Source organism: Hyphomicrobium sp. (genome assembly GCF_036780825.1).
Classification (GTDB): domain Bacteria; phylum Pseudomonadota; class Alphaproteobacteria; order Rhizobiales; family Hyphomicrobiaceae; genus Hyphomicrobium_C.
This window is the reverse complement of sequence record NZ_DAIQCD010000014.1, coordinates 1-57,671: the sequence shown is the minus strand read 5'-3', so window position 1 is coordinate 57,671 and position 57,671 is coordinate 1. Positions and strand designations below refer to the sequence as shown.

At 61.1% G+C, this 57,671-nt stretch carries 49 protein-coding genes (1 of these 49 running past the window's edge); 30 read left to right on the top strand and 19 right to left on the bottom strand.

Annotation, left to right across the window (positions count from 1 at the left end):
* On the bottom strand, nt 1-505 hold the start of the coding sequence (locus tag V7P99_RS08170) for an ABC transporter permease (RefSeq protein ID WP_333794308.1). It extends 1,232 nt beyond the left edge of the window; only the first 505 of its 1,737 coding nucleotides appear in the window; its start codon is at nt 503-505; its stop codon lies off the left edge, out of view.
* 680 nt (nt 506-1,185) lie between these two features.
* Here V7P99_RS08170 and metE point away from each other — a divergent pair.
* Nucleotides 1,186-3,561, top strand: a complete 2,376-nt coding sequence (gene metE, locus V7P99_RS08165) for a 5-methyltetrahydropteroyltriglutamate--homocysteine S-methyltransferase (RefSeq protein WP_333794307.1) — start codon at nt 1,186-1,188, stop codon at nt 3,559-3,561.
* Nucleotides 3,562-3,713: 152 nt separating this feature from the next.
* Here the strand turns inward: metE and V7P99_RS08160 are convergent, their stop codons facing one another.
* From V7P99_RS08160 to V7P99_RS08125, 8 genes are all read right to left on the bottom strand, one after another.
* Nucleotides 3,714-4,898 (bottom strand): MFS transporter, encoded by a 1,185-nt coding sequence (locus V7P99_RS08160; RefSeq protein ID WP_333794306.1) that lies wholly within the window; start codon nt 4,896-4,898, stop codon nt 3,714-3,716.
* A gap of 216 nt (nt 4,899-5,114) precedes the next feature.
* Nucleotides 5,115-5,759, bottom strand: a complete 645-nt coding sequence (locus V7P99_RS08155; RefSeq protein WP_333794305.1) for a TetR/AcrR family transcriptional regulator — start codon at nt 5,757-5,759, stop codon at nt 5,115-5,117.
* A gap of 122 nt (nt 5,760-5,881) precedes the next feature.
* The gene (locus tag V7P99_RS08150) at nt 5,882-6,343 is read right to left on the bottom strand and encodes a nuclear transport factor 2 family protein (protein ID WP_333794304.1); all 462 of its coding nucleotides are present in this window, start codon (nt 6,341-6,343) and stop codon (nt 5,882-5,884) included.
* A 162-nt stretch (nt 6,344-6,505) separates the two neighbouring features.
* Nucleotides 6,506-6,853, bottom strand: coding sequence for a carboxymuconolactone decarboxylase family protein (locus V7P99_RS08145; protein ID WP_333794303.1), 348 nt, complete (start codon nt 6,851-6,853; stop codon nt 6,506-6,508).
* A gap of 121 nt (nt 6,854-6,974) precedes the next feature.
* Nucleotides 6,975-7,751: an SDR family NAD(P)-dependent oxidoreductase gene (locus tag V7P99_RS08140; protein WP_333794302.1), complete on the bottom strand. Its 777-nt coding sequence runs from the start codon at nt 7,749-7,751 to the stop codon at nt 6,975-6,977.
* A gap of 232 nt (nt 7,752-7,983) precedes the next feature.
* Nucleotides 7,984-8,559, bottom strand: coding sequence for an NAD(P)H-dependent oxidoreductase (locus V7P99_RS08135; RefSeq protein ID WP_333794301.1), 576 nt, complete (start codon nt 8,557-8,559; stop codon nt 7,984-7,986).
* 205 nt (nt 8,560-8,764) lie between these two features.
* Complete coding sequence (locus tag V7P99_RS08130) at nt 8,765-10,843, bottom strand: putative bifunctional diguanylate cyclase/phosphodiesterase (RefSeq protein ID WP_333794300.1); 2,079 nt, start codon at nt 10,841-10,843, stop codon at nt 8,765-8,767.
* Between the two features lie 250 nt (nt 10,844-11,093).
* The gene (locus V7P99_RS08125; protein ID WP_333794299.1) at nt 11,094-11,861 is read right to left on the bottom strand and encodes a DsbA family protein; all 768 of its coding nucleotides are present in this window, start codon (nt 11,859-11,861) and stop codon (nt 11,094-11,096) included.
* 174 nt (nt 11,862-12,035) lie between these two features.
* Here V7P99_RS08125 and V7P99_RS08120 point away from each other — a divergent pair, with 174 nt between their 5' ends.
* Together V7P99_RS08120 and V7P99_RS08115 are read left to right on the top strand one after the other, a co-directional pair.
* Nucleotides 12,036-12,566: a nucleoside deaminase gene (locus V7P99_RS08120; RefSeq protein ID WP_333794298.1), complete on the top strand. Its 531-nt coding sequence runs from the start codon at nt 12,036-12,038 to the stop codon at nt 12,564-12,566.
* 272 nt (nt 12,567-12,838) lie between these two features.
* Nucleotides 12,839-13,390 (top strand): NADPH-dependent FMN reductase, encoded by a 552-nt coding sequence (locus V7P99_RS08115; protein WP_333794297.1) that lies wholly within the window; start codon nt 12,839-12,841, stop codon nt 13,388-13,390.
* A 249-nt stretch (nt 13,391-13,639) separates the two neighbouring features.
* Here the strand turns inward: V7P99_RS08115 and V7P99_RS08110 are convergent, their stop codons facing one another.
* From V7P99_RS08110 to V7P99_RS08100, 3 genes are all read right to left on the bottom strand, one after another.
* Complete coding sequence (locus V7P99_RS08110; protein ID WP_333794296.1) at nt 13,640-14,038, bottom strand: H-NS family nucleoid-associated regulatory protein; 399 nt, start codon at nt 14,036-14,038, stop codon at nt 13,640-13,642.
* A 270-nt stretch (nt 14,039-14,308) separates the two neighbouring features.
* Entirely contained in the window at nt 14,309-17,491 is a 3,183-nt protein-coding gene (locus V7P99_RS08105) for an efflux RND transporter permease subunit (protein ID WP_333794295.1), read from the bottom strand.
* 115 nt (nt 17,492-17,606) lie between these two features.
* Nucleotides 17,607-18,770, bottom strand: a complete 1,164-nt coding sequence (locus tag V7P99_RS08100; protein ID WP_333794294.1) for an efflux RND transporter periplasmic adaptor subunit — start codon at nt 18,768-18,770, stop codon at nt 17,607-17,609.
* Between the two features lie 857 nt (nt 18,771-19,627).
* Between V7P99_RS08100 and V7P99_RS08095 the strand changes: the two genes are divergently transcribed.
* Nucleotides 19,628-19,957: a DUF962 domain-containing protein gene (locus tag V7P99_RS08095; RefSeq protein ID WP_333794293.1), complete on the top strand. Its 330-nt coding sequence runs from the start codon at nt 19,628-19,630 to the stop codon at nt 19,955-19,957.
* Nucleotides 19,958-20,058: 101 nt separating this feature from the next.
* The gene (locus tag V7P99_RS08090; RefSeq protein ID WP_333794292.1) at nt 20,059-20,589 is read left to right on the top strand and encodes a c-type cytochrome; all 531 of its coding nucleotides are present in this window, start codon (nt 20,059-20,061) and stop codon (nt 20,587-20,589) included.
* Nucleotides 20,590-20,633: 44 nt separating this feature from the next.
* Here the strand turns inward: V7P99_RS08090 and V7P99_RS08085 are convergent, their stop codons facing one another.
* Both V7P99_RS08085 and V7P99_RS08080 read right to left on the bottom strand, forming a co-directional pair.
* Nucleotides 20,634-21,344: a Crp/Fnr family transcriptional regulator gene (locus tag V7P99_RS08085; protein WP_333794291.1), complete on the bottom strand. Its 711-nt coding sequence runs from the start codon at nt 21,342-21,344 to the stop codon at nt 20,634-20,636.
* A gap of 127 nt (nt 21,345-21,471) precedes the next feature.
* Nucleotides 21,472-22,560, bottom strand: a complete 1,089-nt coding sequence (locus tag V7P99_RS08080) for an inositol-3-phosphate synthase (protein WP_333794290.1) — start codon at nt 22,558-22,560, stop codon at nt 21,472-21,474.
* A 368-nt stretch (nt 22,561-22,928) separates the two neighbouring features.
* Here V7P99_RS08080 and V7P99_RS08075 point away from each other — a divergent pair, with 368 nt between their 5' ends.
* Genes V7P99_RS08075 through V7P99_RS08040 form a run of 8 tightly spaced genes read left to right on the top strand, consistent with a single transcriptional unit; the run spans nt 22,929 to nt 31,930 of the window.
* Nucleotides 22,929-24,050, top strand: a complete 1,122-nt coding sequence (locus V7P99_RS08075) for an NAD-dependent epimerase/dehydratase family protein (RefSeq protein ID WP_442909888.1) — start codon at nt 22,929-22,931, stop codon at nt 24,048-24,050.
* Entirely contained in the window at nt 24,047-25,135 is a 1,089-nt protein-coding gene (locus tag V7P99_RS08070) for an NAD-dependent epimerase/dehydratase family protein (RefSeq protein ID WP_333794288.1), read from the top strand. The genes V7P99_RS08075 and V7P99_RS08070 overlap by 4 nt, the downstream gene beginning before the upstream one ends.
* On the top strand, nt 25,132-26,415 hold the full coding sequence (locus tag V7P99_RS08065) for a TIGR04295 family B12-binding domain-containing radical SAM protein (RefSeq protein WP_333794287.1): 1,284 nt from the start codon (nt 25,132-25,134) through the stop codon (nt 26,413-26,415). The genes V7P99_RS08070 and V7P99_RS08065 overlap by 4 nt, the downstream gene beginning before the upstream one ends.
* A 29-nt stretch (nt 26,416-26,444) precedes the next feature.
* Nucleotides 26,445-27,542 (top strand): glycosyltransferase family 4 protein, encoded by a 1,098-nt coding sequence (locus tag V7P99_RS08060; RefSeq protein ID WP_333794286.1) that lies wholly within the window; start codon nt 26,445-26,447, stop codon nt 27,540-27,542.
* Complete coding sequence (locus V7P99_RS08055; protein WP_333794285.1) at nt 27,539-28,657, top strand: CgeB family protein; 1,119 nt, start codon at nt 27,539-27,541, stop codon at nt 28,655-28,657. Before V7P99_RS08060 ends, V7P99_RS08055 begins: the two co-directional genes overlap by 4 nt.
* The gene (locus V7P99_RS08050) at nt 28,657-29,751 is read left to right on the top strand and encodes a CgeB family protein (RefSeq protein WP_333794320.1); all 1,095 of its coding nucleotides are present in this window, start codon (nt 28,657-28,659) and stop codon (nt 29,749-29,751) included. The genes V7P99_RS08055 and V7P99_RS08050 overlap by 1 nt, the downstream gene beginning before the upstream one ends.
* Nucleotides 29,748-30,860 carry a CgeB family protein gene (locus V7P99_RS08045; RefSeq protein WP_333794284.1) on the top strand — a complete coding sequence of 371 codons (1,113 nt, stop codon included), beginning with the start codon at nt 29,748-29,750 and terminating at the stop codon, nt 30,858-30,860. The genes V7P99_RS08050 and V7P99_RS08045 overlap by 4 nt, the downstream gene beginning before the upstream one ends.
* 32 nt (nt 30,861-30,892) lie before the next feature.
* A complete protein-coding gene (locus tag V7P99_RS08040; protein ID WP_333794283.1) occupies nt 30,893-31,930 on the top strand; it encodes a UDP-glucuronic acid decarboxylase family protein in 1,038 nt (345 codons plus the stop codon).
* Nucleotides 31,931-31,934: 4 nt separating this feature from the next.
* Here the strand turns inward: V7P99_RS08040 and V7P99_RS08035 are convergent, their stop codons facing one another.
* From V7P99_RS08035 to V7P99_RS08025, 3 genes are read right to left on the bottom strand one after another with little or no spacing between them, the layout of a single operon-like run.
* Nucleotides 31,935-32,435 (bottom strand): HAD-IIIA family hydrolase, encoded by a 501-nt coding sequence (locus V7P99_RS08035; protein WP_333794282.1) that lies wholly within the window; start codon nt 32,433-32,435, stop codon nt 31,935-31,937.
* On the bottom strand, nt 32,432-34,165 hold the full coding sequence (locus V7P99_RS08030; RefSeq protein ID WP_333794281.1) for a hypothetical protein: 1,734 nt from the start codon (nt 34,163-34,165) through the stop codon (nt 32,432-32,434). The genes V7P99_RS08035 and V7P99_RS08030 overlap by 4 nt, the downstream gene beginning before the upstream one ends.
* A 34-nt stretch (nt 34,166-34,199) precedes the next feature.
* Nucleotides 34,200-34,466, bottom strand: a complete 267-nt coding sequence (locus V7P99_RS08025) for a hypothetical protein (protein ID WP_333794280.1) — start codon at nt 34,464-34,466, stop codon at nt 34,200-34,202.
* Between the two features lie 114 nt (nt 34,467-34,580).
* On the opposite strand from V7P99_RS08025, the gene V7P99_RS08020 reads away from it, so the two are divergent.
* The 10 genes from V7P99_RS08020 (at nt 34,581) to V7P99_RS07975 (ending at nt 44,237) form a co-directional block, all read left to right on the top strand.
* Entirely contained in the window at nt 34,581-35,270 is a 690-nt protein-coding gene (locus V7P99_RS08020; RefSeq protein WP_333794319.1) for a histidine phosphatase family protein, read from the top strand.
* The gene (locus V7P99_RS08015; protein ID WP_333794279.1) at nt 35,267-36,064 is read left to right on the top strand and encodes a TIGR04290 family methyltransferase; all 798 of its coding nucleotides are present in this window, start codon (nt 35,267-35,269) and stop codon (nt 36,062-36,064) included. The genes V7P99_RS08020 and V7P99_RS08015 overlap by 4 nt, the downstream gene beginning before the upstream one ends.
* Nucleotides 36,061-37,065, top strand: coding sequence for a glycosyl hydrolase (locus V7P99_RS08010; RefSeq protein ID WP_333794278.1), 1,005 nt, complete (start codon nt 36,061-36,063; stop codon nt 37,063-37,065). The genes V7P99_RS08015 and V7P99_RS08010 overlap by 4 nt, the downstream gene beginning before the upstream one ends.
* 53 nt (nt 37,066-37,118) lie before the next feature.
* Nucleotides 37,119-38,192: a polysaccharide pyruvyl transferase family protein gene (locus V7P99_RS08005; RefSeq protein ID WP_333794277.1), complete on the top strand. Its 1,074-nt coding sequence runs from the start codon at nt 37,119-37,121 to the stop codon at nt 38,190-38,192.
* Nucleotides 38,189-39,610: a Coenzyme F420 hydrogenase/dehydrogenase, beta subunit C-terminal domain gene (locus tag V7P99_RS08000; RefSeq protein ID WP_333794276.1), complete on the top strand. Its 1,422-nt coding sequence runs from the start codon at nt 38,189-38,191 to the stop codon at nt 39,608-39,610. Before V7P99_RS08005 ends, V7P99_RS08000 begins: the two co-directional genes overlap by 4 nt.
* 177 nt (nt 39,611-39,787) lie before the next feature.
* On the top strand, nt 39,788-41,185 hold the full coding sequence (locus V7P99_RS07995) for a sensor histidine kinase (protein WP_333794275.1): 1,398 nt from the start codon (nt 39,788-39,790) through the stop codon (nt 41,183-41,185).
* Entirely contained in the window at nt 41,182-41,850 is a 669-nt protein-coding gene (locus tag V7P99_RS07990; protein WP_333794274.1) for a response regulator transcription factor, read from the top strand. The genes V7P99_RS07995 and V7P99_RS07990 overlap by 4 nt, the downstream gene beginning before the upstream one ends.
* A gap of 283 nt (nt 41,851-42,133) precedes the next feature.
* Complete coding sequence (locus V7P99_RS07985; RefSeq protein ID WP_333794273.1) at nt 42,134-42,940, top strand: MotA/TolQ/ExbB proton channel family protein; 807 nt, start codon at nt 42,134-42,136, stop codon at nt 42,938-42,940.
* The gene (locus V7P99_RS07980) at nt 42,937-43,608 is read left to right on the top strand and encodes a hypothetical protein (protein ID WP_333794272.1); all 672 of its coding nucleotides are present in this window, start codon (nt 42,937-42,939) and stop codon (nt 43,606-43,608) included. Before V7P99_RS07985 ends, V7P99_RS07980 begins: the two co-directional genes overlap by 4 nt.
* Nucleotides 43,605-44,237: a hypothetical protein gene (locus V7P99_RS07975; RefSeq protein WP_333794271.1), complete on the top strand. Its 633-nt coding sequence runs from the start codon at nt 43,605-43,607 to the stop codon at nt 44,235-44,237. Before V7P99_RS07980 ends, V7P99_RS07975 begins: the two co-directional genes overlap by 4 nt.
* A 180-nt stretch (nt 44,238-44,417) precedes the next feature.
* Here V7P99_RS07975 and V7P99_RS07970 read toward each other — a convergent pair whose 3' ends face one another.
* On the bottom strand, nt 44,418-45,761 hold the full coding sequence (locus V7P99_RS07970; protein ID WP_333794318.1) for a metal-dependent hydrolase family protein: 1,344 nt from the start codon (nt 45,759-45,761) through the stop codon (nt 44,418-44,420).
* A gap of 750 nt (nt 45,762-46,511) precedes the next feature.
* Between V7P99_RS07970 and V7P99_RS07965 the strand changes: the two genes are divergently transcribed.
* The 3 genes from V7P99_RS07965 to V7P99_RS07955 all read left to right on the top strand — a co-directional run bounded on the left by V7P99_RS07965 (nt 46,512) and on the right by V7P99_RS07955 (nt 49,663).
* Nucleotides 46,512-47,588, top strand: coding sequence for a 2Fe-2S iron-sulfur cluster-binding protein (locus tag V7P99_RS07965; protein WP_333794270.1), 1,077 nt, complete (start codon nt 46,512-46,514; stop codon nt 47,586-47,588).
* Nucleotides 47,589-47,707: 119 nt separating this feature from the next.
* On the top strand, nt 47,708-48,682 hold the full coding sequence (locus V7P99_RS07960) for a cytochrome c family protein (RefSeq protein ID WP_333794269.1): 975 nt from the start codon (nt 47,708-47,710) through the stop codon (nt 48,680-48,682).
* Between the two features lie 81 nt (nt 48,683-48,763).
* Nucleotides 48,764-49,663, top strand: coding sequence for a hypothetical protein (locus V7P99_RS07955; protein ID WP_333794268.1), 900 nt, complete (start codon nt 48,764-48,766; stop codon nt 49,661-49,663).
* 410 nt (nt 49,664-50,073) lie between these two features.
* On the opposite strand, the gene V7P99_RS07950 is transcribed toward V7P99_RS07955, so the two are convergent.
* Nucleotides 50,074-50,451, bottom strand: coding sequence for a hypothetical protein (locus tag V7P99_RS07950; protein WP_333794267.1), 378 nt, complete (start codon nt 50,449-50,451; stop codon nt 50,074-50,076).
* Nucleotides 50,452-50,574: 123 nt separating this feature from the next.
* On the opposite strand from V7P99_RS07950, the gene V7P99_RS07945 reads away from it, so the two are divergent.
* From V7P99_RS07945 to V7P99_RS07930, 4 genes are all read left to right on the top strand, one after another.
* Nucleotides 50,575-52,380, top strand: coding sequence for a hypothetical protein (locus V7P99_RS07945; RefSeq protein WP_333794266.1), 1,806 nt, complete (start codon nt 50,575-50,577; stop codon nt 52,378-52,380).
* A gap of 522 nt (nt 52,381-52,902) precedes the next feature.
* The gene (locus V7P99_RS07940; protein ID WP_333794265.1) at nt 52,903-54,831 is read left to right on the top strand and encodes a multiheme c-type cytochrome; all 1,929 of its coding nucleotides are present in this window, start codon (nt 52,903-52,905) and stop codon (nt 54,829-54,831) included.
* Nucleotides 54,832-54,985: 154 nt separating this feature from the next.
* A complete protein-coding gene (locus tag V7P99_RS07935) occupies nt 54,986-56,557 on the top strand; it encodes a hypothetical protein (RefSeq protein ID WP_333794264.1) in 1,572 nt (523 codons plus the stop codon).
* Nucleotides 56,558-57,042: 485 nt separating this feature from the next.
* Nucleotides 57,043-57,576 carry a tetratricopeptide repeat protein gene (locus V7P99_RS07930; protein ID WP_333794263.1) on the top strand — a complete coding sequence of 178 codons (534 nt, stop codon included), beginning with the start codon at nt 57,043-57,045 and terminating at the stop codon, nt 57,574-57,576.
* Nucleotides 57,577-57,671 lie beyond the last annotated feature (95 nt).

The following is a 57,671-nucleotide window of genomic DNA, read 5'->3' as shown; positions in this document are numbered from 1 at the left end:
AGGCTTCGGAGAGCTCCTTCGGCACCGTGCGCAGCGACTGATAGAAGCTGAAGGCCATGTTCCAGGCCTGGCTGGTGAAGATGGCGAAGACAGCGGCAAGCTCCGCGCCAAGCATCTTTCCGGGAGCGAGCGACATGAAGAAGACGACGGTGACCGAGATGAAGCCGAGAATCGGCACCGATTGGAGAATGTCGAGAAGCGGTATGAGCACCTGCTCTGCACGCCGGCTTTTTGCTGCCCAGGTTGCATAGGTAAAGGTGAAGACGAGTGACAGCACCATGGCGGCCAGCATGCGCAGCGATGTGCGCGCCGCGTAGTCCGGCAAGGCGGACGGATCGAGCGTGATGCCGCCGAAGCCTGCCTCGGGCAGCGGCTGCATGAGGCCTCGGCTGGCCTGCGCGAGCAGAACCAGAACGCCGAGCACCAAGAGCACCGCCGCCAGATCCCACATCGACCAGACACCAGGGCGTGCATCTTCACGCCGCGGCCCGGACTGCAGCCTCATGCTGGCACCCCGACGGGGCGAATGGCGATCCGTGCGTCGAAGGGAGCGATGTGATGCGCGGCCCGATGAGCGGCGAGCGCATGCCAGCCGATGCAGTCTCTGATCACGTCGGGCACCTCTTGGCTAAAACTGGCAACAAGGGGGCCGAAGGATCGATCCTACACCCGTCTCGTTTCCTGAATTCTGGAAGGTCGACTGTCGTCGTCGCTCATTGCTCATCCTCACCGGCAGCCGGAACATGTTCAGGCTGCCCTTAGGGGAACCGGATAGCATTGCCCCTGTTCAAAGTCACCCCTTGCACCACGGCAAACGCGCCCTTCGAACGCGCCGTTAAGCCGTGGGAGCAACGACGGCCCGGGCACAGCCAAAGCCATGCGGCTTGCGCCGCCCCTATGCCTGCAAGCGCCTGCGGTGTTGCCCGTCTCAGTGGCAAGGCTGCGGCCATCGCTGCGGCCCGCTGCACCGGCGCAGGCGTCGCAATGGCGTCGCAATGGCGTCGAGCGCATCGGCCGCTGCTTGATGAAGGTCAAGGTCAGCGTCCTAGCAGAAGCTCCAGGCTTGCCCGAATCCAGGCTCGCATGCAGGGCAGCTTTGAATGGCCGCCGTCAACGCCGACGGCCACCCCACACCGATTGCAGCCTCCACGGCCAAAGTCTAAGCTTTCAACAAAGGTGATCGTCATGATCCAGACTGCCAACCTCGGCTTCCCGCGCATCGGCCTCGGTAGAGAGCTCAAGAAGGCCACCGAGAGCTACTGGCGCGGAGAGATCGACTACGCGGCCCTGCGCGCGGTGGGCGCAGACTTGCGCAAGCGGCATTGGCTTCTGCAGAAAGAAGCCGGGATCGACGTCATCCCCTCCAACGACTTCTCGTTCTACGATCAGCTTCTCGACATGTCGGCCATGGTCGGCGCCGTGCCGCCCCGGTTCCATGGTCCAGGCGCAATACATCGGACGGACGCCACGCACGAAGCGGCGAGCGCCTACGGCGCGATGGCGGATGTGGCCGAGGACGCAGCCGAAGGTAGCGCCAGGCAGGTGGACTTCGACACCTATTTCGCCATGGCCCGCGGCTCGGACGCAGCACCTGCGATGGAAATGACCAAGTGGTTCGACACCAACTATCATTTCATCGTTCCCGAGTTCCAGGCCGATCAGGAGTTCCGCCTCGCCTCGCGCAAAGCGATCGACGAGTTCAAGGAAGCGAAAGCGCTTGGCGTCCACACGCGCCCGGTTCTCATCGGCCCGGTCACCTATCTGACTCTCGGCAAAGCGAAGGATGCCGATCTCGAACCGCTGTCTCTCCTGGAAAAGTTGCTGCCGGTCTACGCTGAGATCCTGTCGGCGCTCGCCATGGCAGGAGCCGACTGGGTGCAACTCGATGAACCGATCCTCGCCACGGATCTCAGCAACGCACAGAGGGCCGCCTTCGAGACCGCCTATGCAGCCCTGTCCGGCGCCGGCATCAACATCCTGCTCGCGACATACTTCGGCGGCCTCGCCGACAACCTCGCGCTTGCAACGAAGCTCCCCATCAGCGGCCTCCACGTCGATCTCGTTCGCGCACCTGCAGAACTCGACGCGGTGCTCGCGGCCTGGCCTGCGGGCCGCACGCTCTCCCTCGGCCTCATCGACGGCCGCAACATCTGGCGCGCCGACCTCGACGCGGCTTTCGATAAGATCGAGACGGCGATCGCCGCGCGCGGCCAGAACGGGCTTCAGATCGCCCCCTCTTGCTCGCTCCTCCATACGCCCGTGGATCTCGACGCCGAGCAGAAGCTCGATGCGGAGCTCAAATCCTGGCTCGCCTACTCTCGCCAGAAGCTCCTTGAGGTGGTCGCCCTGGGAACCGCAGCTAAGGACGGGAAGGTCGCCGCTCGCAACGCCTTCGCAGAGAGCGCCGCGGCCGTCGCGTCGCGCACCGCCTCGAAGCGCATTCACAACCCGGCAGTGATGGCCCGCGCCGCCGCCGTGACGGAAGCGGACCTGAACCGCGGCGCGCCCTTCGAGGCACGCCGCGCCCGCCAGCGCGCCCGCCTCGCTCTGCCGCCGTTCCCAACGACCACCATCGGCTCCTTCCCCCAGACCGAAGCCGTGCGCAAGGCGCGCGCCGCCTTCAAGCGCGGCGAGATGGAGAGCGCTGCCTACGATGCGTTTCTCAAACGGGCGACGGAGGACGCCGTCCGCAAGCAGGAAGAACTCGGGATCGACGTGCTCGTGCACGGCGAGTTCGAGCGCAACGACATGGTCGAATATTTTGGCGAGCAGCTTTCAGGATTTGCCTTCACGCAGCACGGTTGGGTCCAATCGTATGGATCGCGCTACGTCAAGCCGCCGATCATCTTCGGTGACGTCTCGCGTCCGCACCCGATGACGGTCGAGTGGTCGCGCTACGCGCAATCGCTGACCGAGCGGCCTATGAAGGGCATGCTGACCGGCCCGGTAACGATCCTGCAATGGTCGTTCGTGCGCGATGACCAGCCACGCTCCGAAACGTGCCGGCAGATCGCCCTCGCCATCCGCGACGAGGTGGTCGACCTCGAGAAAGCGGGCATTCCGATCATCCAGATCGACGAGCCGGCCCTGCGCGAAGGCCTGCCGCTGCGCCGCGCCAAATGGGGCGCCTATCTCGATTGGGCCGTCGCCTGCTTCCGCCTTGCGGCGAGCGGAGCCAGCCCCGACACGCAGATCCACACGCACATGTGCTACTGCGAGTTCAACGACATCATGCCGGCGATTGCGGCTCTCGACGCCGACGTGATCTCGATCGAGACGTCCCGCTCGGACATGGAGCTTCTTGAGAGCTTCTCCGACTTCAAGTATCCGAACGAGATCGGCCCGGGTGTCTACGACATCCATTCGCCCCGCTGCCCCGGAACCGGGGACATGAGCGCACTGCTGGCCAAGGCCCGCGAGCGCCTCTCTCCCGATCAGATCTGGGTCAATCCCGACTGCGGGCTCAAGACACGCAAGTGGGAGGAAGTGCTGCCGGCTCTCGAGAACATGGTTGCCGCCGCCAGGGAAGCGCGCGCAGCGATGGCCGATCGGGGTTCCTGATCGACAGCAGCCCGCGAATGCAGCGACAAAGGCCTGCCCGCGCTGAGCATACCCAGAGTCTGATCGTTTGAGACGGGCTCGGCAAGAGAACCTCAGGGATCGTGGGCATGGAGCTTCATCAGGCGCGCTCTTGTTGAGGCATTATCCGTTTGTCACAACGTATCGTCTGTGATGCGCGAGACAACTGGCGCACTGAGCAGCATCACGGCTGCCATTGCGCCGAAAGCCCCTCCCAGTCCGACGAAATACGCAGCATAGCCGACCAGGGCCGGTCCCATCAAAACGCCGAAATAGCCAAGCATGCTGACGGCCGCGATGGCATGCGTCGGCGGCATCCGCTGCCGTCCGGCCAGGGTGAAGAGGACCGGAACCACGTTGCCGGCGGCGAAACCCGCCAGCGCAATCCCGACCAGCACACTGCCAAAGCCGGGTGCAAACGCTGTGAGGGCGAAGCCCGACGCCGTCAGCAGCAGTCCCGCGGTCAGCATGATGCGCTCTCCGGCACGAGCGACCATCCTGTCGCCCGCGAGTCGGCTGATCGTCATGGCGAGTGCGAATACGGTATAGCCGACGCCTGAATAGGCGACGTCGACCTGCTTGGCCTGGGTGAGCAGCAATGCGACCCAATCGAGCATCGCGCCTTCCGCCAGGAAGAGCACCATGGCGAGCAGTCCGATCAGCAGAACTCTTCCGTGCGGCACGACGAAGAGCGGATGCGTCTCGGTCGAGCGCGAGGTAAGGAAACCGGGGATAGCGAGCACAAGACACAGCAGGATGATCCCGGCCGCGAGCCCCGCCGCGAGTGCAGCATCAAACCCTATCGCGATGGCAAGCGTGGTCGCGCCCGCGCCGACCAGCCCACCGACACTGTAGAAGCCATGGAACCCGGACATCAGCGAGATGCCCGCCGCCGCCTGCACCTCAGACCCATGGATATTGGCGGCGACATCGAGTGCGCCGATCGCACATCCGAACAGCAGCAGGCAGGCGCCTAACCCAAACGCATTCGAAATGATCGCCAGCAGCGGCAAAGCGATGATCATCCCCGCCGCACCCGCCATGATGACAAACCGGCTCCCGATCTTGCCAGACAGGGCGCCGGCGGCGGGCATACCGATGACGGCGCCCAGGCCGAGGTTCAGCAGGATCGTTCCCAGTTCTGCGGGCCCCGCCTCAATGCGTGCTTGAGCGAAAGGCACCAGCGGTGCCCAGCAGGCCAGCCCAAAGCCCGCGATGAAGAACGTCAGCCGCGTCGAGAGCCGTCCGCCACGCGACAGCGATCGAAGCCCTATCTGCGACGCCGCTGCCCCGCTTACGCTGATACGTTGCCGTGTCATGCAATCCCTGATCCAGGGGTCGTGCCGCCGCCATGCGTCCGCTGGACGCCGCGGCACCGAACGCAGTCTGACAGGGGAACGCGCGGACGATATGGTTGTTCGCTATGTGGCAATTTCCGCCCGCCGCCCCCGGCTGCGCGGATTCTCCTGTGGAGGCGGTCTCCCTGCTCAGGCACGTGGACTGTTTGTATCTGCGCCGATGCGTGGGAGGCCGCATCAGCGCCGCGGCAGGCGCGCGCCCTTTTGTGAGGACCGCGGCGAGACTCTGCGGTTTCGTGCACCTGCCTTACGCGACGCCGCCTGCGCGATGAGAGCATCGACGTCGTTCCGCAAGCGCCGCATCGCCCTGAGGAACACCTGCCGATTGTTCAGGGCGCGAGAAAGGACCAGCGCACCCTGGATGCCCGCGACGACATCCTCGGCAGACGCCTGCGCAGCCGCTGGTTCGATCCCCGTTTTCTTCAAGCAAAGCGCAAGCGCTTTAACCCAGCGGTCAAAGTAGCCTCGGATCGCCTCAGCGAAGCTGTCGCGCGTCGTATCGAGGGCAAAGGCGCCGATCAGGCAAACGCGCCCGCCGGAGCGGAAGTATGTATCGACTTCTGTCCACATCCGCTCAAGCGCGGCGCCTGGTGTATCCTGCTCGAGAGATCGATAGACGTTCTCAACGAACCATCCATCGATCTGCCCGATCACTTCAGCAGCCATTTGCTCTTTCCCGTCGGGGAAAAAATGATAGAGGCTGCCTTTGCTGATCCCGGTGCGCTCCGTGATCTTGCCGAACGACGCACCCTCATAGCCAAGCTCTCGAAAGACCTCGGCCAGCATAGGAAGAACGTCTGCCTTTTCGTAGACCGTGCGCACCGATCAGCAAGCTCCGCGCTAGAGCAGATCCCATTCGGGCGGACTCGCTCGAATGGGTGAAGATGCTCGCTCAAACAAATAGCTAGAGAATTTGCAGTGAGCGCAAGTGAACGGAAAATGCTCTAGAGGCTGAGATCGCTCAGTCCCGGATGGTCGTCTGGACGCCGGCCGAGCGGCCAGTGGAATTTGCGGTCCGCCTCCTTAATCGGCAGATCGTTGATCGATGCAAAGCGGCGCTGCATGAGGCCAGCCGCATCGAACTCCCAATTTTCGTTTCCATATGACCGGAACCAGTGACCGCTATCGTCATGCCACTCGTAGGCGAACCGGACGGCGATGCGATTGTCGCCGAACGCCCATAGTTCCTTGATCAGCCTGTAATCGAGTTCCTTCGCCCATTTGCGCGTTAGGAATTCGACGATTTCCTTGCGGCCCCGCGGAAACTCAGCCCGGTTCCGCCACTGGCTGTCCTCCGTATAAACTTTTGAGACGCGCTCGGGATCGCGGCTGTTCCAGCCGTCTTCGGCAAGGCGCACCTTTGCGATAGCACCTTCCAGCGTGAAAGGAGGAACGATAGCAGTCATGGCAGCACTCCACATTAATCCGATTGGTATTCGATAAACCATTCGGTTTAGTGTGGCCAGAACAGATTGAGATCGGTTGCCCTATATTGGGCGAACGCTCCCGTCCGGAACATCTGTGAGGCCCGGCAGAGAGGAAGCGAATGACCTCACTTTGAGGCGCGCTCAGGTGTCTTTGGGAGTGGCAGCTTTGGCCATCTCCTCGAGCGCAAGCGCGGAATGAGCATAAGCGGCGCCCGCCCGCATTTCGGCAGCGACCCAGATCGCCTCCATCAATTCCTGCTGTGACGCCCCGTGCCGCAATGCGGCCTTGGTGTGTCCCTTGATGCAGTATGGACATTGCGTGACATGCGCGACGGCGACCGCAATGAGCTGCTTGACCTTTGCCGGCAGCGCCCCTTCAGCAAAAACCGTTTTGCTGAAGGCCTGGAAAGCGGCTTCATGCTCAGGCGTCAGATCACGACGCTTCCTCGCAAACTCCGCGGTTGCGGTCGGATACAGTCCATCGGGCATTTCCGGTTCTCCTTCTCAACGGCCACGCAGCGAAAGACGGAGGCACGCGGATCCGGGCACAGGTCCTTCAGCAGCGCTGCTGGATTACGTTGAGGGACCTGATTGCCGCCACATCGGTGGCTCACCCGATCGTGTATCCGCCATCAACGACGATCTCCTGCCCATAGATGAACTTGGCGGCGGGCGAGGCAAGAAACAATGCCGTCTCTGCGATATCCGCGGGCTCACCGAATGCGCCTTGCATCAGGCGCGCGTTGATCTGGCCAGCGACGGCTTCAAGCGCATCAGCCGGCAGGCCCGCCTTGCCCCAAAGCGGAGTTGCGATAGGTCCGGGCGCCAGGCTGTTGACGCGGATACCCGCCGGCGCGAGCTCGACCGCGAGGGTTTGCGCAAACGACTTCAATGCAGCCTTGCTGGAATTATAGATAGCCAGGCCAGGAAAGCCGACCGTAGTGAGAAACGTCGTGATGAAGATCACGCTCCCACCCTTGGCGATATGAGGAAGAAATTTCCTCACGGTTTCCGTCGCGGCAACAAAATTGAGATTGAACTGGTCGGCGATCGCTTCGGGGTCGCTCTCCACAAAAGACACAACCTTCGCCGCACCTGCGTTCGGGATCACAACGTCGACCGACTTGTAGGCGCTGACCGCTGCGTCCACCAAGCGGTTCAAATCGGATGCGTCCGTGACGTTGCCAAGAACTACGACCACCTTGTCCGGCGCCCGGGCCTTGATTTCCTGCAAGGCCTCCTCTGTCCGGGCCATGACGACAATTCGATAGCCGTCATCGAGGAATCTCTCAGCTATGGCGCGGCCGATACCGCTGCTGGCTCCGGTGATGACCGCAACCTTGGATTCCATAGACTGGCCCTCCCGCTCGCCAAGTTGCGCCCTCATGTAGCGCTGCCAGCGCCCGATGATGACGCCAGCCTGCGTTAACCCATGCGAACGGCGCCCAGCTTGACGTTTGTCAAGCTTGCGGCAAACGCTGAATAAGGCGAATACGGATTGCGGCTCCTTCATCAGCCGCGAGCGTAGAAGCTCATGCTGCCCATAGACCCTTTCGCTAAGGGCGGACTCCAGGGTATGGCGTGCTACCGCCCCGACGCAGAGAGGGCGCGGGCCGACATCAGCACATGCTCGCGAAGCCATTCAGCTTCTCCTCTATCACGCTGGCGTCCGGTGCATCGAGAGCAAAAAAGTCAAACCGCTCATTGGACTGGAGATTTGGAAGCAGGGTCGGCAACGAGACCGAGAAAAACTGCGACGTGGCATCGCCGGCGGCCATCGTCTCCGCTTCATCCCGGCCATGCGTAGCGATGACGAGCAATCGCTTGATATTGGTAAGCAGAGGTTCGATCCGGTCACCATCCATCCGATAGGCCACATGCGGCCGCCACACCCTGTCGAAATACCCTTTCAACAGCGCGGGCATATCGTACATCCAGATGGGCAGAACGAAGATGACGTAGGCGGCCTGTCGGAGGTGCGCAACAAGCGTCTCCAGGTCGTCAGGAATGTGCTTTTCGTAAAAGGCCTTGAATTCCTCCGGCGAGAGGATGGGATTGAAGCCGCCATGGCAGAGATCATCAACGATCACAGTCTCGCCGCCGTCCCTCAAGGCTCGCTCGGCGGTGCGTGCGACGCGTCCGCAAAGGCTGTCCCTTGAAGGATGGCAGGTCACGATAAGACTGGCTCCCCGCATCGAGATAACCTCTTCTTCTGGCGACCATCACGATCGCGAGCAAGCCGCGCGAAATCAGCTATCACGTGCCGGCTGGCACCCGACAGCATTGTAGCGATCAATCTAGAGCAGATCTCATTCGGACGGAATCGCCCCGATGGGTAACGATGAGCCGCCGAGACAAACACCAAGGGAGTTCGGCTCTGAGGGTAAGCGAAAAACGGCTCTAGCCTTCACAAGCTGAGTAGCGGGTCCACATCGTGGATGCAGCCTCTGCGTCGGAAGACTGGAGCGACGGCCAATGCGGTGGCGGCGGCGGAATTCTCGCGGGTCTTCCCAGGTAATATCCCTGCGCTTCATCGCATCCCTCGTTGCGCAGGATCGAGAGCTGCTGGTTCGTCTCGACCCCTTCGGCCAGAACCCTGATCTCCAGGCTCTTACCGAGAGCGAGAACTGCACGAACGATAGCCTTGGCCTGGGCATCGTAATCCAGGCCTTGAGTGAACGAGCTGTCCAGCTTGATCTTATCGAACGGGAACGTACGCAAGGTGTCCAGGGAAGAATAGCCGGTGCCGAAATCGTCGATGGCAATGGTGACTCCCAGCGCACGAACGCGGCGGAGCACATGCAGCGCTTTTTCTCGGTCTTGGATAACCGCCGTTTCGGTAAGCTCGATCTCGAGCCGCATCGGAGAAAGGCCGGTCTCGATCAGGATCGAATGCAGCAACTCAGCAAGATCTCCGCTTCGGAGCTGCACCCCCGAGATGTTGATGGCGACCTTGTGCGGCTCCGGCCAGTCTGCTGCTTCGCGACAGGCGGTGCGCAGCACCCATTCACCGATCTCAATGATCGATCCCGTTTCCTCCGCGATGGGAATGAACTCGGCAGGCGGAACCATGCCGCGCTCGGGATGACGCCACCTCAGGAGAACCTCGTACCCCGTAATCTCCTGCGTCGAGAGCGAATGCTGAGGCTGATAATGAAGCTCGAATTCCTTACGCGCGATCGCAAGACGAAGGTCCACCATCAGCGCGCTGCGGGCGCGAGCCACCTCATCCATGGTCTGTTCGTAGAAGCACGTGCTCCGCGTCGAATCTTGTTTTGCCCGGTACATGGCGAGGTCTGCGTTCATGACAAGCCGCGTGGGCTCCATACCGTCGTCCGGATAGAGAGCCACGCCTATCGAGCCGCCCGTGATCGTGACGAAATCCGAGAGGTCGATCGGAGTGTTCAGGGCGGTTTCGATCCGCGCAACAAAGTCGTGCACCTCCTCGACGGCGTTGTAGCGTTTGACCGCCGAGAACTCGTCACCACCCACTCTGGCGATGAATTCCCCGGGCTTGATAAGTTTTCCGAGCCGACCGGCGAGAGTGATAAGCACGCGATCACCGGCCTCATGGCCCCATTGGTCGTTAATTTCCTTAAAGCGGTCGAGGTCGATGCCAATGATCGCAAGGCGCCAGTCATGCTCGCCTGCGCGATTGATCTCATTGGTCAGGTGCGCTGTGAAATGGGCACGATTAGGTAATCCCGTGAGAACGTCGCTCATCGCCATTTGCTGCAGCTTCGCGACGCTTTCCTGGGTGGATTTCTCGTCGATGAGATAGCTCACAACGCCCGTCCCGATAATCATCAAGCCGGCGCCGGCAACCGCCATGGCGATCGCTTCGAAAGCTTCCGTGTTGTCAATCGCGGGCACGCCCCCCATTGGGATGACCTGGATAGCCGCCATGCCGGTAAAATGCAGCCCCACGATCGCCAGCACGAACCAAGCCGGCGCTCGCATCGCAGCGTACTTGGAAGCCGGGCGCACGGCTTCATGCATCGCCACGGCGCAGAAGACGGATGCAATGATGACGGAATACGCAATATGCGCCGCGTCCCACTCGATGAAACCCGCCACATGATAGGCGGCCATGCCGGTGTAATGCATGCCCGCAACGCCGAATCCGACAATGGCTCCGCAAAGCTCCGGGCGGAGAAAGCGCGTATCCAGCGCACTCAGTCCGAAACCCAGCGCGCATCCAAGGATGGCGATGAGGAGAGACACCATCGTGAGCCCGGCATGAAACGTTACCGGAGCCGAAACCTCATAGGCCAGCATGGCGATGAAATGCGTGCACCAAATGGAAGATCCTGCGGCAATGGCGGTCAGAAACACCCACCCGTGCTTCTGCAGGCCGTGGCGGCTTTGCACCCGCGCGTAGAGGCGGAAGGCAATGAGAGCGCCGGTAATGCAGACGAAGGCCGCCAATCCGACAAGCCAAAGATTGTGCTCGGTCACGAGACAAGAAATGACGCGCATCGAATGTCCGCTGGATTCTCTGCGCCTGACGGGCGTTCGGCGCGTGACGGCATAATTTTCCGTCCTGGTTAACACCGCCGGTCTTTATGCGCGGTTAAAGCTGAACGCAGCAGCGGATAGGTCCGCGAGGCTGGCTCCGGGGCATGTCTGCGGGCGCGACGAGAGCTGGGTTTCGGTGGCCTTCATGATGGGCCTCGAGCGTGAGATCGACAACCCTATCGACCGATTTGCCGTGCTCGACGATGGCTCCTCAGCAGACGTCACAGCCGGCCTTGCGCACATCGTCCACATGCCGGGAGAGTTGCGCAACGAGGTCGTCCGGAGAACCGGAGATGCCTTGGTGACCGATGATATAAAGGGGTGTGGCTGGCACGCTGAGGCGATCCGCAAGCTGCTGGGCGCGCGTCAGGGCGTCGCCCGTTTCCGATGACTGCGCATCTATCTTCAGGCGCTCCATATCGAGACCGAGCTTCGCGGCGGCGTCGAGGGCCCGCGCCTCGGTGTTCTGGCCTTTTTGCGTCATGAGCCGGTCGTGCAGGGCGGCGAACTTGCCTTGCTTGGCGGCCGCGATCACGACGCGCGCCACCGCCTCGGACTCTTTACCCAGGCTCGCAATATCTTTCAGCACGATCTTAGTATCCGGGTTCGCCTCGATGAACGCCTTGATCTCGGGATAGGCTGAGCGGCAATACGGGCAATTGTAGTCGTAGAACTCGACGATGATCACCTTTGCATCGGGGTTGCCGATTTCAGGCGAGCCGGCGTGGTAGATTTCCTCCTTGAGGTCTCGTAGCACGCGTTTGGCGTTTTCCGTTTGCTCATCCGCCTCAAGTTTTAGCAGGGCATCGCGCAGAACCTGCGGATTTCCCATCAGATAGTCACGGATATATGCGTCGAGTCCGGCACGGTCCGCTGGCATGTCTTCGGCGTGGGAAGAGTTCAATGTCCACGCGAGGCCCAATGCGGCAACTCCCGCAAAAAATGCGAGCCGGGTTGTAGAGGGGCGAGAAAGATGCATGTGCGTTGGTCCATTGCATGAGCAGTAACTTCGGCACACACGCGCCCGCCAACCTTAAGCAGAGCTTAAATCGGGGCACCTAGACTAGCGAATATGCGCGCTCCGGCATCAAGGTTCCGAAAGCGCACCAGAACAGCGGTGCCTTCTGGGCCGTCGCACCTCACGGAGGACGTCATGGAGCGGTTGGATCGGCGTGATGTTCTCGGCGGCGGCGCAACACTCATTGCGGCGACATTCGCCGGATCGGCTCAAGGTCACGCGCGATCAGCCGCCGTCCTTCCGGACGATCATCGCTTCATGGAGTTGGCCCTCGCCGAGGCCGCCAAGGCCGCGTTCCCGTTCGGGGCCGTCATCGTCAAGGACAACCAAGTGATTGCCCGCGGCCACAACCGCACCGGCATCGATCGCGATCCAACCGCGCACGGAGAGATGGTTGCGATCCGCGCGTGCCTATCCGCCCACGGTCCGGACGTACTGAATGGCGCAACCCTCTACACATCGGGTGAGCCATGCTGCATGTGCATGGGCGCGATCCTGTGGTGCGGGCTCGGGCGCCTAGTCTACGCGGCGTCTCTCGCGCAGCTCTCGACCAGGGTAGACCAGATCAGGCTCTCGGCTGACGACGTGGCGTCAAAGGCGCCCTTCGCGCCGATCGACATCGCCGGCGGCGTACTCGACGAAAAAGCCATGACGTTGTTCAGGTGACAGCGCCCTGCATCGCCATCGGGGCCTGGCCTTGCCGATTCACAGGCAAGCGCTCAAGTCCTTTGAGGAGGCAGCGGCCATGGTTTGAACCATCTCCCGCACTCCGCTCGTCACCCAAGGTACGAGATCCGTTAGAGATCCAGCCTCGGAAACGTTGCATTCGCCAGTTGCCTGGATGGTCTTGGTCCGGATGGCTCGCTTCCATCACGTATTAGGAGCGAGATATCGCGGCGGATGATCTGAAAGCATTGCACCCGCAAAGGAGACTCACGATGAGCAACACCAAGATCGCCGTCCTTGTTGGCAGCCTGCGCCGCGAGAGCTTCAACGGCAAGCTCGCCAACGCGCTCATCAAACTCGGGCCCTCGGACTTTGCATTCAATACCGTCCAGATCGGCGACCTCCCCCTCTACAATCAGGACGACGACGAGAACCAGGCACCCGAAGTCAGACGCCTAAAGGCCGAGATCGCTGACGCGGATGGGCTCCTGTTCGTGACGCCGGAATACAACCGGTCGATCCCCGGTGTGCTCAAGAATGCGATCGACCACGCATCTCGGCCCTACGGACAGAACGCCTGGGCTGGCAAGCCTGCCGGCGTGATCGGCATTTCAATCGGCGCCATCGGCACCGCACTCGCGCAACAGCACCTGCGCAACGTTCTCGCCTATCTGGACGTGCCGACGCTCGGTCAGCCCGAAGCGTTTCTGCAGATGAAGGACGAGCTGTTCGAGCCTGATGGAAGCATCGGCCAAGCGAGCCGCCAGTTTCTGCAGGGATGGATGGATCGCTATGTCGCCTGGGTGAAGAAGCACGCAGCTTAGAGTGCTTCCGGAAAAGTGGGAACCCGCCATGGCAAAGCCATGCAAGAAGGTGTCCGACAAGACGCACGAAGAAACAAAAGTTAGAGCCGTTCCCCGTTTCTACTTAAATCGGAACGGCTCTAGGCGCGCCAGCCGGATTGCGCAGCCCCGACTCCGCTCCAATTATTTATTTGAGAGTCAAATTGCGGCCCCAGTGCGAGCAACAGAGCTCGCACGGGGCAGAAATCGGGAGGATCTCTTGGGGCTCGCTCATCCCGTCTTGGCGATCAGAAGGTCATCCAGTTTGTTGCCGCGCTTTTTGAGATAATCCCTGACCCACACCGGATAGACACCGCGGCCGGCCCACGTGTTGCCTTTGTCGTCCGCGTATTTCGGAGGGATTTTCACGCCCTTCTTCTCGGATACCCGTTTCCTAGGCGCGGCGTTACGTGGACGGCCGACCCGTCTCCCGACAGGGCGGGCGGGCTCCGCGGCGCCGTTCCTCAGCTTGGCAAGCTCATCCTCAAGAGCACTGATACGTTCCGCCTTAGAGGCTTGGAACGCCGCTTCGAAATCAGCAAGCACAGCCTCCTGCAGCTCGAAGCTCAATCCCGAGAACCAATCCTTCACGCTCCGGCGGTCGAGGCCTCTGCCTGTTCCTCTGGCCATACTCTTATTACCCTTTATAAAACTGCGGTCATCACCCGCCCTAGTGCCTATCTCCTTACAAAACCCTACCTTGGCAGTAAAGAGTTCGGCTTAAATATAGAAACTATCCATTCCCGTATAAGTTGCCACAAGGCATTCAAAGTAGATCCCATTCGAACGGCAGTCTTCTCCACCGCGGCAACCGCCTGATATCGGTCCTCTCACTCTCTGCTTTATCCATACGATCCCGGGCTTGCTCGTAGTGAGCAGTGATCCGTTAAATAACAGCAATCAATGCCCAGGCCGGGCTTCGGCATCCTTATGCGTCCCCTTGCGCAGCCAGCCTGCGAGCGCGCTAGTGATCGCGTAAAAAACCGGCGTGAAGATCAACCCAAACAGCGTGACGCCCAGCATTCCAGCGAACACAGCGGTTCCCAGAGATTGACGCATTTCTGCGCCCGCTCCTGTTGCAAGCACCAGCGGCACGACGCCGAGAATGAAAGCGAGCGACGTCATGAGAATAGGACGAAGCCGTGTCCGTGCCGCGGCCACGGCTGCATCGTAACGGCTCATGCCCGCATCCTCGCCCTGCTTGGCGAACTCCACGATGAGAATGGCGTTCTTGGCGGCGAGACCAACGAGAACAACAAGCCCGATTTCGACGAGGATATTCCGGTCAAGGCCAGCCATGTTGACTCCGATCATCGACGCCAGGATGCACATGGGCACGATGAGAATGACCGCGAGAGGCAGGAGCCAGCTTTCGTAAAGCGCCGCCAGCACCAGGAACACGAACACAACAGCCAGCCCGAACGCGATCCCGGCCGTATTACCGGCCAGCTTTTCCTGCAGCGCGATCTCGGTCCATTCGAAGGCAAAGCCTGTGGGCAGTGCATCGTCGACAATGCCCTCAATCGCAGCAATGCCCTGGCCGGATGAAAACCCCCGCGCAAGCCCCACCTGGACTTCCGCTGCTGGGAAGAGGTTGTAGCGGGGAACGCGGTAAGGTCCTGTCGTATCGGAGAGGGTCGCCACGGATCCGAGCGGTACCATTTCACCGGAGCTGCTTCGGGTCTTGAGATTGGCAATATCGCGCAACGTCTCGCGATACGGATTATCGGCTTGCGCCGTCACCCGATAGGTGCGCCCAAGGATGTTGAAGTCGTTGACGAAGGCCGATCCCATGTAAACCGAAAGCGCCTCGAACACCCGCTCGATCGGCACTCCAAGTTGTTCCGCTTTCGTACGGTCAATCTCGGCCCAGATCTGCGGCGTCCGCGTATTGAAGAGGGTGAACGGCTGCACGAGTCCCGGAACGTCTCCGGCTCCGCCCGCCACCGTCCACGCTGCGCCTTCCAGCGCTGGATAGCCGCGTCCCGCCCGATCCTGCACATAACCTTTGAGCCCGCCTCCCGTACCGATGCCGGGCACCGATGGCGGCTCGATCACCAGAATAAACGCATCCCTTATCTTGGAAAGCTGCTCCCTGAGATCGGCCACGATCTCGTCCTTGGTAAGACCGAGTTCGGCCCGCTTTTCAAACGAATGCGGATTGACGAACACAACCGCGGTGTTTGGTGCGTTGGTAAACGTCGCACCGTCGAAGCCCGCAAACGCCACCGCATGCGAGATACCTGGCCTCGACAGGATGAGCTCCGTGGCCTCGCGCATGACGGCGTCCGTTCGATCGAGCGTCGAGCCAGGCGGAAGCTGGAACGCCGTGATCAGATACTCGCGGTCCAGCTGTGGCACGAGGCCGGTGGGCGTGGACGCCAGCCGATCCCACGTCATGAATAGAAGTCCGCCATAGATCGTGAGCAGGATTAACGGCAAGCGAATGAGGCGCCCCGTTGCGCCTGCATATCCATGAGACAGGCTCTCGAAAGCTCCATTGAAACCACGAAAAAAGATCCGTATCGGCGCCCCGAGAACACGGCTGGCGAATGATGGCTCTCTGGTCTGCGTCGCGTGAGGCTTCAGGAGCAACGCCGCAAGCGCCGGCGAGAGCGTCAGGGATACGAGCCCCGAGATTGCCGTCGATGCGGCAATGGTAATCGCGAATTGCTTGTAGAAGGTACCCTGCAAGCCCGAAATGAACGCCGTCGGAACGAACACCGCGATGAGCGTCGCCGTGATGGCAATAATGGCGCCGCCCACCTCGTCCATGGTGTAGTGCGCCGCCGCCTTGGGCGACAGGCCCTCAGCGAGTTTTCGCTCGACGTTCTCGACCACCACGATTGCATCATCGACGACAATGCCAATGGCGAGCACGAGCCCGAATAGAGACAGCGTGTTGAACGACACGCCCAGTGCCGCCATCACCACGAATGATCCCACCAGCGAGACGGGAATTGCGATGATGGGAATGATGGCCGCACGCCAAGTTTGCAAAAAGAGAATGACCACAAGCACAACCAGGAGCATCGCCTCGGCCAGCGTCATGATCACGGCATTGATCGAGGAGCGGATGAACTCCGTCGGGTTATAGACGATCTGATAGACGAGGCCGGGCGGGAAGTCCTTGCTGAGCGCCTCCATCTCAGCCTTTACCGCTCCTGCCGTCGCCAAAGCGTTCGAACCTGGTCGCTGGAACAGCACGATCGCGGTCGCGACCTTGTTCGAGAGATAGGCGTTGATCGTATAGTCCTGCGAACCGAGCTCGACACGCGCGATGTCCTTAACGCGCACGACTTCGCCGCTCTCCTCCGCGCGCACGACAATGTTTTCGAACTCCTCCACGGTCGACAGCCGTCCCAGCGTATGCACCGAGAGGGTAAATCCACCGGGCGAGGAGGCGGGAGGCTGATTGATGGAGCCCGCGGCCACCTGGAGGTTTGCAGCCCGGACCGCTGCCACGACCTCACCGGCGGTTAGATTGCGCGAGGCGGCCTTTTCGGGATCGATCCATACTCGCATCGAATAGTCCCGCGCCCCGAACACGCGGCTGTCACCGATACCGTCGATCCGCGCAAGCCGGTCACGGACATAGAGGGTTGCATAGTTCGAGATGTATTGCTGGTCGCGCGATCCGTCCGAAGAAAACATATGGACGACCATCATCAGGTCGGGCGAAGCCTTGAGAACCGTAAGACCGAGGCGGCGCACGTCCTCCGGCAGCCGCGGCTCCGCAATGGAGACACGGTTCTGCACCAGCACTTGCGCCTGATCGATATCGGTTCCCGGCTTGAAGACCACGCTGATTGAGAGCCGGCCGTCACCAGTCGACTGTGACGTGATGTAAAGCATGTTATCGACGCCGTTCACCTCCTGCTCGATGGGAGCAGCAACGGTTTCGGCAATGACGGCCGCGGAGGCGCCGGGATAAGTCGCGGTGATATTGACGGTCGGAGGAACGATTTCCGGATATTCGGAAACTGGCAGCGCGAGGCCGGCAATAACGCCGACGATCGTCAGGATCACCGACACGACGGTGGCAAAAATCGGCCGGTCGATGAAAAAATGCGACAACCGCATGAGATGACTTCCGCGGGCGGTGCCCCTGTTAGGCCGATAAGCCTATGTCCCCGTTACGGCCGTGCGTCCCTAAGCATGGCCTCGAAACAATGTGAGGAGCAATGTCCCGCTCCGATCACGATCCCGGTCGGATCTCTCCGAGTTCAGGCTCGACTTTCGCGCCCGGCCGCACCATGGGATTGGCAAGACCGTCGAGCACCACAGTCTGCTCCGCGCTGAGCCCCTCTCTCACCACCCGCAATCCATCGACAATCGGCCCAAGGACAACCGGCACGGCCTGCACGACGCCATCGTCGCCAACCACGAAAACCATCTTGTTCATCTGGTCGGATACCACCGCGCTGTCGGGTATTAGGACCGCGTCGACCTCGCCGCCGAACAATCTGAGGCGGGCGAAAACCCCGGCTGCGAAGAGTTGGTTCTTGTTATCCAACGTGGCGCGCCCCCGAATCGTGCCCGAGCGCGGATTGAAGTGATTATCGAGGAAGTCCATGGTCCCTTCATGCAGCCACTCCGCCTCATCCGCGAGCCGCACGCGCACCTCATTCACGCCCTCACGCGACGACGCCCGGTCACCTGAAAGCTCGAGGCGCGCATAGCGAAAATAGTCCGCCTCCGACACATCGAATACGAAATGGATCGGATCGAGCGACACGATCGTGGTCAGCAACGACGTGTCCTGGGCGCCGCCGATGACCAGATTGCCGACATCAACCTTACGATCTGAGGCTCGCCCGGAGATCGGCGCCCGGACCACCGTCCATTCACGATTGAGCTCGGCGTTCTTAAGGTTGGCTTCGGCCGCTTGCAGCTCCGCCTGAGCGATCGACAAATTCGCACTGCGTTGCGTGAAATCGCGTTCTGTAGCATGGCCCGATTTCACGAGCGGCGCGGCTCTCGCGACCTCGCTTTCACCTAACGCCACCGCCGCCTTGGCCCGCGCGATTTCGGCCCGCGCGCTTTCGACGGCAATCTCGAACGGCCGGGGATCGATGGTGAAAAGAGGATCACCCGCTTCGACCAGCTGACCATCCTTGAAATGCACCTTGTCGACAAACCCAGACACCCTTGGCCGCACTTCGACGGTTTCCACGGCCTCGAAACGACCCGAGTATTCGTCCCAGATGGTGATGCGCTTGGCGACCGGTGCGATCACCGTAACGGTTGGAGTTGGCGCTTGCGCTGCTGTTGGAACAGCGAGCGCGAGCCCAAGTGCCAGCATTGCGACAAGGATAAAATAGCAGCGCAAGGATTTCCCCGCCAAGTCAGAGTACGTCACAGCCCCATCGTCTCGAGCGCTGGCACCATAGTTAGCCCAATACGAGTATCATTGGCCCGGAAGACCGGAGGCGAATAGCGGATGCGGAAGGTTAATAAAAGAACCGGAGGGACCAAGATCTCCCGCGGTTACCCCCGATCTTTGCGCCTGCCCGAGCAGTTTCGCACGGATAGATACACGAACAAAGCCTTCCCGTAAGTATCCTCTCCGCCGAATCTTACGTCTTGTGCCGTGTTGCAAGCCATCAACGCCACACCATCCGCGAACTGACTTCATGGACGGCGTCGAACACGCCCCTCCTCCTCACCGATGGAACGCAGCAAAGCATCCTGGGGGCATTTATCCCGCGGCGCGCGTAAGGTCGCAAATCTACGCGCGGAGCGAACCCAGGCTGGGACACGTTATCTAGAATGCTGGATGCGCAGGCATGTCATGAAGGTGATGGCAAGCGTGGCCATGGTCTCTCGCCGGGGTGAACGAGCTGTTTCGGTGACGTCCTGTCCGCAGAGGACACAGCTAAACAACTTGGCGCGGCGTCGGCACGCTGCCCTCGACCACTATGCTCTCAAGGACAGGACGCTCATCAAGATGGCGACGGACCAGGGGTGAGCGCACGGCCTTAGGCCCATCTTCACGCAAACTTTTGCAAGGCAGGCCGCTGCCGCTCGGGCCATATCGGGGCCAGCGTGCAAATCGTCGATCAGGCCAGTTCTCAACGTTGTTCGGAACCGGAACGTGAGGTCCGCGTTGCCCAGACAGCCGGCGGTTCCTCTCTGCCGGCCGACGCCTGAGCGCTCTCGGTCTTCCCCTTCCACGCCGGGAGCGCTTCCCTTGCTAAGCGCGTCGGAGTCGTCATTGTGAAACAGCCGGCATCGTTCGAGGAATTCTGGCCAGGCTACCTGAGGGCTCACAGCAGTCCCACCACCCGCGCGTTCCACATCGGCGGCACGGCGGTGGGATTGGCGTGTGCGGCACTTGCCATTGCAAAGGGCCAGCCTCGTTTTGCGGTGGCGGGCGTTGTTACGGCATACGCGGCAGCTTGGGCCGGTCATGCGCTCGTCGAACGCAACGTGCCAAAGACGTTTTCTCATCCCTTGTGGTCGCTGCGCGGCGATCTGCGAATGCTGCGCCTCGTCCTGAAAGGACAGCTCGGCAGAGAAGTTGAGAAGGCAAGCGCCTCTTCGTAGCGCAAACCCAACAGTGCGCCCCCCTCACGTTTCCCATCTCTCAGGTGGAACGATTCCGGCCACAGAGTATTGCGCCTCTATCAAGCCTGAAGCGGTGCAATATGAAAGCAGTGGTTTGGCATGATAAGAAAGACGTGAGATGCGGGCACGTCACCGCTCCGGCAGCAAGGAATTCGAAAGACGCTATCATCACAGACACGCTGGGCTGCCGCGCCAATGCCGGTTTTGCCCGAGGCCGCTCTGATGTTCCAGTGCGCGCAGCCTTACCCGGCAAGTTGCTGGTAACTACTTTCGTCCTTCTCATGCCCCTGGCACTTTCTGCCTGTTCAGAGGCGACTTCACGCACCGAAGAACCCCATGCGCACGCCAAGAGCCTGATGACAAAGTTCGGGTGCGGCGCCTGCCACTCCATTCCCGGCGTTGCCGATGCCGACGGTCGTGTCGGCCCACCGCTCGACGGTGTTGCGGACCGCATTTATCTCGCGGGCACACTCCCCAACACACCGGAAAACATGCAGCGATGGCTCCGCGATCCGCAGGCCGTTGTCGCCGGCAATGTGATGCCGAACGTCGGGGCTACAGCGGAAGAGGCGCAGGCCATGGCCTCCTATCTCGCAACCTTGCACCGATGAGAACCGATAGGATCGATTGTATCTGCGCGGCACCTCGCGCATGATCAATCTGGAAGCACCCGGTCGAGCTCCAGCTCCGGGGCGCCGTAAAGTCCCCCTGCACAGTGCTCCAGACCCCGGCGATCGAGAATGTCGATTTCGCGGCGCGCCGTGGAGATAAGGCCGCGCGAGGCGAAACTGTGCAAGGTGACGGTAACACCCGCCCTTCGAACGCCGAGCATCAAGGCCAAAAACTCGTGCGTCATGGATAGCTCGTTGCCGCACACACGATCCTGCGCCATGAGGAGCCATCGCGCCAGTCTCTGCTCTATGGTGCCTCTAGCATTGGCCAGGGCCGTATGGGCCGCCTGCATGGCGAAGACATGGACGTAGCGCCCAAACGCGGCACGCAGTGACGGGCTCTGCTCCATGGATCGGCGCAGATCGCAAGCTGCAATCTTCATCGCGTCGCCTTCGATCTGCACGAAGGCGTCACAGGGCATCGTTTCGGAACCCATGATCACGGCCAGGCCCGTCATGCCGTCACGCCCGATCAGACCGACCTCTGACTGGTGCTGCCGATCGGCGGACACCGCGACGACCGACACCAGGCCTCGATAGATGAAGTAGACGTCGGTTACCGGCCGGTTCGCCGCCTCGAGACGTTGTCTCAGATGAAGTCTCACTGGGCGAGCGTACCGGTCCAGCAAGGCCAGGTCAGACTCGGACAGGCACCTGAGCACGCGATTCAGCCGGGCATTGACCAAACGCTCCATGGATAGACTCCCGCGGGCGGCAAGGAGTTAATCATCACGGTTTGGGATTGTTCCTCAACACGCTTGCGGCGTAAGTCCGCTCCCGTCCGTCGAGCGACGCGCGTGGAGGCGGCAGCATGAGCTGCGATCAATCGGGATGGCCATCGCAGCCGATGAACTCGACCGTCTTCGCTCGGGCGATGTGATCGGGCAGCTGCTGCGGAGGAGACTTCATGAAGTAGCTGGAGGGGCCGACGAGCGCGCCCCCGATCTTGCGATTCAGCGCCAGCTTGGCACAGCGGACGGCATCCACAACCACGCCGGCGGAGTTGGGCGAATCCCAAACCTCGAGCCTTAGCTCAGCGCTCAGCGGAACGCCGCCGAATGCCGTGCCTTCGAGACGGATGTAGGCCAACTTGCGATCGGTCAGCCACGGCACGTGATCGCTCGGACCGATGTGGACACTCTCCTCCGATGGAGCATCTCCAAGCAGCGACGTGACCGCACGCGTTTTGGAGATCTTTTTTGACCGTACCCGCTCACGCTCGAGCATATTGAGGAAGTCCGCATTTCCCCCGAAATTCAGCTGGTACGTCCGATCCACGCTCACGCCCCGATCACAAAACAGCTGCGCCAACGCACGGTGGACGATCGTCGCCCCGACCTGGCTCTTGATATCGTCCCCGATCAGCGGAAGCGACCGCTCCTCGAAGCGCCGACGCCAAGCGGCATCAGACGCGATGAAAACTGGAATACAGTTCACGAACGCGCAACCCGCAGCCAGGGCCTGCTCCGCGTAGAACTCGGTTGCCTTCTGAGACCCGACAGGAAGAAAAGAGACGACGACATTCGTCCTGGACTGCACCAGTTTCTCCGCGACATCGACCTCCGGCTCTTCGGATAGCGGTATGTGCTCGCGAACGTAACGGCCGATTCCATCGAGAGCAGGACCGCGGCACACGCGACATCCAGTATGGGGGACTTCCGCAAAATCGATCGTATTGTTCGGATCGATCCGGATCGCCTCACTCAGATCCAAACCGACCTTGCCCGCATGAACATCGAAGGCGCTTGAAACTTCGATGTCAGCAATTTGGATGCCGCCAATATCGGGGCTCATCAGGCCGGGCATTGGCACGTTTGCGTGGCGATCCCGATAATAGCTGAGGCCTTGGACAAATGACGAAGCACAATTGCCGACTCCCACAAGGCCTACGCGCACTGCCCGCTGGTTCATTGTCATTGGCGACCGCCTTATTCGCAAGAAAAGCCCCGAGCTTTTTCTGCAACGTGACGACGCCAGCTAAGTTCCTGCAACTTGCATCCCTTATTTGTACAGGCCGTGTGTTTTCTCTCCCGCCGCCACTCACGATATTTGTGCGATATCGCACCATCGGCATCTGTTTCGTCCCCATTCGTTGTACGGAAGCGTACGTAGCTTTCGATGATTTTTGCCGCCCTCATTGAACATCGGAATATTTGCGCATTGTTTTCAACTCACTGCGGTGCGCGTTCTTTGCCGTTCCGCGCCTTCAAGCCGGCAGGAACTTACCTTGCCATTACGGATTACGACTCCAACCCCACGCGCATTCTGGAGCATCACCCGTGGCTAAAGAGAGAGTTTTGGTGACTGGTGGAGCTGGGTTTATAGGACGGCATGTCTGCCGCGCACTGCTCGAGCGCGGCCATAGCGTCATCGTTCTCGACGATTTCATTGAGCAGGTGCATGGCGAAAGTGACGGGACGGGACTTTCGCGCGACATCGAACTCATTCGAGGCGACATTCGTCATTGCGAATTGGTGAGGCGCGCGCTTCGCGGCGTCGATGCCGTCATCCATCTGGCAGCCGAGGTTGGCGTTGGGCAAAGCATGTATGCCGTCGAGCGCTACGTGAGCGTAAACGACTGCGGCACCGCTGTTCTGCTCGAGGAGCTGGCCCGGTCACCCGTGCGCCGCATCGTGGTCGCGTCATCGATGAGCATCTACGGAGAGGGCCTCTACCGACGCACCGATGGTCAGATCTGCGAACGCGTCGATCGCCAAGCCGAGGCGCAGCATGTCAACGGCCAATCGTGGGATCCCGTCGATCTCGACGGAAGTCCGCTGGAGCCGCTGCCAACACCCGAAACCAAACCACCCACCTTGGCATCGGTCTATGCATTGACGAAGTTCACGCAGGAGCGGCTCACGCTGTTGCTCGCCCGCGCTTACGGCATGGAAGCGTGCGCGCTCCGGCTGTTCAACGTGTTCGGACCCGGCCAGGCCCTCTCCAATCCATATACGGGCGTGCTCGCGATTTTCGCTTCTCGTCTTTTAAACGGCGAGCGTCCGATCGTGTTCGAGGATGGCCGACAACGACGTGACTTCGTTCACGTCGAGGATGTCGCCGACGCCTTCGCCGCATCCCTCGAGAGACCGGAGGCCAACGGCAGCATCCTCAATATCGGAAGCGGGCGAAACTACGCGATCGGTGACGTTGCGAGACAGCTTGCCGTGTCGATGCGCCGGACGGATCTCGCACCGGAAATTTTGAACAAGGGGCGTTTCGGCGACATCCGCCACTGCTTCGCAGATATCAGCAGGGCACGGCGGGTGATCGATTACCAGCCCAAACGATTTCTCGAGGACGCGCTCGCGGAGCTGGCAGCCTGGGTCCGGTCACAACGGGCGCGGGACCGCGTCAACGAGGCAAGAAGCGAACTTGAGGCGCGAGGGCTCGTGGCATGACGCAGACCCGACGTGCTGGCCGAACGAGATGCAAGCCCGTCATTATCACGGGCGGTGCCGGCTTCCTGGGATCGAACCTCGCCCACCGCCTTTTGCGTATGGAAACGCCGGTCCTGATCATCGACTCCCTCGCACGTCCCGGCGTGGAGCGAAATCTCGACGAGCTCAAACGGCTCAAGTCGCGACACCTCTCGATCCATATTGCCGACATACGGGACGAGAGCGCAGCGCAAGCAGTAGGGGAGGCATCCGCGGTCGTCCATCTGGCGGCGCAAGTCGCGGTGACCGCCAGCATCTCGGATCCGATCACGGATTTCGAGGTCAACACGGTCGGCACGCTGCGTATGCTCGAGGCTGCACGGCGCTGCAGCGATCCGCCCACATTGCTACTTGCCAGCACCAACAAGGTCTATGGAGACCTGAGCAATCTTTCTCTTGTGCGAGCCCGCACCGCTTATCTGCCTTTCGACGCGGCGATCCGAACGTTTGGCATCGGCGAAACCTGGCCCCTCTCCTTCCGCACGCCCTACGGCTGCTCGAAGGGCGCCGCCGACCAGTACGTCCTGGATTATGCGCGAACGCTCGGCCTTCCGGCTGCCGTCTTCCGCATGAGCTGCATTTATGGGCCCCGCCAGCTGGGCACCGAAGACCAAGGATGGGTCGCCCATTTCCTGAACCGAGGGCTGGAGGAGCAGCCGATCACGCTCTTCGGAGACGGTAAGCAGGTTCGGGACATCCTTTTCGTCGACGACGCGGTCGAGACGTATGCGCGCGCGCTCGCGGCGCCTCAAGCCGTGACGGGACGCGCCTTCAATCTCGGTGGCGGACCGGCCAATGCCGTCAGCCTCAATGAGGTTTTGTCCTTCATCGAAGGCGTTATCGGCCGGCCTCTTACGATTATGCACGCTGACTGGCGCCCAGGAGACCAGCTCTACTACGTCTCGGATACGCGCAGCATTCGCAACGCTCTCAAGCTTCCCGCACCGACGCCCTGGAAAAGCGGCGTCGCCAAACTCGCGCGCTGGCTCGTGGAGCAAGGGCCAGCCTCGCGCCATGAGCCGGTCGCCGTCGGAGGTGCAGCGTGAAAGTGGCCGTGGTCAACCCGTCGTGGCGCTTCAAGGGCAGCACTTACTTCGGGTGCACCTCGCCTCACTTGCCGCTCGAGCTCGGATACTGCCGCGATCGGCTCACGCGAGCGGGCCATGAGTGCCTCCTGGTCGATGCGCACCTCCTCGGTTTGCGGAACGATGACGCAGCCGAGATCGTCGCGCAGTTCGCTCCCGATATGACCGTCACCACCACAGCGCCGTCCTATCTTTTCTGGCGCTGCGCACCCCCAGAGCTCACCGTGCCGCGGGCCTTCCTCGATCGGCTGGGCGCACGCGGCGGCAGGCGCGTGGTGGTGGGGCCGCATGCGTCCGTAACACCGCAGACAACCCTGCGTAAGCTCAACGCCCACATCGCGGTGCGTGGCGAATGCGAAGAAACGGTGGCTGCACTCGCGGAGCGGGCTCCGACCGAGGTCATTGGCGTCGCGATCGCAAGCGGGGATGATATCGTTGTGACGGGCCCGCCCCAGTCGGCACGCTTCACCGATACGCCGGCATTGCGGTGGGAGCGCGCGCTCATTGACCGCCATCGCCATCACCACCACCGCTTCGAAGCGCCTGCCGAAGGGCCTGGTGCCGAAGTCGAGGCATCGCGCGGATGCCCGTATGCGTGCACGTTCTGCGCCAAGCTCGATTTTCGTGATCGCTATCGGAAACGGGACCTCCACCTTCTGCTCGAAGAGATCGACGCGCTCATCGAACACGGCGTGACCTACCTCTATTTTATCGACGAGATCTTTCTTCCCGACCGAGCATTGCTCGAAGCACTGGCCACTAGATCCATCGCCTTCGGAATCCAGACCCGCATCGATCTCTGGAAATCCGACATGCTGGCTTTGCTCGGCTTGGCCGGCTGCGTCTCGATCGAGGCCGGCGTGGAAAGTCTGACCGAGAGCGGGCGTGAGAGTCTGGCCAAGAAATGCCGGCTAACCACGGAGCAACTGACCGAGCTGCTAATCATAGCGCGCCAACACGTGCCGTTCGTACAGGCAAATCTTCTCAGCATAGCCGGGGACGATGCTGGAGCCGTCGCCCGCTGGCGGCAAGAGCTTGAGCGGCGCGGCGTCTGGGCCAATGACCCGGTGCCACTTTATCCCTACCCGAGCTCCCCCGACTATCGCCGCTTGTTCGGCGAACCGGACGATCACGCGTGGGAACGGGCGCATGCCTATTACCTCAATCAGTTTTCTCGCTTCAGCGATGTGCAGGACGAGCATCCGCTTCCGCTCGATGAATTGGAGGCACAATGTCGCTAGCAACCTCCTTAAGGCGACCGAAGCGCATCATGCTGACCACAGACACGGTGGGCGGCGTCTGGCACTACACGCTCGAGCTCACGCGGGCGATGAGTGCCGCAGGACTGGACGTCGCCCTGCTCACCTTGGGACCCACACCACGCACCGCACAGCTCGATGAGGCTTATCGCTCAGGCGCGCGCATCGTGGATATCACCGACATGCCGCTCGATTGGACGGCCGGCGCGGAACGCGACCTCGACGAAACGTCCCGCGCGCTGAGGCAGCAAGCCCAGTTATGGCATGCGGATCTCGTGCATCTCAATGCGCCAGCCTACGTCGGCCTCGAGCCATGGCCCTGCGCGGTCGTCGCCACGATCCACTCCTGTGTCGGAACGTGGTGGACCGCCGTGGAGCAAGGAGAAATGCCGCACACTCTGGCCTGGCGCGCCGCGCGGACTGCCCTTGGCATGAAGGCCGCCGATGCGGTGATCGCACCGAGCAGGTCGTTCGTCTCCGCACTCACAGCTTTGTATGGACCTGCGGTCGCCGCGACCGTGATCCACAATGGGCGCGGCAGTTCGAGCCTCGCTCCTGCAATACCGGGCGAGACCGTGCTGACGGCGGGGCGCCTCTGGGATCGGGGCAAGAACATCGTGCTTCTCGATGCGGCGGCGGAGATCGCAGGCCTAACGATCTTCGCAGCCGGTGCAGATACTGGGCCCAACGGCGAGCACGTCACCCTGCCCCATCTCAAGATTCTCGGCTCTCTCGACGAGACTCACATGGCGGCCTGGCATGCGCGTGCCGGCATTTTTGTCAGCCCGTCTCTTTATGAGCCGTTCGGGCTGGCCGTGCTCGAGGCCGCACGCGCGCACACCGCCCTTATCCTCTCCGACATTCCAACGTTTCGCGAGCTGTGGGATGGCGCAGCGATGTTTATCGATGGGGCCGATGCACAAGGCTTTGCCGATGCAATCCGCCGCCTGCAGGAAACCCGTTCCGAGCGGCTTCGCCTTGCGACCGCAGCAGCCCACCGTGCGGCCGAGTATACGCCATCCGAGATGGGGCGCCGGACACTCGCAGTCTATCAACGCGTTCTGGCCTCACGGCACGGGCTTCAGCTTGCAGGAGGGCTGAGCGCGTGAAAATCGTCTATTTCACTCACTCCCTCGTCTCGTGCTGGAACCACGGCAACGCGCATTTCCTGCGCGGACTTCTGCGAGCCTTGAAAGACCGCGGGCATACCGTTCACGCATGCGAGCCTCAGGACGGCTGGAGCCGGCGCCATCTCGCCGCCGAACTCGGCGCCGATCCCGCCGAGCGCTTTCTCGCGCGCTTCCCGGATCTCGATATCGTCTCGTCCTACACCGCGCTGCACGATGCTCAAGCGCTCGTAGACGGCGCTGATCTCGTCATCGTGCACGAATGGAACGATCCCGCTCTCGTTGCCGCACTTGGTCGAATGAAAGCGCGCGGCTCCGCACGCTTTGTCCTTCTCTTCCACGATACGCACCATCGTGCCATCAGCAGCCCGGACGAGATCGCAGCGCTGGACCTCTCAGGCTATGACGGCGTACTGGCGTTCGGCCGGTCGCTCGCCGATGTCTATCGGCGCGCCGGCTGGGGCTCCCGTGCATTCGTGCTGCACGAGGCGGCGGACACGGCGCTGTTCCATCGACCTGCGCGGCCCGAACCAACCGATCGCCACGGTGTCGTGTGGATCGGCAACTGGGGCGACGGCGAGCGCAGTGAAGAGATCGCCAGCTACCTGTTGAGACCGGCCCGCACGGCCGGCATCCCAATCGACATCTATGGCGTGCGATACCCGGAAAGCATCATCCCTGCCTTGCTGCATCACGGGGCATGCTACCGCGGCTGGATCGCCAACGACGAGGTTCCCGCCGCCTTCGCGCGCCATCTATTTACAGTCCATGTTCCGCGGCGCCACTACGCGGACCGCCTGCCGGGCATACCGACCATTCGCGTGTTCGAGGCGCTTGCCTGCGGTCTGCCGCTGCTCTCGGCACCGTGGGACGACAGCGAAAGTCTCTTCGATATCGGAACGGACTTCCTCATGGCTTTCTCGGAGGAAGAAACATCGCGGTGCATGCGCGCGCTTGCCGCCGATGCCGGCCTTCGACAGACCCTGGCCGAGCAGGGGTTGGCGACGATTTCGCAGCACCATACATGCCAGCACCGCGCCGATGAACTCCTCGCGATCGTCACACAAGTCAGTCGCAGCCTCGAGGGAGTGGCATGATGCATATGGCATTCTTCGGCTCGAGCCTCTTGTCCAGCTACTGGAACGGCGCCGCAACCTATTATCGCGGCATTTTGAAAGCGATGGCAGACCGCGGTTGGAGAATCACCTTCTACGAGCCCGACGCCTTCGGCCGCCAGCAGCACCGTGACATCGATCCTCCCGACTGGTGCGAGGTGATCGTGTTCGAGGCCACGGCCGAAGCAGCACGCAAAATGCTGGCACGCGCGGCCGAGGCTGACGTCGTCATTAAGGCCAGCGGGGTCGGTGTTCTCGACGACGAGATCCTTACCGGAACCGTAGCGCTCGGCGGTCTCGGCAGGGTTGCGCTCTTTTGGGACGTCGATGCCCCTGCGACCCTCGCTGAGATCTCCCAGGATCCACAGCACATCTTACGAAAGAGCGTACCTCGATTGGCCGGGGTGTTGACGTATGGCGGCGGAGAGCCGGTCGTCAGAGCCTACATGCAGGTGGGCGCAAAAATCTGTGTGCCGATTTATAATGCGCTCGATCCTACCACGCATCATCCGGTCGCGCCGCAAGAACGCTTCCGCGCCGACATCGCCTTCCTCGGAAACCGGCTTCCGGATAGGGAAGCGCGCGTCGAGACCTTCTTCTTCGAGGCCGCCCGCCTCCTCCCGGAGCGCACATTTCTTCTCGCGGGATCGGGATGGGAGCCGGACGCCCTGCCGGCAAATGTTCGTCTCATTGGCCACCTGCCGACCGCAGATCACAACGCATTCAACTGCTCCGCACGCGCCGTTATCAACATTTCGCGCAGTTCCATGGCCGCCACGGGCCATTCTCCTGCCACCCGTGTCTTCGAGGCGGCCGGCGCGGGAGCCTGCCTGATCAGCGATCGCTGGGCCGGCATCGAGCAGTTCCTAGCTCCCGGAGAAGAGATTTTGGTGGCTGACGACGCCCGCGAGATCGCTTTCCTCCTCGAGACGCTGAGCGCCGAGCGCGCCGGAGAGATAGGCGGGAATGCACGCCAGCGGGTTCTCAGTGATCACACCTACGACCAGAGAGCCAAGACTCTCGACATGTTTCTCGGCACCCTCCTCTCACACAACAGAGTGAGCGCGATCGCATGAGGATGCATCTCAATATCGTGGTTTTCGGCCTTAGCCTGTCGTCGTCCTGGGGCAACGGGCATGCGACCACGTACCGATCCCTGCTGCGGGCGCTGGCCCAGCGCGGCCACAACATCGTGTTTCTCGAGCGCGACGTTCCCTGGTATGCCGACACGCGCGATCTCCCAGATCCGGACTACGCGACTCTGCTGTATTACAGCGACGTTGGCGAACTCGAGCATCACCGCAGCCGTATCGATTGCGCCGACCTGGTCATCGTTGGCTCCTATGTTCCGGACGGCATCGCGGTCGCAGATTGGGTGCTCAAGACGGCGACAGGAACGGTCGCTTTTTACGATATCGATACGCCCGTGACTCTGGCCGATCTCGAGCGCGGGGCGTGTGCCTACCTCTCTCCCCCACAGATCTCGCGCTATGATCTCTATCTCTCCTTCACGGGCGGGCCGCTCCTCAAGACGTTGAAGCAGCGATGGCGCGCGCGCACGCCCGTGGCATTCTACTGCTCCGCCGATCCCGAACTCCACGTACGCCAGCGGCCCGCGCGCCGCTGGGCGTTGGGCTATCTCGGAACCTACAGCGCCGACCGCCAGCCGGCTCTCGAGCGCCTGCTGTTCGAGCCAGCCCGAAACGCCCCGCATCTCCAATTCGTCGTTGCCGGCGCACAGTATCCAAACACCATCTCCTGGCCCGATAACGTCATGCACGTCCCCCACGTGCCCCCATCGGAGCACGCGCACTTCTACGCAAGCGTGGATTGGACGCTCAATATCACGCGCAGTGACATGCGAGCCGCCGGATATAGTCCGAGCGTCCGCCTTTTCGAGGCGGCAGCATGCGGAACGCCGGTCATCTCCGATCCATGGCCGGGCCTCGAGAGCTTCTTCGAGCCGGGCGTCGACATCATCGTCGCCGACGATGGCGACGACGTGCTAGCGGCACTGTGCAGCTCTGAAAGCTTTCGCCTAAACGTAGGCGAAAGAGCCTGGAGTGAGGTTACGGCGGCGCATACCTCCGCACATCGCGCCGCGCAGCTCGAGGCTCTTCTCCTCGGAGACACGATGCAGGCTCGCCCGAACGCGCTTGGCCGGGAGGAGCGATCGCGATTTTGACCGAACTCGTAGGAACTGATGGAGACGAAGAAATGCAAGGAAGGGCTGCAGATCGGAGGGTTATCGTTGCCGGGGCGGCTGGCTTCATCGGTTCGCACCTTTGTGATGCCTTGATCGACCACGGATTTTCCGTCGTCGGCCTAGACAATTTTCGCACCGGCCAGGCCGAGAATATTGCGCATCTTCTCAACAGTCCCGGCTTCCGCTTCGTAAACGCGGACATCATCGATCCACCGCCTCGATCCCTCAGAGCCGACATTATCTTCAATCTGGCGTGTGCCGCCTCGCCTCCCCATTATCAGGCGGATCCGATCCACACGATGATGACGAGTGTCGCCGGCACGCGCAACCTGCTGGCCCTTGCGGCGGATACGGGCGCGAGATTCGTCCTGGCCTCCACGAGCGAGGTCTACGGCGATCCGCTGCGCCACCCGCAGCGGGAGGATTATTGCGGCAACGTCAACCCTATCGGCCCGCGCGCGTGCTATGACGAGGGCAAGCGAGCTGCCGAAGCTCTCTCGTTCGATTATCTGCGCTCAGGCCTTGTGGAGACGTGCGTGGCGCGCATCTTCAATACCTACGGCCCGCGCATGCGCGCCGATGACGGGCGCCTCATCTCCAATGTCGTCACGCAAGCGCTGAGCGGCGACGATATCTCCATCTTCGGCGACGGAACACAAACGCGGTCCTTCTGCTACGTCGACGATCTCGTAGAAGGCCTGTTGGCCCTGGCCCTGACGGGCGCTCCGCCCGCCAGCCCGATCAATCTTGGCAATCCAGCCGAGATCACGGTGGCGGAGGTGGCCAGGCTCGTCCTTGAAATGACAGGGTCGCGCTCACAGCTTGCGGCTCTTCCCCTACCGGTGGACGATCCACGCCGCCGCAAGCCCGATGTCAGCCTCGCGAACCGGCTGCTCGGCTGGAGGCCCACGACACCGCTCCGCGAGGGTCTCGCAAAGACCATAGAATGGTTTTCCAGAACGCAGAACAGGTGGGGCAGAGCCGAGCCGGTTCGAGCCAGCCGGCGAGCCCGGTCTCACAAGCCGACAGACGTCGCGCGAGTGATATAGACCATTACGCGCCCCGCGGATCGGAGCCAAAGAACTCCTGCGCCCAGGAAAATTTAATTCCTGCCCGGTTTGCGGCTTCAGCATCAATCCGCTGATCGCCCACGTAAAGGGCTTCCGTGCACGACACCGAGAACTTTCTCAGAAGCTCGGTAAGCATGCCGGGATTGGGCTTTTTCCGGCTACACTCGGCCCCGTCGGGACAAATGCACATTTCAATCTCGAGGCGCGCGGGCGGTGCGATACCAAAAGCCTCCTCGATCGTATCGACGATCATGCCGCGTGCCTGCGCCTCGCTAACGATACCAGCTCCCACGCCGGGCTGGTTGGAAGCTATCCCCAGCCAAGGGGACTCGACAGACCAAGGAATTGCACGAAGCACTTGAGCGACGTTCGGCATCAAGCTCCAGTCTCCGACCGCAAGCGGATAACGCCGGCCAGGCGTGTGCATCCAGCGAAGCGTGCCATCGACATCGAAAATGAACAGTTTGGGACGGGCGGGCATCATCGCGTGTTCTCACCGATGACAGCCAACTCGCGCTCCAGCCGGCCGCGATAGAACGCGACGGCCTGGTCGCGATTGCTCTCCGCACCGCAGAGCGACGCGACACCGGCCCGAAATGCCGCATAGGCGGCCCGGTAGCAGGCAAGAGCCGTTTCAAAACATCCCGACAGCTTGACGCAGGCAAGAACCTCGGCGGCCTGATGATGATCCAGCCGCCATTCAACCATCATGCCCGCCACATCCCAGAGAATGCTTTGAGGCCCGACCACCGTATGATCGAAGTCGTGTCCCGCGGCATCGGTCTTGAGGATCCGGCCGTCCGCAGTTTGTATCCATTCGTGAGGGGCCATGCGACCATCACCGTAGGCTGGCATATTGGTTTGGTGGAGTTCACGCGCCAACATGCGGCCGATCGGCCGCGCCGCCTCGCAACCCCTCGGACCGAGAAGGCATTCGGAATTTCGACAGAGAATGTCTGCAAGACGCCGACGCGCCGATGCATCGGCGTCCCGGGTGAGCGGAGGATTGCAGCTCTCGGCAATGTAAGCGGCTACCTGCCCAAGAACGCGTGGCGATCCGTCCTGCGGAGTAAGCCTTCTCCCCTCGATCCAGGGCACGGCAATCCATCCCTCCTTGCTCCCGTTGGGTTTCGGCGTCAGCCCGCGTTCTCCGAGACTGCAGAGCCTTGTCTCCACCGCTTCTGCAGAGGTCATGATTGGCCCCTCGCCGGGCGACGGGATCAACGTGAACCCTGCGAACTTCCAAAGCGTGGAGCCTGAGGCGCCGCGCGCCAGCAGCTTCGGGATTTCGATGCGCGGGGCAAAAGCCGGCGGCAGTGTGCCGGCAAGGCCAGCCATGGAAAGCCAGCCACCCAAACCCACGCCGACAACGTCGCTCGCGCCGTGAAAGCTGGCCATCGCATCAACCAGCGTTTCACGGCCCATGCGGAGAGCTGAGAGTTCGGTGGTGTAGGTCGCCGTGCTTTGCCAGCGCCGCCGGACGTCCATGGAGGCTTGTTGCCCTGGGCCGTTCCTGTGCGCGGCAAAGAAAGAAATCGCGCGTGCCGGCACACCGCGCCGTTCCAAGGCATCGGCCACAGCGGCCATGGATGATCCTGATAGGCCCGGGCCCTCGTCGATGACGATGGCAGCGTCCGGCTGTCTCGCGATGGGCGGGATCTGGACGACACGCGCGAAAGGATGGCCATGCGGCCGCACCGTCATAACGCGCACCTCACAGCCGCGCCTCCTAAGCGTAGCAGCGACGACAGCCGCAAGCGTCGTTCCAATGCTACGCAACCCAATGGCGAGAACACGCTGCCGACGCGGGCGCGCCGAAGCCCATTCTAACGCGGCGCCGATATAGGCATCCGGGTAAACCGCGTACCATGCGAAGCCCTCCGGGATTCGTATGGAACACGGCGTTGGCGCAGCGTCGATGGCCACCTCGAGTTGCTCTACCGCGGCCTGGATCTCGGACAAACCGGTCGCACTCCCTTTTGTCGATAGGGAGACATCGACGAACGAGCGGGCGCAAAGGGCCGTGAGGTGATGGGCATCACCCGTCCATTCCGCGTCGGCGTCGAGGGCTCCTTGCTCGATCTGCCCCACCAAAACGAGCAGGACGCGCAGTTCGGAGAGCGTCATTGCGGAGTTTCGCTTCAGGCGGCGCTTCAGCGTGCGAAGCATCTCACCTGCTGAGAGATCCGACCTGCGATCGGCGTACACAAGCATGGGAGAGGTGCTCCCGCTCTTCGCAGGCGGGCGTTTACCGCTCGACGAACTTGTTGAAGCGGCTTTGTTCACCGCCCGCTGTGGTGTCCTGATAGAGGAACGCCAGATTGCTGGCGTCGAAGATCTCGAAAAACTTATCCCATGAGATCTCCTGCAGCGTGCTGTCGGGCTCGCGAAAATCCACCCGCAGCACCCTGCTCCCACCGTGCTTGGTCTCCTTCACCAGGGCGGGACGCCCCTTGCGGCTCTCGATCCATTTGCGGATTTCGTCGTGATCGGTGGTCTTTTGGCTCGTGGTCATGGCCACACTCCATTGACGCTCTCACATTCCAATCAATGCAGCTTGCAACGGTTCCCTCAGTCTCCGACGAGGAACAAAGGCCGTAAACGTCACGTTTCTCCCTGGTCTGGTTGCATGCACCGAGGCTTTAGAGCGCCAGACTGGGAATGCGAAATGCCCACTTGCTTGCTTGTCAGACATGCGGCCACGAACGATGGCACCGCGCGCCTCTCCGGCCGATCCAGCTCCTCCCTTTCCGACGCGGGACGCAACCACGCCGTTATGCTGGCACGGCGGATACCGAGAGCCGTCGATGCGGTGCATTCCAGCCCCCGGCCACGATGCCTCGAAACCGCGTCCCCCTATGCCTCCGCGGTCGATCGGCCAATCATCGTTGATGAAGCACTCGACGAGATCGATTTCGGCCGATGGGCCGGGCGGCGGTTCTCCGAGCTCGCGGAAGAGCCTGCCTGGCGGCTCTGGAATGAGCAGCGCAGTGCAACCTGCCCGCCCGGTGGGGAAACGATGGCAGACGCGCAAGGCCGGATCCTCCGCTACCTCGCGGATCTTCGCCACACGATTGAAGGCACAATCGTCACCGTCACCCATGCGGAGCTGATTCGCGCCGCCATCCTTCACTGCCAATCGCTGCCGCTCGACGCGTGGAACTCAGTGGATGTGCCGCTCTGCTCTGTGACGACGTTCGTCATTACACGAGGCGGAGGAATAGTTTTGCAAGGCCAAGGGTGCCCTGTCCGCGAGCTGCTGCACGACCGCATCGAAAGCGATGGAAGACGCGCCGTCTCAGAGGAAGGATTGCGATGAACCAGCATTGTCTGACGCCTTACGGAGGCAGGGATGGAGCCAGCGAGACGGAAACAGACGCGCTCGAACGTGAGATTGCAGAACTCGGACAATGGTTCCATAACATTCGTCTGGGGCAGATCCAGACGGCACCGGACCATCCGCTCGGCGATTACCCGGCGATCAAATGGCGTCACTTCAAGCATGCTCTCGCAGATAGAGTACGAAACCGTACGGTTCTGGATATCGGGTGCAACGGCGGCTTCTATGCGATTGAGATGAAGCGGCTAGGGGCCCAGCGCGTAGTCGCGATCGATTTCGATGAGCGCTATCTCGCCCAAGCTCGTCTCGCCGCTCGTGTCAGCGGAATCGATATCGAATTTCGCAAAATGTCTGTGTACGATATTGAACAGCTCCGCGAGCGGTTCGATATCGTCCTCTTCATGGGGCTTCTTTATCATCTGCGCCATCCTCTGCTTGCACTCGATCTCATTCACGAGCACGTGGCTGGCGACCTCCTCATTTTCCAATCGCTCCAACGTGGCTCCGTTGAGAGCGAGCCGGTAGCAGCGGACTACGAGTTCTCCCAGAACGAGCATTTCGATCGGCCGGGCTACCCCAAGCTTCACTTCGTCGAGCATAGGTATGCAGGGGATCCAACCAACTGGTGGGTGCCCAATGCGGCCTGCTCCGAAGCCATGCTGCGGAGCGCCGGGTTTGAGATTCTGGAGCGCCCGGAAGCCGAGGTTTACATCTGCCGCCGCCACACGGCCGGAAAGGATCTCACATGTGCTGCACGCCGAGGTCAGCCATGATCGAGGCCGCAATGATATGGAACGAACCCAACAACAAGTCGCATTGGGATCTCGAGCTCGATCCCGCGTGGGAACGCTTTGCCGCTATGGCCGCCTTAACCGGCCGTGCCATCGGGCAAGCCAATCCCCGGCTCAAACGGGTGCTCGGCGGCATCTCTCCCATCGATCCGCAGTTCCTGCGCAGGATGGAAGCCTTCGGCGCACTCGATGAGGTCGACATCGTAGCCGTCCATGGCTTCCCCCTGGACTGGAACTTATGGATGATCGACGAATGGCCGGAGAAGCTGGCTGAGATCAGGGCAGTGACGCGGCTTCCCGTCTGGGTCACCGAAGTCGGGGTTTCTTCCTTCGGCGCCGAGGAGGTCCAGGCCTGGGGCCTCAAGCGAACGGCCGAGCTGTTGATCGGCAGTGCCGAGCGCATTCATTGGTACAGCCTCTTCGATCTTCCCAAGACTTGGGAAGCGACGACACGGCACAAGGAGGCGGAAGGCTCCTCTTACTATCGCCACTTCCACATGGGGCTTCTTGACGAGCACGGACGCCCGAAGCAGGCGCTCAAATCCTTCCCGGCGTTCACGCCAGCGCTCGGGATCTGCCAGTGGTTTCATTTCGAAGATCACCGCTTGGAAACCGCGATCGACTGGATGAGACGTCTCGGCGTACGTCACGTGCGCACCGGACTATCATGGGCCGATAGCTTCCGTCCCGGCGCGATGGATTGGTTCGACCGCCAGATGGCCGCCCTCGACGAGTTCGACGTCACTCTCACCTTCTGCTTCACGCCCGAGCACCGCGGCCTTGCACCCCATCATGCAAGCCCCCCTCAATTCATCGAAGAGTTCGCCGACTTTGCCGCCGCGATGGTCCGTCGCTATGCGCCGCTGGCTGGCTGCGATGCAGCCGCCGTTGCAGCGGCGAGCACTCATAAGCCCGCGACGCAACCGAGCGGCTTCGCACTTTCGAATGCGAGGCAAACGGCAACACAACCACCGCGGAACTAGCGCGACCTCGGCGCATTGCCCAAAGTGCAGGAACCCTCGAGGATCGCGCAACAATGGGGCAGGCACAAAAAATCGGTGTTCTTACTTTTCACCGATGCATCAATTATGGCTCCTATTGGCAGGCCCGCTGCCTCGTCACGGGCCTCCGCGCAAGAGGCTACGATGCAGTGCTCCTCGATTACACATGCCGGGAAGCCACCCGCGCGGAGTGGCGATGCGCTTTGCAGCCATTGTTGCCGGAACGCTCTCCGCCCTGCGACGCCAGATCTTACGCCGACAAGACACGCAAGTTTCTGGCGGCCATCGACGAGATCCCGCGCGAGCAAGCGTTCGAACTCGGCGATCCAGCATCCATGCCCGACTATGATCTCGTGCTCGTCGGCAGCGACGAGGTGTGGAACTTCAACCATCCATGGTATGGCGGACGTCCGATATTCTTCGGAAACGGCCTCAGGGCTCGGCGCCTCGCATCCTACGGCGCAAGTTTCGGCAGCTACAGCTCCTCAGCCGGCCTGAACGATTATTGGTCCGCGCTGTTGCGCCGCTTCACTGCGCTCTCCGTGCGTGACGAGAACAGTCGCTCTCTCATACGCAATGCGCTGGCCCGCGATCCCGCCCTCGTTCTCGACCCGTGCCTGCAGTTTCCGTTGCAAGTACCGACGAACGGCGCACGCCCCCAAAAGCCTTATGTCGCGCTTTACGGACATTCGTTCCCAACCTGGTTCGTCGACAGGCTTTGCTCCTGGGCTTCTCGCACGGATCACCGCATCGTGAGCATCGGCTATCGCAACCCATGCGCAGACGAGCAATGCATTGCAGCCTCTCCGGAGGATTTTGCGTCGCTTCTGTCCCATGCCGCGGCGGTCGCCACCAACTTCTTTCACGGCTGCATCTTTGCTCTGCTGAACGCCAGGCCGTTCGCGTGCGTACGATCGCCCTATCGCTTGAACAAGGTCCGGGATCTCACGGTGCTTCTCGGCGCCAGTCATCATCTCGTGGATGAACGAACTTCGGCGGCAACCTTCTCTCATCTGCTCAGCCACGCGCCGGATGACGCGATCTCGGCAAAGATCGAAAGCATCCGCACGACCTCCAATTCCTACCTCGATCGGATCCTTTGCGCATGACCCGCACAGGCGCGCCTCGAATCACTCCGGAGGCAATCGTTTCTGCCGGTCTCTGCATTGGGTGCGGCGTATGCACGGCCCGGGGCCCGTTCGATGGCCACATGCGATGGGACCGTTATGGCCAGCTCAAGCCGGATCGGAACGTCCACGATGCTGCCGGGCATGCCGACTTTGCGGCCGTGTGTCCGTTTTCTCCTGCAGCCCCTAATGAGGACCACATCGCAGCCGTCCGGTTTCCCTCCGCGGCCGAGCACCACCCCCTCCTCGGCCGCTTCGACGCCGCCTACGTGGGCCATGTCACGGAGGGGGACTATCGCGCCAATGGCAGTTCCGGCGGCATGGCGACCTGGGTCGCGGCAGAACTCCTGCGACTTGGCCTGGTCGACGGAATTGCGCATGTGGTCCGCAGCGAGCAACCGGGCGATCCCCGCTTCTCCTATCGGATTTCGCGTTGCCTCGAGGATCTCCGCCGCGGAGCGAAATCGCGCTACTATCCGGTGCACCTCGGCGAGGTCCTGCACGAGATTCGCCTCCGTCCCGGACGCTACGCCATCGTTGGCATCCCTTGTTTCATCAAAGCCGCCCAGAACCTGAGACTGCAGGATCCCATTCTGGCGGAGCGTATCGCTTTCACATTGGGCCTCTTCTGCGGCCACATGAAAAGCACGCGATTGGTCGACAGTTTTGCGTGGCAGCTGAATGTCGATCCGGCGGCGGTCCGAGATGTCGACTACCGCCTCAAAGACCCACGAAAGCCAGCCAACTGGTATACGGCCCGCTTGACGCTTGACGAAGGCCGCCATGTTTCGGGCGCGTGGTGGGATTTTGCCGACGGCGACTGGGGCGCCGGCTTCTTTCAGAACGCAGCCTGCAATTTCTGCGACGATGTTGTGGCCGAGACCGCGGACATTGCCTTCGGCGACGCCTGGCTCGAACCCTACTCGCAGGATGGGCGCGGGACCAACGTCGTCATCGTCCGCATGCCCGCTATACGGGCCATCGTTGAGGCGGCCAACGAGGACGGCAGGTTGGCTCTTCGGCGCGTCGATGCGGAGTTCGTTGCCGCCACACAGGCGGCCGGTTTCCGTCATCGCAGGGAAGGTCTTGCCTACCGCCTGACCTGGCGTCGGCGGCAACGGCGGACACGGGTCGAACCGAGGACCAGGGTTGCGCCGAGCGCCAAGGGGCTGACATTGCGCCGTCGGCTACTTTATCGCGCGCGTGCGTCAATCAGTGCCTGGAGCCACCGGATTGCGCTATTTGCGGCCCGCATCCATGCGCCACAGGTTTACATCCGCTGGGCTGCGATAGCGCTCGCAGGCTATCAGGCCCTCGCCCACTCGCGCGGCCGCCTCGGCCGGCTGGTCGATGCCGCCGAGCGCTCTGGAGCACGTCGGCCGACGGCGCGGTGGCGTTAACAAATAAGCGCGACGCGGACCGACACGCATCGACACAAACAACGAGCTGGCTGGGGCCGGACGGAATGGCAAGAACCATTGCCCTCGGCGGGCACTTTGCCCGACGTTCCTGTGAGGCATTCATTATATAGCTGATGCGTACTATAGTGCCGGCCCAAGCTATGACCAGGGTCTACGATGAACCTGCTTGCGCATCTCATTGCTCGGCTTGTTGCCGTGGTTTTTCTATGCCTGATCGGCGCCATTGGCTGGATCATGCTCGACGCCCACAGCACCATCGAACGCGAGACCGCGGCATCGGCTGATCGGATGGGGCAGCACCTGCAAGCCCTCTATTGGCAGAAGCTAGTTTGGCGTGGCGGGATGAGCAGGGACACAATCTTGCCCCTGCCGGACTGGGAGACGCTGGCGACGCTCACGGTCATCGCACCCGGCGTCTGCGTTACTTTCGCACCGCCGGGAAATGAGCCGCGCCAGCTCTGCAGCCAGATTGAAGCTCTCGGCCCGTCACCTCCATCCTGGTTTGTTCACGTCTACACCTCACTATTCGGCGCTCACGAACCGGTCGTTCGTGCTGTATCGGTGCGCGATCAGAGTGGCGGCACCTACACCACGATTGCCGATCCGGACGCAGCTCTTCGCCAATCCTGGAGTCGGGTCTCTGTGATTGCCGCGATCGCGAGCGCGCTGGCCGCCGGCATTGCGGTCTTGGCCGCCCTCATGATCGGGCGCACGATCAAACCGGCGGGTACGATCATTCAAGGATTGCGAGAGCTGCAGAAGGGGAACAATACCTTTCGGCTGCCGCGGTTCCGGGCCGCGGAATTCAATCACATTGCCTACGCCGTCAATGATCTTGCAGAAAATCTTTCCCGGACCAACGCGGCACGTGCGGCCTTGACGACACGATTGCTGCAAGTTCAAGAGGACGAGCGACGCGCTCTTGCGCGCGACCTGCACGACGAGTTCGGACAAAGCTTGACGGCAACCGTCGCGCTTGCGGCTCTCATCGAGAGCAGCGCACCCGCCGGGCAAGAGGACATTGCGGAGGATGCCCGCAAGATCGCCGCGGTTCAGAAGCGCATGATGGAAACACTGCGCTCCACCCTGGTCCGCTTGAGGTCGCAAAGCATCGAGGAGATCGGGCTCGACGCCAGCCTTCGTCAACTTGTTTCCGACTACAATATGCAATCGGCGTCACAGACCGCGTTCCGGTTGAGCGTCATCGGCCACATGGCGGCCGTGCCGAAGCAGGTGGCGATCGATATCTATCGTATTGCCCAGGAATGCCTGACAAACGCCGTTAAACACGGAACGCCGACGGAGGTCCGTCTCAAGGTCGAATATATGGCACACGATAGCCAAGCGATCGCTCTATCCATCGAAGACAACGGCGGCGGAGATGCCAGACGCATCAAGAAAGCCCAGGGACACGGATTGCTTGGAATAGGAGAGCGGATCTCTGCGCTCGGCGGAAAGTTGTCGATCGGCAATGCTGCGTCCGGTATCCGCATCGCGGCCATCATTCCCATTGCGGGCCCGAATGTCTCCGGCTTCGACACGGCCCTCGCATGACGGGCGTGACAATCCTGCTCGTCGACGATCATCCAATCGTGCGCGAAGGTTACCGGCGTCTTCTGGAGCGGCAGCCGGGATTTACCGTGTGCGCCGAAGTGGACAACGCTCAAAGCGCCTATCAAGCCTATAAAGAGCACAATCCGGATATCGTCGTGATGGACATCACGATGCCGGGCACGAGCGGTATCGAGGCCGTCCGCCACATTCGACAGTGGGACAAGAACGCTCGCATTCTCATCTTCAGCATGCATCTTGGGGCGGCGATGACGCTCAAGGCGTTTGAAGCCGGCGCCTTGGGCTTCGTCACGAAGAGCAGCGCGCCTAGGGAGGTCATACGCGCGGTATCGGCGGTGGCATCGGGGACGCGCGTGCTGTCCGAGGATGTATCACAAGTCCTTGCTGCGGACCGTCTGGCTGGAACATCGCATCTCGTCGAGAGCCTGAGCCCCCGCGAAGCCGAGATTCTTCGTCTCCTTGCATCCGGAAACTCGAGCGAAGACATCGCAGAGCTATTGAAACTCAGCCACAAGACCGTTCGAAACCATCACTACACGATCAAGAGCAAGATCGGAGCACGCAACGACGCGCATATGGTCTGGCTCGCTGTCGAGGCGGGACTGGTTCAAATCAACGATGTGAAGATCGAGCTATCTCAGGATTGAACCTAGAGCCTGATCGTTTGAGTTGGGCGCAGCACGCGACCACCGAGAACATGAATCAGTCTCTCAAACAAAAACTTGGAGTGCGTCCACGTCAAAAGACGAGGCCCATGAAGCGTGAACGCGCTCTAGCTCACCGAGGTGAGTACCTCCCGAATTCGCCCGGCGGAATCGGGCAAATTGCCCGGCTTCCTTGGGCTCCGTGCCCTCCTTCTGTGCCTCGAATACCCTTAACGTCGTAGAGCTCGCCAAGTGCGGAGCGAGAGCGAAATACAGGTGGTCAGGAATGCTGGATACCGTTGAAAGTCGTGCAACCGCTATTCGTAAGGAGGATAGCCGAGCAATCGAAGCTGCCGACCCCGTGCTCTCCTGGCTGATCTTTGCGACCGTGAACCTGCTCACCTTCGTATTACTGTGGTTCTACGGTCTGGCAGAGAAGGCGCTGACCTCCGACCCCACGTACATCACGCTTTTCATAATGCTCATCTATGTGGCGACGTCCTTGCACTGCCTGTCACGATGCCTGGCGATCTCGCGCGAAGCGGAGGCGGAGAAACGGCTCGCGGCGTCCATTTCTAGTGCGAACGACAAGCACAGTCGCATCCTCGAAATCGCGCAAGGATCCGATTCAGGAGGCGGGAACTTAGACAACGGGCTCGTCGCCGATCATATCCGCAATCTCGTCACGACCTCGAAGCTGAGCGATCCAGATCGGAAGTTCGATCAAACGCTTCTGCTGCGTGTTCTGGCTGAGCGGCTGAGCGGTTCAAACAGTTTTGGTGCCTTTGCCAGTGACCTTGCCATGAAGCTCGGCCTCTTCGGCACGATCGTCGGGTTCATCATGATGCTCGCGCCAATCGCGGGTTTCAATGCCGAGGACCAAGCCGCTATCAAATCGTCCATGCCGCTCATGGGCGAGGGCATGGCCGTCGCCATGTACACGACGCTTGCCGGTCTCGTCGCGTCGATCCTTATCAAAATCCAATACCAGTTCGTCGAAAACGCAACGGCCAGGATCTTTACGTCCGCCGTCGCGCTGACGGAAGTCCACGTCGTGCCGGTCCTAGAGCGGCAGGCGGGTCGGGCACGATGATCGCAGATTTCAACCTGCGCTCGAGCGAGCCGCCGTTCGATCCGCTAAGCGTCGTGTTATTCAAGGCGCTTCAGGTCGTGGCCTTCCTGTTCTTTATCGCTTTCCTTGCCATCTCGCAGCAGAAGGAGGCGGGCAAGGTCGACAGCAAGGCCGAGTTCTTGATCTCGATGACCTGGCCCGACGATCATCCCGACGATTTCGATCTCATCGTGCAGGATCCTATCGGCAATATCGTCTGGTATCGGCGGCGCGACATCGGCTTCATGTCCCTCGAGCGCGACAACCGCGGCTCCGCCAACGATTTCATGATGGTCAACGGCGAGAAGGTTCGCTCATCGGCGCGCCAGGAATTGGTCAGCATCCGGGGCATCGTCGCGGGGGAATACACCGTCAACGTCTATCACTTCACCGCCCAAACTGGCGTTCCGGTGCCGGTCACGGTGACGATTGAGAAGCTGAACCCACGCGTCAGCGTGGTTGCTAAGGAAACGCTCGAGATGGGGCAATCGAACTCGGAGAGGACGGCAGCCCGCTTCACGCTCGACGCCAGCGGCGAGGTCGAGAGCACCAGCCGGGTTGAGCGATCGATCCTTCAGACTTTCTTCGATCCCACCCTAACCAGCCTCAACGGCACAACGGAATCTATGTACGGCGGCAGCAAGCAATGACGGTGCAAATGCATGTCCTGTATCTCACCATCGCCTATGCGGCGCTCGCATCGGTGTTGCTGCTCATCCTTGCACGGGTAGCGCTTCCACGGCGCATCAAGATCGCCGCAATTGCCGCCATGGGCGCTTTCAACATCGCCGTCTTTTTCTGGTCGCAGAGCCTGCTCGGATGGTCGGCGGCAACCGCTATGCCGGAACGCTTCCAAGTGTTGTGGACCCGCGTGCTCGAGCCGAACCCGTCGAAACAGTTTCCGGGCGCGATCCATCTCTGGGTCGAGGCGCTTGACGAGCGCAACATTCCGAGCGGCGAGCCGCGTGCCTACGTCGTCCCCTATTCAGCCGCGCTTGCCCGAAAAACGGCTGAGGTCCAATCGGAAATCAGGAAAGGCAACGCGCAGGGCGGCAAGGCCGGCGCTGTTGACCTCATCCCAAATGTCGGGTTGAGCGCAACAGAGGGCTTCAATCAGGACATCAACATCAGAATGGTTTCGCAGGGAGCCGTACCCGGCGGCGATCCATCGGGTGGCGGCGTTCTCGATCCGTCCTTCTTGGGTGGGCAAACGAGAACCATTGATCTCATTCCGCTGCCAAAGCCGTTGCTGCCCCCGAAGGATATTCCGGAATTCTGAAGCACGACGGTCGACCTCTTCTTCAACGTACAATTCGATCGACATCGCCGGCAATGTACTCGGCGAAAAACGCCACGCGCTTGTTTAAGTGACAGCAGGCAAGGCAGCTCTGTTATGGGGCGTAAGTCGAACAGATATCGACTTCATGCATGACGCCGACGGATCAAAAGAAACTTGCTGTCAGTTGGACCGCAAGATGTTCTTGAAGATTTTCCCGTCCTTCATGATGACGACGAGGTTCTTGGCCGGATCCTCAAGCAATTCGATATCGGCGATGGGATCGCCGTCGACCAGCAGAAGATCGGCGAGCGCGCCTTCTTCGACGACACCGAGCTTGCCGGGATATGGATTGCGCTTCCCAGACATCGCCAGCAACTGGGCGTTGGTTCCGGTTGCCATGATGAGCGTTTCAGCCGGTGTGTACCACTGCGTGAATTTGACCAGCAGTTCGCCCTGACGCTGCGCCAGCCTTTTGGAAAACAGGATATCGGTGCCGAACGCCGTTTTGAGATTGTACTTTTTCGCCAGCGTTATGGTCTCGTTCGTGCCCGCGAACACCGCAAACGCCTTGGCGCGCTCTTGCGACCCCGGCGGAAACGCATCGGCCATCTCGTCCGGAAACGCCTGGGTGCTCAACCAGATGCCTCTTTCAGCAATCAGCCTGGCGGTCGGCTCATCCATAAGGTGTCCGTGCTCGATGCACTTTACTCCGGCCGCGATGGCGCGCTGAATTGAAACCGGCGTGTAAGCGTGGACTGTAACGTACGTGCCCCAGTTTTCCGCCGCCTCGACTGCAGCGCGCAACTCCGCCTCTGTGAAAGTGGAGACATCAAGAGGACTGTTGGGCGAGGCCACGCCGCCGCCCGCCGTGAGTTTGATCTGCGTCGCGCCTTGCATGAGTTGCTCTCGCACGCGCACGCGAACTTCATCCGGGCTGTCCGCAACCATGGAGGCTCCAGTCTGCTCTTGACGCGTCACGGGGGCGCCTAGGACACGGGGCACTTCGTGTGAATGGCGAAAGTCTCCATGACCGCTGGTGACAGTGATGATCGCGCCGGACGGGTAGATACGTGGGCCGACGGCAATCCCCTCATCGATAGCGCGCTTAAGTCCAAACGATGGCCCGCCGACGTCGCGAACGGTGGTGAACCCACGCATCAGCGTATCCGCTGCCTCGGCTCCCGCGACCAAATTCAGATAGCCCACGTCGTCTGTGAGCAACGCTGCCGGTGTGGGCCGCACGAGCATCGCGTGCCAATGCGCATCGATGAGGCCCGGCATAAGCGTGCGCCCGCTACCGGCTATGATCTGAGCCGCGGGACGGCCATCCATCGGAATGGGGTCTTTGGAGATGATATCGATCGTGTTACCGCGCACGAGAACATGCATAGTCCCGCTGAGCGTACTGCCCTTTCCGTCGAAGATACGGACATTCTCAAATAATGTTAGGACGGGCGGATCAGCAGCGTGCGCCGCCCAGGTGAGGCAAAGGAGAGCAGCAACGATCGAAGTTCGGCAAAACATTGAATCCTCCTGAGGAGTTCCCCTATTGCGCTCAACCCATCTAGAACCCTGCCACGCTAACGGAGGGTCCGTGGTTCCGCCTAGTAGGTTAAAATTTTCCTCACCCGTACAATGTTGGCGCCAAGGTGCGTCGGGTGGAGGACGGCCCGCCAATTTCAATCGCGGTTGGTGATCGACGCCGACGCAAGCACGCGGGGCTCAGGGCAAGGAAGCCTACAAGCCGCCGTAGGATAATGCGGTCAACCGGCTTTGGCGGTGCTTATCCTTTAATCACCGTGATGAGGCCGTGCGCGCAGTGCGCGGGACGCTTATACCGCAGGCTTGATACGGAGTGGGCTCCTCCGAAGCTTCTCTATTCCTGACCGGAAAATTTCACATCCGAGGAGAGGCGCTTCACACAACGGCCTAAGATTCTTCGCGAATTGCTCCTATCCGCCCATCAAAAGTCATTGTCTAACCATGATGGGCGGATAGGTCATTGCCGAGAGACAAGGGGCAGACCGCGTAGGGTTCCGACGCGTAGGAAATCAGAGCTTTGAAATTGATATTTCCCTTCGTGTCCGCATTCGACGTCGCCGTCCGGCGGATAGCAAAGTGAACGATGATTATCCGCATTACTCCGGCAAAACGGTAAGGGTGGGCGTTTCAAAACCAAAATGCTTTCTTTGCTGAGCATCCCAGGAAGCGCAGCGGCGGCGCGTGACCCGCTCCGGCCATAGTGGGGAATTTGAAGCCTTCCGGGAACAGGCAATGGCAAGTAGTCACCAAATCACGATCAACGGGAATACCTTTCTGGCGCGCCGCGGCGAGTTGCTGCTGGACGCTGCGCTGAGCAACGGCATCGACCTGCCCTATAACTGCCGCGCCGGGCACTGCGGCACCTGCTGTGTGCGGCTGGTATCCGGCGAAGTGAGAGGTGGCGAAGGCTCCGAGGTGGGCATCGTTCATGCCTGTCAGTGCCGGATCGTCGGGGATGCGGTGATCGAGAGGGGCGAGCCGTCGGGTGTTCGCACTGTTGAGGGCGTGCTGAGCTCATTGCGCCCTCTATCGCCCGAGATAATGGAAGTCGGCATCAGAACGGACCGCGCGCTGCCCCATCATGCGGGGCAATACGCGCAGGTGCGTTTCAGCGGCTATCCGAGCCGTCCCTTCAGCATCACCCATCCCTTGCACGGCGATCCGAACAGCAGCTCGGTATGGTTCCATATCCGGCGCATGAAGGATGGGCGTGTCACCTCATCGCTCGGCAAGCGCATCACGCCGGGCCATCGGGTGAAGCTGACTGGCCCCTATGGCTCAGCGCATTTCAGGCCCAATCCGAACGGCCGGTTGATCCTCGTCGCTACCAACACCGGCTTTGCGCCGATCTGGTCGATTGCCGTCGCCGCGCTCCACGAGAACCCGGAGCGCAGGATGATGATCATCGCTGGCGGCCGCACCATTGAGTCACTCTATATGGGCCCGGCTCTCGTACAGCTGGCCCGCTTCCCCAATATCCTCGTGGTGCCTGTCTGCAGCACGCCGCAGACCCTCAGCCCAGCGGTGAAGCTGGGGCGGCCGACCGACTGTCTGCCGCGCCTGCTGCCGACCGATGTGCTCTACGCCTGCGGTGCGCAGGGAATGGTCGATGCGATCAAATCGATCGCCGCGCTCAACGGCGCGGTCTGCTACGCGGATCCGTTCCTGCCCACCACCGACAACACAGCCAAGGAAAGCATTCTGGCCCGGGCGAAGTCGTGGCTCCCCGTGCCGGCCAGACGGCAGATGGGCCAGCTCGCTCTCCATCGCCCCCCGCAACTCACGGCAACCACCGATGCAGGGGTATAGCGTCGCTGAACCAAGGGTGAGAAATCATAGTCGCATCCACAGTGCATAGCCTTTGGTCCATCGGGTTTGGACACAGGGCTCTTTTCCAGTTTAGCGCGTTTTGTCTCTGCGGCTTGCTGATGGCCCTCGGCTTTGCCGCGGACGGCGCAGTCGCGTCCGATCCTGCCAAGATCGTCGGCCCGAATGCCTGCACCGAATGTCACAAGCAGGAGGCCGAGGCCTGGAAAGGCACGCATCATTTCAAGACCTTCCGTGAAATGCCGCGCAACACGAAGGCGAACGACATCGCGAAAAGAATGGGGGTGCGCCGCATCAAGTCTGAGAGCTTGTGCCTGAATTGCCATTTTACGGTGCAGCAGAAGGACAACAAGCCGGAGCCAGTCTCGGGCATCTCCTGCGAATCCTGCCACGGCTCTGGACAGGATTGGATCAAGCTTCACGGCGGGTTCAGCGGCAAGACAGAGAAGACCGAAACTAAGGCCGAGGAGGAAGCGCGCTGGAAGATGGCCGATTCCAAGGGAATGATCAGGCCGCACTCGCTCTATCAGCTGGCGAAGAACTGCTACGGCTGCCACGTCGTGCCGCAAGAGGATCTCGTGAACAAAGGCGGCCACAAGGCTGGCAGCGCCTTCGACCTCGTATCCTGGTCACAGGGCGAGGTGCGTCACAACACCTGGTATTCCAAAGGCAAGGACAACGTACCGGCCAGCGCCGCGCGCAAGCGGATGCTCTATCTCGTCGGGCTCGGCGTCGAGCTGGAGACAGGATTGCGCGCGGTCGCAAAGGCGACGGTGAGAGGGGCCTACGCCTTCGAAATGGCCAAGCGCGTCGATCGCGCGCGCAAGCAGCTCGCCGCTGCTGCGAAAGCGGCGCCGAACGTGCCGGAAATCGCAAAGATGGTCGAATTTGCGCACTCGGCCGGACTGAAGCTGAACAATGAACCTTTTCTCACGGCTGCTGCCGACGGCGTCTCCAAGCTGCTCGCGAGCATCAGCGAGACGTATGACGGCAGCACCCTGACCGGGCTCGACGGCCTGATTCCCGAACCAGACAAGTTCGTTGGCACGGCGAGAAAACCCGGCACCATTAATTGATCCCGGTCATCTGGCAAAGACAACAACCTGAATGGTCTCGATGGAAACAGCCATCCCGATGGGTGATCTTGGGGATATGTCGTGAGATCGCGTGCGTCTAACGCCTCGATTGGCGGACGCGGCCAGGGCTCGGCGAAGTATGCTATTAGCCAGACGGTTCAGGGCCTCCTGATAGCCACCATCTCTGGCGGCCTGTTCTGGCTCGTCTGGATTTATGGCAACGGGCTTCGCGACCCGCGCTACCTCGACGGCTGGATTCTGGCCGGCGGCATGGCCTTACAAATCTATTTCCACATCGCCATCAAACGGGCCAGCCTATCGCCGAAATCCGCCATGCGCTGGCGGAAAATCCATATTTTTATCGGCTATCTGCTGATCGCCGCCTTTATCTCGCATTCGGATTTTTCCTTGCCGGACACGGCCTTCGAATGGGCGCTGTGGACGGGCTTCGTGCTGGTGACGCTGAGCGGCATCTTGGGCACCTATCTCGCCTGGTCGCTGAAGGCCAAGTGCCGGATCGACGAGGCATTGAGCTATGATCGCATCCCCATCCTTCGCGCCAAGCTGGCGCAGGATCTCCATACCGCCGTCACCGAGATCGATCCGGCCGCTTCTGCCATCGCCTTACCGAGGCTGCCCCATGACGCCTGGATCGTGGACCTCTACATCAACCACCTGCGGAATTTTTTCCAAGCGCAGCGCAATTCCGCCGCGCACCTCGTCGGCTCGCAGCGCCCGCTCAAGCGGCTCACCGACGAGATCGACAGCCTGTCCCGCTATGTCGACCAGCAGGGCCAGCAGAAGCTCGCGGCCATCAAGAATCTCGTGATCGAGAAGGACCAGCTTGATTTCGCGCGTGTCTATCTCGGGCTCACCAAGGCCTGGCTGTTTGTGCATGTGCCGGTCACCTATGCACTGATTGTGCTGACGGTTCTGCACGTCCTCGTCGTCTACGCTTTTTCATCATCGGGGACGTGGTGATGTGGGGCCTCGGATGGATCACATCTGTTTGGCCGTCGAAGGCCGAGAAACAAGCGCCCCCCGGTTCCCGGCGCGACCGTCTCGCGGTGCTGCTGGCGCTCGTGACGATCGCCTGCCTGGGCTCAGCCTTCTTTTTCTCCAGGGGCACGCAGTTCCTGATGCCGGGGCCGCTGACGAGCGCTCACGGTGGAATCGAGAATTGCAGCGCCTGCCATACCCACAGCGGTAGCGGCAAATTGAGCTGGCTTCACGGCCTTTTCCCCGGTGATCCGCTCGCCGACAGCAAGGCCTGTCTCGCCTGTCACAAAATGCCGGACACGGCCTTCAACGCGCACGGCGCTACGCTCGAGGTGCTGAAGCAGAGCACAGATCGCCTGACGAAGATCGCAGCGTCGACTCCTGCCCCGCGATCAGCCCAGGCGCAGAACGCCGCCTTCCCGACCCATGACATGGCTGCACGCGGCCTCTCTTGCGCGACTTGCCACCAGGAGCATCAGGGCGCCAATTTCAATCTGAACAAGATTTCCAACGAGCAATGCCGCTCCTGCCACGTAGTGAAGTTCGACAGCTTCGACGGCCATCACCCGCAATTCGAGGCCTATCCATTCCGGCGGCGCACACGGATCATCTACGACCATGCTGGCCATTTCGGTAAGCACTATCCGGACATTGCGAAGAAAGATCCGGCGAAGCGCATTCCCGATACCTGCTCGACCTGCCACAACAGCCGCGAGGACAAGCGCGTCATGGCGGTAGCGCCATTCGAGCAAACCTGTGCCGGCTGCCATCTCGACCAGATCACCGGCAAGGAGCGGGTCAGCGGCCCGAAAGGCGTTGCCTTCCTGAGTCTGCCTGGCCTCGACCTGGCAACGCTGAAGAAGAAGAACGCCTCCATCGGCGAATGGCCGGAAATGTCCGATGCCGCGCTCACACCCTTCATGAAGCTGATGATCAGCCGGAATGAGCGGGGCCGTGCGGTCATCAAGACCGTGGACGGCCTGAACCTCCAGGATCTGACCACAGCGAGCGACGACCAGATCAAGGCGGTGACAAATCTGGTCTGGGAGATCAAGGGGCTGTTTCACGGGCTGATCAAAGGAAAAGCGTCGGATGTGCTGAGCGATCTCAATATTACCGCCGGGCAGAAGCTGAGCGCACCTCTCGTTGCCGATCTGACCGCGAGCATACCGCGCGATGTGGTCACCGGCGCGCACCGAGAATGGCTCCCCAATCTCGCAACGGAAATGGCTAATCGTCCGGCAGCGAGCGATCAGGAGCAAAGCGATTGGAGCACGGAGATCAAGGAATCGGAATTGAACGGATCGGCATCTCCCGCCGAACCGTCTGACTTCTCTGCGCGTCAGGTCGTCCCTAAGCCCAATCCACAAGCCGCGGGCAGCGGAGCCGCGAAAGCCAATACGACGAAGGCCAGGGCCGATGGCAGCAAGAAAACACGCTCCGCAAACGACCTGCCTCCCCCGATGAGGGCTGGCGTCATGGACGCTCGTAAAGCAGACGAGCCTGCAGGAGCGGCCCGCAAAACCCGCACGGCGAACGCCGACGCAGATGACGGCACCGCGTCCGGCACGGTGAAGCGTTGGCAGTTGCCAAGCGGCACACCTCGTTCCATCGAAGCCGCGAAAGCAGCCCAGCGTGAACGAGCGACCGGAAAATCCGATACCGCGAACACCGACGCCGACGCCCGCAAGGAAACGCCCTCCCCCGACGAGCATCCTCGTGCAATCGAACCTGGTGCCAAGGACGCCGAGACGGCCGGCGAGCCTCAAGGAGCGTCCGGACCAGCCGATACATCGAAAGCCAAGACTGATGGCGGCAAGGAAACGCGCTCCACCAACGAACCGCCTCCGGGCAACGCGACGGATCAGACTGACGATCTGCTTTTCCTCACGGAAGAGGAGCTTCGCGCGACGAACGCAGGCTCATCCGAAAAAGTAGCCGAGCCTAAAGTAGCGACTGGAAAAGCCGCCACCGCGAACGCCAAGCCCGATGGGGTCGTATCCGGAGATGCCGCCATCACGACGGATACAGGTGCGTTGGCCGTCGCCCCGGCAGATTCGGGCACTGCCGCAGTTGAGCCTCAATCAACACCTGCGCTCGCGCCGAGCATAGAAAGCGACGTGGATCCGGAGAGCTGGGCGGAGCATGGCGGCTGGTACCGGCAGGATTACGCGATTTTCTACCGTCCAGCCGGCCACAAGGACAAATTCATCTACTCTTGGCTCGTTCTGACCGGTCCCCACGCGCCGAAAGGCGATACCAGCCCGGCGGCAGCGGTCTTCGACGATCTCACCAGCAAGGACGCTCAGGGATCATGCACGAAATGCCACAGCGTCGACGAGATCCAGGGCAAAGGGCGGGTTGTCAATTTCTCCCCGCCCTCGATCGAGAGCAAGACAGGACGCTTCACGAATTTCATCCATGAGCCGCATTTCGGCGTCGTGGACAATCGTGACGGCCTCCAGGAGAAGCGCGGCTGCCTGACCTGCCATGAGCTTGAAAAAGGCCGCCCTTACCTGAAGAGCTACGAGCAGGACGATCCGCAAAACTTCAGCTCCAATTTCGGTGACGTGAAAAAGGATCTCTGCCAGACCTGTCACACCAGAAGCATGGCGCGCCAAGACTGTCTCCTCTGCCACGCATATCATGTGAATGACGTAGTGACGCCGATCATGAGCACGAAGCTCCCAAGCGAATAACCTTCGCTGTCGACCTTTATCACTACGTCGCAGCGTTCACGCCACAAGGCCGCGCTCAACAAGCGTGAACGCAGGATACCATGCAGCACGCTCGATAAATGGTCATCCCGGCATAAGAAAAAGAAGAGACATTCCCGCAAGACCAAGAATCGCCACAGTCACAACAGCAGCTCACCAAGTTTATGCAAGTTTACTCTGTTCAAAAACTAAGGAGTTATCTGACGAATTTCAAACTTAAAACTGAAATAAGCAAGGCATTCGAATGCCCTAATAAGATGGCGGGGATTTCATCAGTAGTTATCTCAAGTTAGCCATTTCCCCTCATGTTTCATCTATAGACACAGCCATATGTCGGCCCCTTTCGCAAATTAACCTTCGAAGCAATCCCGCACAGCAATCGAGCGCCTTTTTCGCGTAACGATGCAAATCGGGATGTCGCCATGAAATATAGCAAGAGCGTAAGGGGCGATGAAACGATCATCCGGCATTTCTCTGTTTTCATGCGCATGCGTAAGCGCCATTTTGATAAACACGGCGCTTCCTAAGCATAATGCGTTCGGAGCCTCCCAAAATAAAGAGACACCCGCAGCAATCGACGCGCATGCCGAGTTCGAAACTCTGATCAAGGACGAGAAAAGAGCGAAGACAAAAGGAGCAGCCGGAAAAACCGATGTCGCGAAATCCAAGTCCAACGTGGCCAACGGCGAGCAGAAGCTGACTGGCAACGCACAAGCGGACGGCTATGGAGAAATGTCCGTACTCACCGCAGCAGCAAAAGCCGCGAAAGGAAAAGACGCTCCGATACCCGCGGTCGACGAGGCGACGCTCGCGCTCTATCCCACTGCTGCGCAATGCGGCGAGTGCCACAAGCAGATTTACGAAGAGTGGGCATCCTCGCAGCATGCCTATGCGTCGATCTCGCCGATGTTCCACAAATTCGAGCAGAAGTTCCAAGAGCTGACCAAAGGTACGGTCGGCACCTTCTGCGTGCGTTGCCACCAGCAGGTCGGCACTCAGCTCGGCGAAAATCGTGAAACGCCGCTTTGGGAACGCAGCCAGATCTCACGCGAGGGCGTGACGTGCATCACCTGCCACCGCGTCAAGGAGCAGTACGGCAAGGTCAACGGCGAGCGCCGGGTGGAGCCGGGCAAGATCTATGCGCCCGTTTACGGAAGCGGTGAAAAGAGCGTCATCAAAGACGTCCTCGCCGAGAAGGAAACCTACTCGGTCAAAACCACCCCTGACGGGCGCGGCAACGACATCCACGAGGGCATGATCACGAACGACCAGATGACCAAGTCCGAGTTCTGCGTCAGCTGCCACCAGGTCGCCGTCAACCTGGGCATCAAGCTCGAGATCGTTTGGGATCAATATCGCGACAGCCCAGCGCGCAAGGCCGGCGTCACCTGCCAAGACTGCCACATGGGCAAAGTCCCCGGAAAGCCCGAAGGCTACGCAACCGCGCCCTCCGCCATAGTCGGCGGCAAGGAGATCAATCCCGGACGTAAGCACGCCAATCACAGCTTCATCGGCCCGGGCTATTCGTTCGCACACCCCGGCATCTTCCCTCACAACACCAAGGCGCAGGCCATCAGCATGAAGGACTGGCTGCAGTTCGACTGGCGCGCCGGCTGGGGCACAACCGAGTTCGAAGACAAGGTCGCAGACCGCAAGATCAAGGCCGACTTCCCCAAGCGGTGGGCCGATGCGCTCGACCGCGAAGAGGCCCGGCAGATCATCGACGAGAACCTCAAGAAGCTCGATGAACGCGACGAGCTCAGACGACAGGTCATGGAGAACAGCAGCCACGTCGATGGTCCCGTCATCGAGGGCACCCCCAGCGTCGGCAAAGATCTAGCGTTCTCCTTCAAGATCAAGAACACAAACGCGGGGCACAACCTGCCGTCCGGCTCCCTCGGCGCGCAGCCGCAGCTTTGGGTGAACGTCGCCCTCGTCGATCCCAACGGCAAGAACATCTGGGAGTCGGGCTACCTCGACAGCAACGGTGACATGGCCGATCTGCACAGCCTGGATGTCGCTGCTGGACGTATCAAGACGGACCAACAGCTCGTGAATTTCCAGACCAAGTTCTTGACCACCAACGTCAAGGGCACGGATCGCGAAATGTATCTACCGGTGAACTTCGACATCGACCCGCTGCCGCATCTGCGTCCGCCCGGCATTCCGACCACCGTGCTCAATCATCCGCCGCTGGTACGCATGGAGAACCACTCGCTGCCGCCGCTGGCTGAGAAGCAGGCGAAGTACCGAGTGCCCGGAAACCTGATCACGAAACCCGGCAAGTACCGTCTCGCCTTCCGCATGCGGAGCCGCTCTGAACCGATCTACTTCATGCGCTTTGTGGGTGCCACCAAGGATATGGAGCGGAGCGCGAATGAGCGGATCATGAACTTCCACGCCTTCGCGGTTGAGGTCGACGTAAAGCGCTAGCACCGAAAAGCAGACGCTTCGCATGGGGGCCGCATGAGCCCCCCGGGTCTCACTGCAGTTCAGTGCCAGGCGTGGAGCTCTTATGACTTGTAATGCGTATCGTTCCAGAACATCTGCCGCCACGATCGCCCTGCTAGCCGGCAGCTGCGTTGCGGTGTCCAGCACGTGTGCAATACCCGCACGAGGCCAAACCGGCAGCGAGGACCACAACGGCGCTTTGCTGCAAAGCTGGCCCGGCGCCTCCCGTGTCGCGTCCTCCAAAGTCACCGGGATACAGTACCTGGGCGCGGGTTCCGAAGAAAAGACGCCCGCCGCGGCCACAGACACAGCGGCGAGCAAACGCAGCAAAACGGACGGCGAGGAGGACCTTTTCCGCCCCGACCCCCAGTACGATGAAGCCAGCTACAATCCCGAGGGACAGGTCGACATCTACGGCGCGAAGAGCGCGGTCGAGCCGCCGCGGCCGCTACTAGAGCTAGGTCGCCAGCAATACACTTCGGGCATGTATGACGAAAGCAGCACGCTGCTGGGCGAAAAAAATCCGCTACTGCCGGGCCTCTCCATCTACGGCGACTGGCGGACGGCCGTCGCTTACAACAACAACAACGGCAAGGATGTCGCTCAGATCGCGACCCGCCTGAACCTCGACGTCGACCTGAAGCTCACCGGCACCGAACGGATACACGCCTTCTTCACTCCACTTCAGAAGGGCAACGCAGACTTCACCCGCTTCGAGTTCGGCGGCGCCTATGGCAATGGCAAGTTCAACGGTGAGTTCGACCTCAATCCGCAGACGCTCTTTTTCGAGGGAGACTTCGGCTCGCTCTATTCCGGTTTCTCCGGTAACGAGGCCAGTTTCGACCTGCCCTTCACTGTCGGTCTCTTTCCGCTGTTCCTGCAGAACGGGATCTGGGCAAACGACGCGATTCTCGGCGGCGCGGTGAGCCTCCCCGCCAAGAACTCGGCGGCACTTGGCCTCTCCAACTTCGACGTCACCTTTTTCGCCGCCTTCGACAATGTCGACAACGCGGGCATCATCGGAGCGGACAAGGGCGACAATCACCTCGCCAACCTCTATGGCGTGACAGCCTTCATCGATGCCTTCGACGGCTATATCGAAACAGGCTACGGCCTGGTGCAGGGCCGCGACGAACGAGACGGCCTCCTGACGCACTTCCTGACAGGCGCCTACAGCCGGCGTTATGCCAACACTGTGTCGAACTCAACTCGTTTGTTCGCGAACTTCGGAGACGATCCGGAAGGGAAAAGCGACGGCTTTGCCATCATTTCGGAGAACAGCTTGATCACGAGCTTGCCGAGCACGCTGCTCCCCTACGCAAACTTCTTCGCCGGCTTCGGCAACCCTCAGCCCCTGGTCGATGGCAATGGTGCAGGGATACTGAAGAATGTCGGCATCAACTTCGAGACCGACGCCCTGACCGGATATCCCAAGCTCGACGACAGCGGCTCCAACGTCTTCGGCGGCGCAGTTGGCCTGCAGTATCTCTTCAATCTGGACCAACAGCTCGTCTTCGAGGCGGCGATGGTGCAGCCCTTCGAAGACGACGGCATCGGAGCTAAGGACGCGCAGTACGGCTTCGGCGTCCGCTATCAGATCCCGATCGACCGGGCCTGGCTGTTCCGCGCCGATGCGACCTATCAGATCCTCGAGGGCGGTGACGAGGACAACTTCGGCATTCGCGCCGAGATCCGCAGGAAGTTCTGACCGATTTGCCATGCGAGTTTCGTATCCATGAACAGCCGGAATTCATTCGCATCCATTCTCGGCATTGCGCCAGTGGTCAATGACGCATTGGTCAGGCATCGAGATCCTGGATCAGTCTGCCAGAGGAGAGCTCGCAGATGTCTTTGACGCTCCTGGGCTGGCTTCTTATCGCTTCATCGATCGCGTTATCAGTGCTGCTCATCTTTCCGCTGCGCTCGGCGAGACCTGCTCTCCTCTCTCGGATGCGATCACCTCGCTGGGAAGGCGGCCGGGATCTTCGAGCTACCGGGGGGACGTTGATCGTGGCTGCTGCGGTCTTTCTCCTCATTGGAGGCATCGGCGCAGCGACGTCTTATTTTGGGAGTTCTTTCGAGGCGGCCGGCTCAGGGGACTCGGATGGCGAAATGCTCGCGCGCCTCGATGACTACGCGCGTTCTATTCAAACCGAAGAACCGGCGGGCAAACCTCTGCCTGATGTGAGCACGATGATCGATCGGCTAGCGGCTCGGCTCGAGACCACGCCAGAGCACATCCAGGGCTGGCGGATGCTCGGTTGGTCCTACTTCAACACGGGGCACTATGAACAGGCCGCTGCCGCCTATGCGAGGGCCGTTGAGCTTGATCCGAGTTCCGCCGAGCTCAAGGCCTCATACGAGGAGGCCAAGGCGAAAGCCTCCGAAAGCGACAATTTAGAAACAGCCTCATCTTCGCAAACCGAGACCATCGCCAAGAGCGGTGACGGACCAAGCATCGAGAAAACTGCCGAGTTCGAAGCGATGCCTCCGGGCGCCCGTGACGCTGCAATCAGATCGATGGTCGATGGCCTGGCAGATCGCCTCGAGAGGCACCCGCGAGACGTCGAAGGCTGGACTCGCCTTATGCGCTCACGAGTCGTGCTTGGCGAGAGCGAGGTCGCAGCAGCAGCATTCCGCAAGGCGCTTGAGGTCTTCAAGGACGACTCGGCAGCATCAGGCAGGATTACCGCCGCCGCGATTGAGCTTGGCCTAAAAACCGAATGACCACAGCCTCGGAGGTCGCCCTCAGGCCGGCAACATCAGGAAATTACCCAAGTGGATCAGAATGATATGTGAGAATCGCTTGGCGGAGACGAGGG

Bases quoted from the DNA above. Each gene is read 5' to 3' on its own strand.
- metE (WP_333794307.1), top strand. From the start codon at position 1,186: ATGATCCAGACTGCCAACCTCGGCTTCCCGCGCATCGGCCTCGGTAGA.
- V7P99_RS08160 (WP_333794306.1), bottom strand. From the start codon at position 4,898: ATGACACGGCAACGTATCAGCGTAAGCGGGGCAGCGGCGTCGCAGATA.
- V7P99_RS08150 (WP_333794304.1), bottom strand. From the start codon at position 6,343: ATGACTGCTATCGTTCCTCCTTTCACGCTGGAAGGTGCTATCGCAAAG.
- V7P99_RS08145 (WP_333794303.1), bottom strand. From the start codon at position 6,853: ATGCCCGATGGACTGTATCCGACCGCAACCGCGGAGTTTGCGAGGAAG.
- V7P99_RS08140 (WP_333794302.1), bottom strand. From the start codon at position 7,751: ATGAGGGCGCAACTTGGCGAGCGGGAGGGCCAGTCTATGGAATCCAAG.
- V7P99_RS08135 (WP_333794301.1), bottom strand. From the start codon at position 8,559: ATGCGGGGAGCCAGTCTTATCGTGACCTGCCATCCTTCAAGGGACAGC.
- V7P99_RS08130 (WP_333794300.1), bottom strand. From the start codon at position 10,843: ATGCGCGTCATTTCTTGTCTCGTGACCGAGCACAATCTTTGGCTTGTC.
- V7P99_RS08125 (WP_333794299.1), bottom strand. From the start codon at position 11,861: ATGCATCTTTCTCGCCCCTCTACAACCCGGCTCGCATTTTTTGCGGGA.
- V7P99_RS08120 (WP_333794298.1), top strand. From the start codon at position 12,036: ATGGAGCGGTTGGATCGGCGTGATGTTCTCGGCGGCGGCGCAACACTC.
- V7P99_RS08115 (WP_333794297.1), top strand. From the start codon at position 12,839: ATGAGCAACACCAAGATCGCCGTCCTTGTTGGCAGCCTGCGCCGCGAG.
- V7P99_RS08110 (WP_333794296.1), bottom strand. From the start codon at position 14,038: ATGGCCAGAGGAACAGGCAGAGGCCTCGACCGCCGGAGCGTGAAGGAT.
- V7P99_RS08105 (WP_333794295.1), bottom strand. From the start codon at position 17,491: ATGCGGTTGTCGCATTTTTTCATCGACCGGCCGATTTTTGCCACCGTC.
- V7P99_RS08090 (WP_333794292.1), top strand. From the start codon at position 20,059: ATGAAAGCAGTGGTTTGGCATGATAAGAAAGACGTGAGATGCGGGCAC.
- V7P99_RS08085 (WP_333794291.1), bottom strand. From the start codon at position 21,344: ATGGAGCGTTTGGTCAATGCCCGGCTGAATCGCGTGCTCAGGTGCCTG.
- V7P99_RS08080 (WP_333794290.1), bottom strand. From the start codon at position 22,560: ATGAACCAGCGGGCAGTGCGCGTAGGCCTTGTGGGAGTCGGCAATTGT.
- V7P99_RS08070 (WP_333794288.1), top strand. From the start codon at position 24,047: ATGACGCAGACCCGACGTGCTGGCCGAACGAGATGCAAGCCCGTCATT.
- V7P99_RS08060 (WP_333794286.1), top strand. From the start codon at position 26,445: ATGCTGACCACAGACACGGTGGGCGGCGTCTGGCACTACACGCTCGAG.
- V7P99_RS08050 (WP_333794320.1), top strand. From the start codon at position 28,657: ATGCATATGGCATTCTTCGGCTCGAGCCTCTTGTCCAGCTACTGGAAC.
- V7P99_RS08045 (WP_333794284.1), top strand. From the start codon at position 29,748: ATGAGGATGCATCTCAATATCGTGGTTTTCGGCCTTAGCCTGTCGTCG.
- V7P99_RS08040 (WP_333794283.1), top strand. From the start codon at position 30,893: ATGCAAGGAAGGGCTGCAGATCGGAGGGTTATCGTTGCCGGGGCGGCT.
- V7P99_RS08035 (WP_333794282.1), bottom strand. From the start codon at position 32,435: ATGATGCCCGCCCGTCCCAAACTGTTCATTTTCGATGTCGATGGCACG.
- V7P99_RS08030 (WP_333794281.1), bottom strand. From the start codon at position 34,165: ATGCTTGTGTACGCCGATCGCAGGTCGGATCTCTCAGCAGGTGAGATG.
- V7P99_RS08025 (WP_333794280.1), bottom strand. From the start codon at position 34,466: ATGACCACGAGCCAAAAGACCACCGATCACGACGAAATCCGCAAATGG.
- V7P99_RS08020 (WP_333794319.1), top strand. From the start codon at position 34,581: ATGCACCGAGGCTTTAGAGCGCCAGACTGGGAATGCGAAATGCCCACT.
- V7P99_RS08015 (WP_333794279.1), top strand. From the start codon at position 35,267: ATGAACCAGCATTGTCTGACGCCTTACGGAGGCAGGGATGGAGCCAGC.
- V7P99_RS08010 (WP_333794278.1), top strand. From the start codon at position 36,061: ATGATCGAGGCCGCAATGATATGGAACGAACCCAACAACAAGTCGCAT.
- V7P99_RS08005 (WP_333794277.1), top strand. From the start codon at position 37,119: ATGGGGCAGGCACAAAAAATCGGTGTTCTTACTTTTCACCGATGCATC.
- V7P99_RS08000 (WP_333794276.1), top strand. From the start codon at position 38,189: ATGACCCGCACAGGCGCGCCTCGAATCACTCCGGAGGCAATCGTTTCT.
- V7P99_RS07995 (WP_333794275.1), top strand. From the start codon at position 39,788: ATGAACCTGCTTGCGCATCTCATTGCTCGGCTTGTTGCCGTGGTTTTT.
- V7P99_RS07990 (WP_333794274.1), top strand. From the start codon at position 41,182: ATGACGGGCGTGACAATCCTGCTCGTCGACGATCATCCAATCGTGCGC.
- V7P99_RS07985 (WP_333794273.1), top strand. From the start codon at position 42,134: ATGCTGGATACCGTTGAAAGTCGTGCAACCGCTATTCGTAAGGAGGAT.
- V7P99_RS07980 (WP_333794272.1), top strand. From the start codon at position 42,937: ATGATCGCAGATTTCAACCTGCGCTCGAGCGAGCCGCCGTTCGATCCG.
- V7P99_RS07975 (WP_333794271.1), top strand. From the start codon at position 43,605: ATGACGGTGCAAATGCATGTCCTGTATCTCACCATCGCCTATGCGGCG.
- V7P99_RS07970 (WP_333794318.1), bottom strand. From the start codon at position 45,761: ATGTTTTGCCGAACTTCGATCGTTGCTGCTCTCCTTTGCCTCACCTGG.
- V7P99_RS07965 (WP_333794270.1), top strand. From the start codon at position 46,512: ATGGCAAGTAGTCACCAAATCACGATCAACGGGAATACCTTTCTGGCG.
- V7P99_RS07960 (WP_333794269.1), top strand. From the start codon at position 47,708: ATGGCCCTCGGCTTTGCCGCGGACGGCGCAGTCGCGTCCGATCCTGCC.
- V7P99_RS07950 (WP_333794267.1), bottom strand. From the start codon at position 50,451: ATGGCAGCCGGCACAGGTTTGCTCGAATGGCGCTACCGCCATGACGCG.
- V7P99_RS07945 (WP_333794266.1), top strand. From the start codon at position 50,575: ATGTCCGATGCCGCGCTCACACCCTTCATGAAGCTGATGATCAGCCGG.
- V7P99_RS07930 (WP_333794263.1), top strand. From the start codon at position 57,043: ATGATCGATCGGCTAGCGGCTCGGCTCGAGACCACGCCAGAGCACATC.